General features: G+C 67.7%; 50 protein-coding genes and 1 pseudogene (1 of these 51 cut by a window edge). 24 read left to right on the top strand and 27 right to left on the bottom strand.

All coding sequences use genetic code 11. The features are described 5' to 3' along the window. The 8 genes from ACWPN8_RS24810 to ACWPN8_RS24845 all read left to right on the top strand — a co-directional run. On the top strand, positions 1-152 hold the 3' portion of the coding sequence (locus ACWPN8_RS24810; protein ID WP_492242637.1) for an acyl-CoA synthetase. It extends 1,465 nt beyond the left edge of the window; only the last 152 of its 1,617 coding nucleotides appear in the window; its start codon lies beyond the left edge, outside the window; the stop codon is at positions 150-152. Positions 153-156: 4 nt separating this feature from the next. Next, complete coding sequence (locus ACWPN8_RS24815) at positions 157-894, top strand: sulfite exporter TauE/SafE family protein (protein WP_109450114.1); 738 nt, start codon at positions 157-159, stop codon at positions 892-894. A 47-nt stretch (positions 895-941) separates the two neighbouring features. Beyond that, a complete protein-coding gene (locus tag ACWPN8_RS24820; RefSeq protein ID WP_109450112.1) occupies positions 942-1,646 on the top strand; it encodes an ABC transporter ATP-binding protein in 705 nt (234 codons plus the stop codon). Positions 1,647-1,787: 141 nt separating this feature from the next. Beyond that, on the top strand, positions 1,788-2,765 hold the full coding sequence (locus ACWPN8_RS24825) for an ABC transporter substrate-binding protein (RefSeq protein ID WP_492242638.1): 978 nt from the start codon (positions 1,788-1,790) through the stop codon (positions 2,763-2,765). Between the two features lie 4 nt (positions 2,766-2,769). Next, the gene (locus ACWPN8_RS24830) at positions 2,770-3,537 is read left to right on the top strand and encodes an ABC transporter permease (RefSeq protein ID WP_492242639.1); all 768 of its coding nucleotides are present in this window, start codon (positions 2,770-2,772) and stop codon (positions 3,535-3,537) included. Between the two features lie 34 nt (positions 3,538-3,571). Beyond that, a complete protein-coding gene (locus tag ACWPN8_RS24835; RefSeq protein ID WP_492242640.1) occupies positions 3,572-4,249 on the top strand; it encodes an ABC transporter ATP-binding protein in 678 nt (225 codons plus the stop codon). Positions 4,250-4,478: 229 nt separating this feature from the next. Next, entirely contained in the window at positions 4,479-4,820 is a 342-nt protein-coding gene (locus ACWPN8_RS24840) for a DUF2946 family protein (protein ID WP_492242641.1), read from the top strand. Between the two features lie 209 nt (positions 4,821-5,029). Beyond that, on the top strand, positions 5,030-5,560 hold the full coding sequence (locus ACWPN8_RS24845; RefSeq protein ID WP_109450106.1) for a copper chaperone PCu(A)C: 531 nt from the start codon (positions 5,030-5,032) through the stop codon (positions 5,558-5,560). 54 nt (positions 5,561-5,614) lie between these two features. Here ACWPN8_RS24845 and kdgT read toward each other — a convergent pair whose 3' ends face one another. The 6 genes from kdgT to ACWPN8_RS24875 form a co-directional block, all read right to left on the bottom strand. Continuing rightward, positions 5,615-6,631 (bottom strand): 2-keto-3-deoxygluconate transporter, encoded by a 1,017-nt coding sequence (gene kdgT / locus ACWPN8_RS24850; protein ID WP_492242642.1) that lies wholly within the window; start codon positions 6,629-6,631, stop codon positions 5,615-5,617. 323 nt (positions 6,632-6,954) lie between these two features. Then, the gene (locus ACWPN8_RS24855; protein ID WP_247873188.1) at positions 6,955-7,323 is read right to left on the bottom strand and encodes a response regulator; all 369 of its coding nucleotides are present in this window, start codon (positions 7,321-7,323) and stop codon (positions 6,955-6,957) included. Then, positions 7,320-8,840 carry a sensor histidine kinase gene (locus tag ACWPN8_RS24860; RefSeq protein WP_492242643.1) on the bottom strand — a complete coding sequence of 507 codons (1,521 nt, stop codon included), beginning with the start codon at positions 8,838-8,840 and terminating at the stop codon, positions 7,320-7,322. Before ACWPN8_RS24860 ends, ACWPN8_RS24855 begins: the two co-directional genes overlap by 4 nt. Next, positions 8,840-9,313: a response regulator gene (locus tag ACWPN8_RS24865; RefSeq protein WP_109048332.1), complete on the bottom strand. Its 474-nt coding sequence runs from the start codon at positions 9,311-9,313 to the stop codon at positions 8,840-8,842. The genes ACWPN8_RS24860 and ACWPN8_RS24865 overlap by 1 nt, the downstream gene beginning before the upstream one ends. Before the next feature lie 4 nt (positions 9,314-9,317). After that, positions 9,318-11,540, bottom strand: coding sequence for an ATP-binding protein (locus ACWPN8_RS24870; protein WP_492242644.1), 2,223 nt, complete (start codon positions 11,538-11,540; stop codon positions 9,318-9,320). A 487-nt stretch (positions 11,541-12,027) separates the two neighbouring features. Then, positions 12,028-12,129, bottom strand: a complete 102-nt coding sequence (locus ACWPN8_RS24875; RefSeq protein WP_492242645.1) for a small membrane protein YohP — start codon at positions 12,127-12,129, stop codon at positions 12,028-12,030. 301 nt (positions 12,130-12,430) lie between these two features. Here ACWPN8_RS24875 and ACWPN8_RS24880 point away from each other — a divergent pair, with 301 nt between their 5' ends. The 4 genes from ACWPN8_RS24880 (at position 12,431) to ACWPN8_RS24895 (ending at position 16,631) form a co-directional block, all read left to right on the top strand. Beyond that, positions 12,431-13,006: a sigma-70 family RNA polymerase sigma factor gene (locus ACWPN8_RS24880; protein WP_109450100.1), complete on the top strand. Its 576-nt coding sequence runs from the start codon at positions 12,431-12,433 to the stop codon at positions 13,004-13,006. After that, positions 13,003-13,431 (top strand): hypothetical protein, encoded by a 429-nt coding sequence (locus tag ACWPN8_RS24885; RefSeq protein WP_492242646.1) that lies wholly within the window; start codon positions 13,003-13,005, stop codon positions 13,429-13,431. The genes ACWPN8_RS24880 and ACWPN8_RS24885 overlap by 4 nt, the downstream gene beginning before the upstream one ends. Further along, positions 13,428-13,871 carry a periplasmic heavy metal sensor gene (locus ACWPN8_RS24890; RefSeq protein ID WP_492242647.1) on the top strand — a complete coding sequence of 148 codons (444 nt, stop codon included), beginning with the start codon at positions 13,428-13,430 and terminating at the stop codon, positions 13,869-13,871. The genes ACWPN8_RS24885 and ACWPN8_RS24890 overlap by 4 nt, the downstream gene beginning before the upstream one ends. Positions 13,872-14,276: 405 nt before the next feature. Beyond that, the gene (locus tag ACWPN8_RS24895) at positions 14,277-16,631 is read left to right on the top strand and encodes a Tex family protein (RefSeq protein WP_492242648.1); all 2,355 of its coding nucleotides are present in this window, start codon (positions 14,277-14,279) and stop codon (positions 16,629-16,631) included. 3 nt (positions 16,632-16,634) lie between these two features. On the opposite strand, the gene ACWPN8_RS24900 is transcribed toward ACWPN8_RS24895, so the two are convergent. From ACWPN8_RS24900 to ACWPN8_RS24925, 6 genes are all read right to left on the bottom strand, one after another. Continuing rightward, positions 16,635-17,270, bottom strand: coding sequence for a LysE family translocator (locus ACWPN8_RS24900; protein ID WP_492242649.1), 636 nt, complete (start codon positions 17,268-17,270; stop codon positions 16,635-16,637). 133 nt (positions 17,271-17,403) lie between these two features. Next, the gene (locus ACWPN8_RS24905) at positions 17,404-17,664 is read right to left on the bottom strand and encodes a hypothetical protein (protein WP_109450090.1); all 261 of its coding nucleotides are present in this window, start codon (positions 17,662-17,664) and stop codon (positions 17,404-17,406) included. 33 nt (positions 17,665-17,697) lie between these two features. Then, positions 17,698-18,039, bottom strand: coding sequence for a hypothetical protein (locus tag ACWPN8_RS24910; RefSeq protein WP_492242650.1), 342 nt, complete (start codon positions 18,037-18,039; stop codon positions 17,698-17,700). A 9-nt stretch (positions 18,040-18,048) separates the two neighbouring features. Continuing rightward, a complete protein-coding gene (locus ACWPN8_RS24915) occupies positions 18,049-18,918 on the bottom strand; it encodes a hypothetical protein (protein ID WP_492242651.1) in 870 nt (289 codons plus the stop codon). Further along, positions 18,906-19,868, bottom strand: coding sequence for a YqaJ viral recombinase family protein (locus tag ACWPN8_RS24920; RefSeq protein ID WP_492242652.1), 963 nt, complete (start codon positions 19,866-19,868; stop codon positions 18,906-18,908). The genes ACWPN8_RS24915 and ACWPN8_RS24920 overlap by 13 nt, the downstream gene beginning before the upstream one ends. Before the next feature lie 318 nt (positions 19,869-20,186). Continuing rightward, a complete protein-coding gene (locus ACWPN8_RS24925; protein ID WP_109450086.1) occupies positions 20,187-20,822 on the bottom strand; it encodes a hypothetical protein in 636 nt (211 codons plus the stop codon). A gap of 163 nt (positions 20,823-20,985) precedes the next feature. On the opposite strand from ACWPN8_RS24925, the gene ACWPN8_RS24930 reads away from it, so the two are divergent. After that, positions 20,986-21,306 carry a heavy metal-binding domain-containing protein gene (locus ACWPN8_RS24930; RefSeq protein WP_109450084.1) on the top strand — a complete coding sequence of 107 codons (321 nt, stop codon included), beginning with the start codon at positions 20,986-20,988 and terminating at the stop codon, positions 21,304-21,306. A 99-nt stretch (positions 21,307-21,405) separates the two neighbouring features. Then, a complete protein-coding gene (locus ACWPN8_RS24935; RefSeq protein WP_492242653.1) occupies positions 21,406-22,620 on the top strand; it encodes an E22 family MetX-like putative esterase in 1,215 nt (404 codons plus the stop codon). 30 nt (positions 22,621-22,650) lie between these two features. On the opposite strand, the gene ACWPN8_RS24940 is transcribed toward ACWPN8_RS24935, so the two are convergent. The 3 genes from ACWPN8_RS24940 to ACWPN8_RS24950 all read right to left on the bottom strand — a co-directional run bounded on the left by ACWPN8_RS24940 (position 22,651) and on the right by ACWPN8_RS24950 (position 26,099). Further along, positions 22,651-23,178 (bottom strand): hypothetical protein, encoded by a 528-nt coding sequence (locus tag ACWPN8_RS24940; protein ID WP_109048318.1) that lies wholly within the window; start codon positions 23,176-23,178, stop codon positions 22,651-22,653. 94 nt (positions 23,179-23,272) lie between these two features. Further along, complete coding sequence (locus ACWPN8_RS24945; RefSeq protein WP_109450080.1) at positions 23,273-24,826, bottom strand: DHA2 family efflux MFS transporter permease subunit; 1,554 nt, start codon at positions 24,824-24,826, stop codon at positions 23,273-23,275. Between the two features lie 163 nt (positions 24,827-24,989). After that, on the bottom strand, positions 24,990-26,099 hold the full coding sequence (locus ACWPN8_RS24950) for an HlyD family secretion protein (protein ID WP_492242654.1): 1,110 nt from the start codon (positions 26,097-26,099) through the stop codon (positions 24,990-24,992). A gap of 237 nt (positions 26,100-26,336) precedes the next feature. On the opposite strand from ACWPN8_RS24950, the gene ACWPN8_RS24955 reads away from it, so the two are divergent. From ACWPN8_RS24955 to ACWPN8_RS24970, 4 genes are all read left to right on the top strand, one after another. After that, on the top strand, positions 26,337-26,966 hold the full coding sequence (locus tag ACWPN8_RS24955; RefSeq protein ID WP_492242655.1) for a TetR/AcrR family transcriptional regulator: 630 nt from the start codon (positions 26,337-26,339) through the stop codon (positions 26,964-26,966). A gap of 197 nt (positions 26,967-27,163) precedes the next feature. Further along, positions 27,164-28,354, top strand: a complete 1,191-nt coding sequence (locus tag ACWPN8_RS24960; RefSeq protein ID WP_492242656.1) for a GGDEF domain-containing protein — start codon at positions 27,164-27,166, stop codon at positions 28,352-28,354. 200 nt (positions 28,355-28,554) lie between these two features. Next, the gene (gene rodA / locus ACWPN8_RS24965; RefSeq protein WP_109453100.1) at positions 28,555-29,721 is read left to right on the top strand and encodes a rod shape-determining protein RodA; all 1,167 of its coding nucleotides are present in this window, start codon (positions 28,555-28,557) and stop codon (positions 29,719-29,721) included. A gap of 170 nt (positions 29,722-29,891) precedes the next feature. Beyond that, positions 29,892-30,695: a family 16 glycosylhydrolase gene (locus tag ACWPN8_RS24970; protein WP_492242657.1), complete on the top strand. Its 804-nt coding sequence runs from the start codon at positions 29,892-29,894 to the stop codon at positions 30,693-30,695. An 11-nt stretch (positions 30,696-30,706) separates the two neighbouring features. On the opposite strand, the gene ACWPN8_RS24975 is transcribed toward ACWPN8_RS24970, so the two are convergent. The 4 genes from ACWPN8_RS24975 to ACWPN8_RS24990 form a co-directional block, all read right to left on the bottom strand. Further along, positions 30,707-31,435: an ABC transporter ATP-binding protein gene (locus tag ACWPN8_RS24975; RefSeq protein ID WP_109450069.1), complete on the bottom strand. Its 729-nt coding sequence runs from the start codon at positions 31,433-31,435 to the stop codon at positions 30,707-30,709. A 1-nt stretch (position 31,436) separates the two neighbouring features. Then, on the bottom strand, positions 31,437-32,456 hold the full coding sequence (locus ACWPN8_RS24980) for a branched-chain amino acid ABC transporter permease (RefSeq protein WP_492242658.1): 1,020 nt from the start codon (positions 32,454-32,456) through the stop codon (positions 31,437-31,439). Continuing rightward, positions 32,453-33,322, bottom strand: coding sequence for a branched-chain amino acid ABC transporter permease (locus ACWPN8_RS24985; RefSeq protein ID WP_098737640.1), 870 nt, complete (start codon positions 33,320-33,322; stop codon positions 32,453-32,455). Before ACWPN8_RS24985 ends, ACWPN8_RS24980 begins: the two co-directional genes overlap by 4 nt. A 103-nt stretch (positions 33,323-33,425) precedes the next feature. Beyond that, complete coding sequence (locus ACWPN8_RS24990) at positions 33,426-34,382, bottom strand: L,D-transpeptidase (protein ID WP_492242659.1); 957 nt, start codon at positions 34,380-34,382, stop codon at positions 33,426-33,428. A 217-nt stretch (positions 34,383-34,599) separates the two neighbouring features. Between ACWPN8_RS24990 and ACWPN8_RS24995 the strand changes: the two genes are divergently transcribed. After that, on the top strand, positions 34,600-36,396 hold the full coding sequence (locus ACWPN8_RS24995) for a tetratricopeptide repeat protein (RefSeq protein ID WP_492242660.1): 1,797 nt from the start codon (positions 34,600-34,602) through the stop codon (positions 36,394-36,396). Between the two features lie 120 nt (positions 36,397-36,516). On the opposite strand, the gene ACWPN8_RS25000 is transcribed toward ACWPN8_RS24995, so the two are convergent. The 6 genes from ACWPN8_RS25000 to ACWPN8_RS25025 all read right to left on the bottom strand — a co-directional run bounded on the left by ACWPN8_RS25000 (position 36,517) and on the right by ACWPN8_RS25025 (position 42,405). Further along, positions 36,517-36,975 (bottom strand): cache domain-containing protein, encoded by a 459-nt coding sequence (locus ACWPN8_RS25000; protein ID WP_109450061.1) that lies wholly within the window; start codon positions 36,973-36,975, stop codon positions 36,517-36,519. Positions 36,976-37,031: 56 nt separating this feature from the next. Beyond that, the gene (gene pedF / locus ACWPN8_RS25005) at positions 37,032-37,460 is read right to left on the bottom strand and encodes a cytochrome c-550 PedF (protein WP_395454860.1); all 429 of its coding nucleotides are present in this window, start codon (positions 37,458-37,460) and stop codon (positions 37,032-37,034) included. A gap of 206 nt (positions 37,461-37,666) precedes the next feature. Beyond that, entirely contained in the window at positions 37,667-39,430 is a 1,764-nt protein-coding gene (locus ACWPN8_RS25010) for a methanol/ethanol family PQQ-dependent dehydrogenase (protein WP_492242661.1), read from the bottom strand. A 237-nt stretch (positions 39,431-39,667) separates the two neighbouring features. Next, complete coding sequence (locus ACWPN8_RS25015; protein WP_492242662.1) at positions 39,668-40,633, bottom strand: quinoprotein relay system zinc metallohydrolase 1; 966 nt, start codon at positions 40,631-40,633, stop codon at positions 39,668-39,670. Beyond that, on the bottom strand, positions 40,630-41,484 hold the full coding sequence (locus ACWPN8_RS25020) for a quinoprotein dehydrogenase-associated SoxYZ-like carrier (RefSeq protein WP_492242663.1): 855 nt from the start codon (positions 41,482-41,484) through the stop codon (positions 40,630-40,632). The genes ACWPN8_RS25015 and ACWPN8_RS25020 overlap by 4 nt, the downstream gene beginning before the upstream one ends. A 45-nt stretch (positions 41,485-41,529) precedes the next feature. Continuing rightward, the gene (locus ACWPN8_RS25025) at positions 41,530-42,405 is read right to left on the bottom strand and encodes a substrate-binding periplasmic protein (RefSeq protein WP_492242664.1); all 876 of its coding nucleotides are present in this window, start codon (positions 42,403-42,405) and stop codon (positions 41,530-41,532) included. Positions 42,406-42,664: 259 nt separating this feature from the next. Between ACWPN8_RS25025 and ACWPN8_RS25030 the strand changes: the two genes are divergently transcribed. The 5 genes and pseudogenes from ACWPN8_RS25030 (at position 42,665) to ACWPN8_RS25050 (ending at position 46,460) form a co-directional block, all read left to right on the top strand. Further along, positions 42,665-43,885: an ABC transporter substrate-binding protein gene (locus ACWPN8_RS25030; protein ID WP_492242665.1), complete on the top strand. Its 1,221-nt coding sequence runs from the start codon at positions 42,665-42,667 to the stop codon at positions 43,883-43,885. Then, positions 43,882-44,859, top strand: a complete 978-nt coding sequence (locus tag ACWPN8_RS25035) for a YVTN family beta-propeller repeat protein (RefSeq protein ID WP_395454852.1) — start codon at positions 43,882-43,884, stop codon at positions 44,857-44,859. Before ACWPN8_RS25030 ends, ACWPN8_RS25035 begins: the two co-directional genes overlap by 4 nt. A 109-nt stretch (positions 44,860-44,968) precedes the next feature. After that, positions 44,969-45,315, top strand: a pseudogene (locus ACWPN8_RS25040) (ATP-binding cassette domain-containing protein); the annotation flags it as partial. Then, a complete protein-coding gene (locus tag ACWPN8_RS25045; RefSeq protein WP_492242682.1) occupies positions 45,316-45,645 on the top strand; it encodes a hypothetical protein in 330 nt (109 codons plus the stop codon). Beyond that, the gene (locus ACWPN8_RS25050) at positions 45,642-46,460 is read left to right on the top strand and encodes an ABC transporter permease (protein ID WP_492242666.1); all 819 of its coding nucleotides are present in this window, start codon (positions 45,642-45,644) and stop codon (positions 46,458-46,460) included. Before ACWPN8_RS25045 ends, ACWPN8_RS25050 begins: the two co-directional genes overlap by 4 nt. A 4-nt stretch (positions 46,461-46,464) precedes the next feature. Here ACWPN8_RS25050 and ACWPN8_RS25055 read toward each other — a convergent pair whose 3' ends face one another. Together ACWPN8_RS25055 and ada are read right to left on the bottom strand one after the other, a co-directional pair. Further along, positions 46,465-47,160, bottom strand: a complete 696-nt coding sequence (locus ACWPN8_RS25055) for a 2OG-Fe(II) oxygenase (RefSeq protein WP_492242667.1) — start codon at positions 47,158-47,160, stop codon at positions 46,465-46,467. Further along, positions 47,160-48,248 carry a bifunctional DNA-binding transcriptional regulator/O6-methylguanine-DNA methyltransferase Ada gene (gene ada, locus ACWPN8_RS25060; protein ID WP_492242668.1) on the bottom strand — a complete coding sequence of 363 codons (1,089 nt, stop codon included), beginning with the start codon at positions 48,246-48,248 and terminating at the stop codon, positions 47,160-47,162. Before ada ends, ACWPN8_RS25055 begins: the two co-directional genes overlap by 1 nt. Between the last annotated feature and the right edge of the window lie 188 nt (positions 48,249-48,436).

Consider the following 48,436-nt stretch of genomic DNA (forward strand, 5'->3'; position numbering starts at 1 on the left):
CGCCGGACGATGCGCTGGTCGCCTCGATCCAGGAGCATGTGAAGACCCGGCTGGCCGCCCACGAATATCCGCGCGCCATCGAATTCATGGACAGCCTTCCCATGACCACCACCGGCAAGATCATTCGCCGGGAGTTGAGGACCCGCTCGTAATATCATGATCGAATTGATTTTATTGGCTGCGGCATTTTTCGCCGGGGCGATGAACGCCGTTGCCGGCGGGGGCAGTTTCCTGACCCTGCCGGCCCTGATCTATGCCGGGGTGCCGCCGGTCGCCGCCAACGCCACCGGCACGGTCGCCCTGCTGCCCGGCTATGCCAGCGGGGTCTACGGCTATCGCCAGGATTTGACTCCGGTCGGCACGCTCAGCCTGCCGCTGCTGTCGGCGGTCAGTCTGGTCGGCGGTCTGGCCGGGGCCGGGCTTTTGCTGGTGACGCCGGATTCGGTGTTCCGCGGAATCGTGCCGTGGCTGCTGCTGCTGGCGACCGGCCTGTTCGCCTTCGGCACCATGCTGGCGCAGCGGTTGCGCAGCCTGGGACTGCACGGCAACGGGGCGATGCTGGGCACGCTGTTCATCGTCTCGGTCTATGGCGGCTACTTCAACGGCGGGCTCGGCATCCTCCTGCTGGCGCAGCTAAGCCTGTTCGGCATGACCGACCTGAACGCCATGAACGGGCTGAAGAACCTGTTCTCGGCGGTGCTGACCGCCATTGCCGTGGTGGCGTACGCCGCCGGCGGAGCGGTCGAATGGCCGAAGGCGCTGCTGATGACGGTCGCGGCGGTTGCCGGCGGCTATGTCGGCGCCCGTCTGGGCCGCCGGATTCCAAAGCCCGTGCTGCGTGCCGGCATCATCGCCGTCGGGCTGGTGATGAGCGCGGTGTTCTTCCTGAAATGATCGCGCTATAGAGGGCGCACTTCGCGCCTGTCCGGACTCTCGCCGCCATGCTGACCGTATCCGATCTCGACCTGTACTATGGTGACGCCCAGGCGCTCGACGGCGTCACGCTGCGGGTGGCGGCGGGGCAGACCACCGCCATCGTCGGCGCCAACGGGGCGGGCAAGACCTCGCTGATCCGCGCCATCGCCGGAATCCTGAAGCCGGCGCGCGGCAGCATCCGCTTCAAGGACCGCGAGATCGCCGGACTGCCCAGCCATGTCGTCTGCGACCTCGGCGTCGGGCAGGTGGCGGAGGGACGGCAAATCTTCCCGACGCTGAGCGTGCGCGAGAATCTGGAGATGGGCGCCGTCATCCCACGCGCCCGCGCCGGCGCGCGCCAGACCTACGACCGCGTGCTCGACCTGTTCCCGCGCCTGCGCGAAAGGCTGGACCAGGCGGCCGGCACCCTGTCCGGCGGCGAGCAGCAGATGCTGGCCATCGGCCGCTGCCTGATGGGCAAGCCGGAGCTGATCATGTTCGACGAGCCCTCGCTCGGCCTGTCGCCCGCCCTGGTGCAGGAGTTGTTCCGCATCATCCGCTCGCTGGCCGCCGAGGGCATGACGATCATTCTGGTCGAACAGAATGTCGCCGCCTCCCTGCGCATCGCCCAGACGGCTTACGTGCTGGAGAATGGCCGCGTCGTCTTGTCGGGAACGGGCGAGGCGCTGCTGGCCGACCCGGCGGTGAAGCAGGCCTATCTGGGGCTGTGACGCCACCCGCCATCCAGCCGGCGATACCCCCCTTATCCTCCTATCGTTGAATATACGAACCATCTACAGTCCTCGTAAGCTGGCAGTCCAAAGAATGAGCGGACGGGGACCATGGCGGCAGGCTGTAGCAGACGGACGAGCTTGCTGGCGGCCGGCGCGCTTCTGGCATCGGCACTGGTCCGAACCGCCGCGGCGTCCGATTCCGCCGCCAGCCGTCCGGCCGTCCGCGCCGGGGTGCTGAAATTCGGCACGGTCAGCTGGGAACTCGACACCGTCCGCGCCAACGGCTTCGACAGGCAGGCCGGGATCGACCTGCAGCTGGTCGAGCTGGCCGGCAACCCCGCCACCCAGGTGGCGCTCCAGGCCGGTGCCGTGGAGATCATCGTTTCCGACTGGCTGTGGGTGTCGCGGATGCGCAGCAAGGGAGAAGCGCTGTGCTTCATCCCTTATTCGACCGCCGTCGGCGCGCTGGTGGTTCCAGCCGGGTCGAAGATCGCCGGGGTCGGCGATCTGCGGGGCAAGCGCATCGGCGTCGCCGGCAGTCCGCTCGACAAAAGCTGGCTGCTGTTGAAGGCGGTGGCGGCCGACCGGCACGGGCTGACGCTCGACCGCGATGCGCAGCCCTTCTTCGCCGCCCCGCCCCTGCTGAACGGCAAGATCGCCGATGGCGACCTCGATGCCGTGCTGACCTATTGGCCCTTCGCCGCCCGGCTGGAGGCGAAGGGCATGCGCGTGTCGATGACCGTGGCCGACATGCTGGAGGCGCTGGGCCAACCGGCGACGGTCCCGTCCATCGGCTATGTCTTCCGCGAAGAGTGGGCGCGCGCCAACCCGGCTGCCATCGCCGGCTTCCAGGCCGCCACCGGTCAGGCGAAGACCCTGCTAGCGCAGTCCGACGCCGCCTGGGAGCGGCTCGCCCCGCTGATGCAGGCGGAGGATGACGCCACCTTCCGCACGCTGCGCGACCGCTACCGCGACGGCATCCCGCGCCGCTGGACGGAGGAGGAGCGGGCAGGGGCCGCGAAACTCTACGCCTTGATGGCAAAGCTTGGCGGGCGGGATCTGGTCGGCGACGCGCCGGCCATCTCGCCCGGCACCTTCTGGACCGGCGGGGCGTAAGCCGGTGCGCCGCGCCCTGATGCCGGCCCTGATGGCGGTGGTCTCGATCCTGCTGCTGCTGGCGCTGTGGCAGGCCACGGCCATGATCGTCGGCGGGCGCCTGCTGCCGGGACCGCCGGTGGTGGCCGAGGCCCTGCTGCGCGAGGCGGAGAGCGGCGCACTGCTCCACCATATGGGTGTCACGCTGCTGCGCGTGCTGGCGGCCTTCGCGCTCGCCATGTCCATCGGGGTCGGCATCGGCCTACCGATGGGGCGCACGCCCTTCATCGACCGGCTGTTCGGCCCCTGGCTGGTCTTCTTCCTGAACCTGCCGGCGCTGGTGGTCATCGTGCTGGCCTATGTCTGGTTCGGCCTGACCGAGGCGGCGGCAATCGGCGCCGTCGCCATCAACAAGATCCCCAACACGGTGGTGCTGGTGCGGGCCGGCGCCCGCGCCATCGACGAGGGGCTGGTCGACATGGCCCGCGTCTACCGCCTGTCGCCCGCGGACCGGCTTCGCCATGTGCTGCTGCCGCAACTCACCCCCACCATCGCCGCGGCTGCGCGGTCCGGCCTAGCACTGATCTGGAAGATCGTGCTGGTGGTCGAACTGCTGGGCCGCAGCGACGGTGTCGGATTCCAGATCAACCTCCTTTTCCAGACCTTCGATGTCGCAGGAATCCTGGCTTACACCATCGCGTTCGTGGCCGTGGTCCAGCTTCTGGAATACGGCGTCCTCCAGCCGGCCGAGCGGCATTGCCAGCGTTGGCGCCGGATGCCCGCTGACGCTTGAGATCCGCTCCAAGCGCTTCGGCGCAGTGGAAGCCGTGCGCGGCCTGACCCTGTCCGCTTTGGCGGGAGAAGTCGTGGCCCTGGTCGGTCCCAGCGGCTGCGGCAAGACGACGGCGCTCGGCATCGTCGCCGGGCTGGACCGTGCGTTCGACGGCAGGGTGGAGATCGGACCGCGGCCGGATGGCGAGCCGGCCCGCATCGGCTATGTCTTCCAGGAGCCGCGCCTGCTGCCCTGGCGCACGGTGCGGCAGAATCTGGCGCTGGTCCTGCCGCGGGCGCAGCGGCGCGGACCGGCGGTCGACGCCCTGCTGGAGGCGCTGGAGCTGTCGCCCTTCGCAGACCGCTTCCCGACCCAGCTGTCGCTGGGCATGGCGCGGCGGGTGGCGCTCGCCCGCGCCTTCGTGGTGGAGCCGGACCTGCTGCTGATGGACGAGCCCTTCGTCTCGCTGGACGAGCCGACGGCGCTGCGGCTGCGCGGGCTGCTGTCGGACTGGCTGGACCGGCGGCCGACCACCGTCCTGCTGGTCACCCACAATCTGCGCGAGGCCCTGGCCCTGGCCGACCGGCTTCTCCTGCTGGCCCCCTCGCCCGGCCGGGTGGTGGCGGAGGTGCCGGTGACCGTGCCCCGCGCCGCCCGCGACGATGCCACCATCGAGGCGCTGCGCCGCGACCTGCTGTCCCGGCCGGAACCGGCCTTCCGCCTGCTGGCCTGAGACGCCGGCCCGACCCTGCGCCGCCCGTGGGTCCATTTGCCGCTCGTCCGTTCACGAACGCTGCGCTATCGTGGCGGCATCCTTGCCGGGAACGCCCGGCAATTGCAGAGGGCGTCGAAGCCGGATGGCTTTCGGTCGGATGACAGTGCGGCGGGTGCGGCGGCTCGGCCTTGTGGCCGGGATGGCTGCCCTTTTGCTGCAGGTCATCGCCTGGGGGTGGATGCCCTTGATGAGCAGCGGGATCGCCCAGGCCGGCGGGACCGTGTCCCTCGCGATCTGCTCCTCCGGCGGGCTGACCACCATCCAGGCCGCTGCGGCCGATTTCGGGATCGGTGAGTTCGGGATAGCCCGTGACGGCGATCATGGGAAGGCGCCGGACGGAGCTCCCTCCGGAACCGGCCATTGTCCGCTCTGCCCGCTGGTGACCGGGCTGGCCTTGCCGCCGCCGCCGCTGACGGTCGGCCCCGCCCTTGCCATGGCCCGCGACACCCGCCTGCTGCGGGCCGAACATGTCGCCGCCGGCTGGTTCCTGTCGACCCTCCAGGCACGGGCTCCCCCACCGCTGGCTTGACGTCGCTCGCCAGATTTCCCTTCCGCTTCGACTCATCGCCGCTGCCGGCTGCCACGCCCGATCCCTGTGCGGATTCCGGCGTTCCGGTCGCGCTAGCGATCCCAAACACGGCCTGCCCGGTGCAGGCCCCGTTTGCCGAGCCCTACGGTGTCTTTCGCCGTGGCGGCAATCCCCCTGTTCTTCACATCCGCATTCCAGGAGACAAGTTCATGAAGCGCATTCTCGGCATCGCCGCAGCCATCGCCCTGTTCGGTGCCGGCACCGCCCTGGCCCACGGCTTCAAGGCCGGTGCGATCGAGATCGGCCACCCCTGGGCCCGCGCCACCGCGCCGTCCGCACCGAATGGCGGTGCCTATCTGTCGCTGACCAACACCGGAACGACGGAAGACCGTCTGGTCGGCGCCTCCACCCCCGCGGCGGAGAAGGCCGAACTGCACACCCATCTGAACGAGAACGGCGTGATGAAGATGCGCGAAGTCGCCGGCGGCATCCCGGTCCCGGCGGGCGAGGCGGTGAAGCTGGCGCCGGGCGGGCTGCACATCATGCTGCTCGGCCTCAAGCAACCGCTGGTGAAGGGCGCCCATATCCCGATGACCCTGCGTTTCGAGAAGGCCGGCACCGTCGAGGTCGAGATCGCCGTCGAGGCGGCCGGGCAGGCCGCGGCGCCGGCCGAAGGCCACAGCATGGGGGCTGCCGGCGCCGGCCACACCCACAACGCCGCACCGGCCCAGAAGCAGTAATGGAAAAGGCCGCCTGCAGGGAAACCCGCCGGCGGCCTTTTACAATCCACGCCCTTATTCGGCCGGGGCGATCCCCACCGGCTGGGCCAGTCTCGCCGCTTCGGCCGCCTGATAGCGGGGCGACAGCACGCCGAAGCGGCGCGCCCACCAAGCGGTCAGCGGCGGCGTCAGCAGGGCGGTGACGACAACGCTGGTGGCGATCAGCGCCGTGGCGGACGGAGCGACCGGCGCGAAGGTCGGTTCGATGGAAGCGATGATCGGCGGCACTGTCACCGCGGCCCCCGCGGTGGACGCGGCACCGATGCCGGCCGTGCCGTTGCCCTTTGCCAGCAGGATGTCGGCCAGCACCAGCATGAAGCCGGTGACGGCGATGACGCCCAGCCCCAGCACGATGCCCAGCAGGCCGGTGTTGAGGATGGTCGAGAAGTTCAGGTTGTTGCCCAGCGCGAAGGCGAAGAAGGGAACCATCACCGAGACGCCCTGGGTGAAGAAGGCCCGCAAATCCTTGTCGAGGTTGCCCAACGCGAAGCCGATCAGGAAGGGCAGCAGCGCGCCGACCATCGTCTGCCAGGGGAAGGCGGCCAGACCGGCGATGCCCAGCGTGACCATGGTCATGAATGGGCCGGATTCCAGGCACATCAGGCAGAAGGCGCCGGCCTCCTCCTTGGTGCCGTACTGCTGCATCAGCGCCATGTACATGCCGCCGTTGGTGTCGTTCATCACTGCGATGATCGCCAGCACCGACAGGCCGGAGAAGAAGCCGGAGCTGATGCCCTCCGCCGGGATGAACCAGGAGGCGATGACGCCCGCCATCGCAGCGGTGAGAATCTTGACCGAAACCAGCACGCCGCTCTTGCGCAGGACCAGCGGGGTGGCCTTCAGGCTGATGCTGGCACCGATGCAGAAGAACCACACCGACAGGATCGGCAGCGTGCCGGTGATCAGGCCGTTGGTGAAGGAGCCGAAGAATTTCCCCGTATTGGGAGCCAGCGTGTTCAGGCAGGCGCCAAGAAACAGGGGGACGATCATCATCCCGCCGGGGATGCGGTCGATCCGGGATTTGATGTTCATGGAAGACACTCCTGCGAATTTCATCCCGTCGCCGCCGCGCCCCTTCGCCATTGGGCATGTTTCAGCGGCCGTCAATCTCGTTGAAGCGGCAGCCGAAGCGCCGCTTTGTGCATACTAGTATACAAGTTAGCTTGTCATTGTCAAAGCGGCTGATTGTCAGCCGCGACAGGTTGTCGCGCCGGGCAGGAGGCGGGGGGGTGAGAGCAGGAGCCAGCATGCCGGAAGCGGCACGCAGGACTGCGTGCCGGACCGCGATCGGTCCAATGGCGATGCCTTGTGTGCGGGCCGGTCCCGCCCGGTGGCGGAACCGGCGGGACAGAGGATCAGCGCGGCCGGTGGCGGGCGAGGGCGTCGGTGATGTCGATGTCGCGGAACGGCTTGCCGATCACCGGCCGGGTGCGATGGGCATCGGGCAGGCCCTCGGCACCATGGCCGGTGGTGAAGATGAAGGGGATGCCGGCACCGGCCAGCCGGTCGGCCACCGCGTCCACCCGTTCACCACGCAGATTGACATCGAGAAGAGCGATGTCGAATCCGCCCGCTTCGATCATGTCCAAGGCCGCCGACACCGAACCCGCTGGGCCGAGACAGGCGACGCCCTGGTCGATCAGGGCGTCCTCCAGGCTCATGGCGATCAGCGGTTCGTCTTCGACGATCAGGACGGTCAGGTTCGACAGATCAGTGTCGGTCACTGCGGGCTCACTCGCGACGACAGAGGAATGACAAGCCGGCATCGCACGCCGGCGGTTTCGAAAGCAAGGGCGACATCGCCCTCCAACTCATGCGCCAGACCGCGCTCGATCAGGCGGGACCCGAAGCCGCGGCGCGTCGGCGGCACCACCGGCGGCCCGCCGCTCTCGCGCCAGCGCAGCACCAGCGCGCCGCCACCGTCACGGACGGATCGGCCGCCACCTTGGCCGGAACCGGCCTGACCGGAGGATTGGCTCACGCCATCGCGCACCGGCGTTTGCTCCGGCTTGACGATCTCCCAATCCAGATCGACACGGCCGTTTTCCGCCGTCAGCGCGCCGTATTTCGCGGCGTTGGTGGCAAGCTCGTGAAAGGCGAGGTGCAGCGACACCGCCACCCCGGTGGTCAGGTTGACCGGCGGACCGCCAACCTTGACGCGGCCGGCATGGACATGGGGCTCCAGCGTCAGCGCGGCGATCTCGCTCAGCGAGGCGCCCTGCCAATGGCGGCGGGTCAGCAGATCGTGGGCCTGGGCCAGGGCGCGCAGTCGGGACTGGAAGGCATCAGGGAAGGCTTCCACCGACGGGGCGGCACGCAGGGTCTGCTTGGCGATGGACTGCACCATCGCCAGCGTGTTCTTGACCCGGTGGTTCAGCTCCTCCAGCAGCAACAGCTGCCGCTCCTCAGCCTTCTTGCGGTCGGTGATGTTCAGCGAAACGCCGGCCATCCCGGTCGGCGCACCGTCCTTGTCATAAACGGCCCGGCCGCGCACCTGCACCCAATGGATGCTGCCGTCGGGCCAGACCGTGCGGTATTCCATGTCGAGCGGCGAACCGCTGCTCACCGCCTGCCGGACCATCGTCTTCTGATGCTCGCGGTCGTCGGGATGGACATGCTCCAACAGCCGCTCGTAGGTCGGAATGTCCGCCGGATCGGCCAGACCGAGGTTGGCGGCGCAGATCGACGAGACGCGCAGCCGGTTGGTCGCCAGCGTCAGTTCCCACGAACCAAGTCGCCCGGCCTCCAGCGCGAAGCGCAGCCGCGCCTCGCTCTCGGCCAGCGCGGCGCGCTTGTCGGCCAGCTCGTTGCGGTCGCGCGCCTCGATCAGGGCGCGGCGGACCACCACCTGCAGCCGCTCCATCCGCAGTTTGACGACATAATCGGTGGCGCCCTTCTTCAGCGCCTCGATGGCGTTCTCCTCGCCCAGCATGCCGGACACGAAGATGAAGGGCACACGCGGCAGGCGGTCGCGCGCGATGGCCAGCGCCGACATGCCGTCGAAATCGGGCAGGTCGAAGTCGGACAGGATCAGGTCAAAGGGCCCGCCGTCGGTGACGGCATCGATGAAGGCCTGCCGCGTCTCGACGCGATGGACGTCGAACGCATGGTCGTCGATCATCCGAAGATGTTCGCGCACCAGATCGGCGTCCATGCCGCTGTCCTCCAGCAGGAGGACGCGGCAGGGAGCCGGCGGGTCCTGACCCGCGGTATTGCCGGCGGCGTCGATCACCTGACCCATCAGGTACCGCGCGGCCGGCGGGGAAGACAGCCGGGAGGCGGCTCGTTCAGGATCGCCCAGAAGCTGCCGATGTCGCGGATCGCGTCGAAGAACTCCTTAAAGCCGACCGGCTTGACCACGAAGGCATTCACCCCCAGGCGGTAGCTGCGGACGAGATCCTGCTCTTCCTTGGAAGAGGTCAGCATGACCACGGGGATGGCGCGGGTGTTTTCGTTCGCCTTGATCCGCTGCAACACTTCGATCCCGTCCACCTTCGGCAGCTTGATGTCGAGGATGATGACGGCCGGATATTTCGGGTCGGTCGGTTTCGACACCGCCTGCCCGTCGTCATGGAAAAGATAGGACAGCGCCTCCGCCCCATCGCGGGCGACGACGATGTCGTTGGCGAGCTGCGCCTCGGCGAACGCCTCCAGCGTCAGCTCCAGGTCCTTGGGGTTGTCCTCGACCAGCAGGATCGGTTTCAGCGTGGCCATCGGGCTACCTCGATTCGGTGGCGGCGGCGGACCGCGGCAGGGAGAAATGGAAGGTGGCGCCGTGATCCAGCCTGCCTTCCGCCCAGACCCGCCCGCCATGGCGCTCCACGATGCGGCGGACATTGGCAAGCCCGATGCCGATGCCTTCAAACTCTTCCTCGCGGTGCAGGCGCTGGAATACGCCGAAGAGCTTACCGGCATAGGCCATGTCGAATCCACGGCCATTGTCGCGGACGTAGAACTCGTGCGCGTCGGCGTTGGAGCGGCAGCCGACCTCGATCTCCGGCTCGGTCCGGTCGCGGGTGTATTTGATGGCGTTGGACAGCAGATTCTGCACCACCAGCCGCAGCATGGTCGGGTCGCCGGTCACGCCGGGCAGGGGATGCACAGTCCAGCGCAGGTTGCGGCCTTGCAAATCCGGCTCCAGCAAATGCCGCACCTCGTCCACCAGCTGGCCGACATCGACCTCCACCCGCGCCAGCGTGGCCCGGCCCAATTGTGAGAAATGCAGCAGCCCGTCGACCAGCCGCCCGGCCGAACTCGCCGCCTCGATGATGCTGTCCAGATAATGGCGCTCCCGCTCGCTCAGCTTGTCGCCCGCGCGCGAGCGCAGCAGTTCGGCATAGCTGGTGACGTGCCGGAACGGAGCCCGCAGGTCATGCGAGACCGAATAGGAGAAGGCGGCAAGCTCTCCGTTGCTGCGGCGCAGCTCCTCGTTCAGCGCGGCCATTTCCTCGGCCTTGCGCAAGACGATGCTGACGATGGCGTTGCGGAAATCGCCGGCCGCCTCGATCTCGCCATGGCGCCAGGGCAGGGACTGGCCGCGCACCGTCTCCTTCCACGCTTCAAAGGAACTGCGCGGCGACAACACGCCGCTGGAGTCCCGCGCCTTCTTGGGATCGCCGGCCCAGTCGATCGACTGCACGATCTCCGGCCGGAACCATAGTAGATAGCTCGGGTGGAGCTGTGAGATGGAGATCGCCAACAGGCCGCTTGCGGTCCGCTCCATCCCGGCGGCGGCCGGCATCTCGGCCGGAAGCTGGTGGCTGACGAACAGATCCTTGATGCCCTGTCCGGCCAGCTCGGCGGCGACGGCCTCGACCACTTCCCGCGGCGGGGTGCGGCCGATCAGCCGGCAATCTCCGTCAAACAGGATCGCGGCGCCGTCGGCGTTGACCAGCCCCAGCAGATCCTCGCGGTCCTCGCTCAGCCCGTCGATGAAGCTCTCCGCCGCCGCCATGTGCGCGAGCAGGCGGGCCTGCGTGCTTTTGGAGCGGATGCGGTGGTCGGCGTCCAGCGCCCGCTCCAGCGCGATCATCTGGCTGGACAGCACCTGCCCGAGCAGGTCGCAGGCGGTGCGCACCGCGAAGGAGACCTGCCGCGGTTCCGCATGGTGGCAGGAGATCAGGCCCCACAACCTGTCGCCGTCCATCACGGAGATCGACATGGAGGCCGGCGTGCCCATGTTGCGCATATATTCGAGATGCACCGGCGAGACGCTGCGCAGCACCGAAAAACTGAGGTCCAGCGGCTCCGCATCCCGCCTGGCCGACAGGATCGGAACCGGCTGGTAGCGGGCATCGGCGATCAGCCGCAGGCGGTTCAGCGCATAGAGCCGCCGGGCCTGCTGCGGAATGTCGGAGGCCGGGAAGCGCAGGCCGCGGTAGGAGGGCAGGCGGTCGTTGCCGTCCTCCGCAATGACGGTGCCGTTCCACTGCTCGTCGAAGCGGTAGACCAGCACGCGGTCGAATCCGGTCAGCGTCCGCACCTCCTCGGCCGTGCTGGCCAGCAGGGCGTCGAAATCATGGGCGGCCTGCATGCGCCGGATGCCTTCGCGCATCTGCGGGTACAGCGCCTCAAGCGTGCCGGCGCCGGTGGCGGGCAGTTCCTCCAGTTCCAGGATCACCACGGCACCCGAGCGGTGGGCGATGGCCTGATGGTCGGCGCCGCCGCGCAGCTTGAGGATTTCGAGCTGCACCGGCTCCGCCGGGGCGTTGCGCAGTCCACGGACCAGCGACGCCGTCGACGTGCAGTCGATCAGCCGGTCGACCGGCAGACCGAAGGCGTCGGCGGGCGCACGGTTCAGCACAGCTCCGGCCTCGGCGCTCGCGCAGACGAGACGCAGGCTGTCCGCCTCCACCGCCAGCAGATGGCCATGCGGCTGGATGCTGCCGGGGAGGTGAATCGGTTCGCGCGCACAGGCGTCGAGGTCGAGCGTGCCCGCCATGGTCTGGGGCCACGGTTCCGGTCCGGTTGCAGGCGTCACAATCGTCCTTTGCTCGTCTCGGTCACAAGTTCGACGGTCCCTTCCTGGGCCGGCCCCGTCTTCAACTCAGGCCCGCTGATGTAGCCCGCCGGCCTTCGCCGGTATTCAGCATAATCAGCGGCTTTATAACCCTGCTTTCGCCGCCCGCACCGCGTCGGAGGTGAACGAAGCGACAGGATAATCTGTCAGACCCTAAGCTTCATTATCATAGGATACGTTGTATGATCGTTCTTGGATTTTTCAGATTTTCGCTCTTTCATCATACGCCGAAGAGCATATTCCAAACGTACGCTTGTGATCGCTTGCAAGCAAGCATGCCGCAGCGGTTCCATGATTGCCTGCGACAAAGGATCGGATGCGGGGACGGGGACGCCAACCTGACCTGTGCAGCATGCGCAACACAGCCCGCATCGGCCCGCAGCGGGTTGTCCGTGCGGGCCGTGCAGGATCAGAAGATCAACTTCAGGATGCCGGTGACGACCAGCAGGCCGATGATGAAGATGATCAGGATGGTCCAGCCGAGAATCTTGAGCATGATGTCGTCCTTCAATGGCGTCTTTGGTGGCGCCGCCGATGTCCGGTGACGCCACGCTCATGCTTGGAACAACCGGCAGGCCGCATCGGAGTTCCCGTCGGGCGGGCAGCGATGCCAGCCGCGCACCGCGCCGGGAGAGGGCGGTCCCGCGAACACATACAAAAGACACATAAGGATTCTTATGGAAATAATATGCCGGAGCAGTGCCGGTTCTCAGGGAAATCCCCTATGGGAAAATTGCCTGCCGCCGCGCAGGACTTCCGGCCCCGGCGGCGTATAAAAGCCTGACAGCAACCGGGAGCGGGCGGACGACGGCGTGAAGCCTACCGAGGAAACGGTGACGGACGAGGCGTTGATGGCGGACGCCGCGGCCGGTGACCGCAAAGCGTTTGGAACGCTCACGCGCCGGCATCTGCGCCGCAGCATCGCCTTGGCCCAACGGGTTGTCGGGAACGCCGCCGACGCCGAGGAGGTCGCGCAGGACGCCTTCCTGCAGATCTGGGCCAACGCCGACCGCTGGCGCGGCGACGGAACCCGCTTCACGACCTGGCTGTACAGGATCGTGGTGAACCGTGCCATCGACTACAAGCGGCGGCGCAGCTTCGCCCCCCTCGATGCCGCCGACGAGATCATCGACCCGGCCTGGAGCGCCGAGACGGTGATCGACGGCATCCGCATCGGTGCTGCGGTGGATGCCGCGATCGCCGCCCTTCCCGAGCGGCAGCGGGCGGCGCTCAGCCTCTGCTACCATGAGGAGATGACGTGCGCTGAAGCATCGGAAATACTGCAGGTGTCTGTTTCGGCTATGGAAAGTCTGCTGGTCCGGGCGCGCCGCGTCGTGCGGGCCCGGCTTCAACCCCTGATCCGTCAGAAGGACGGTGCACGGTCATGACGCTCAAAGAGTTCAAACGCCACACCGAGGCTTACGGCGCCGATCTGGACCGCTGGCCGCGTTCCGCCCGGGTCGATGCCCTGGCCCTTCTGGACGACAGCGCCGAAGCCCGCGACCTGCTGGCCGATGCCGCCGTCACCGACGCGCTGCTCGATGCCGCTTCGGCCCCGCTGGTCTCGTCCCGGCGCGAGGCCGAGGTCTTCGACCGCATCGCCGACTGTCTGGCGCAGCGGGTCGTTCCCGAATTCGTGCCGTGGTTCCTGTCACGGCCGCCCTTCCGCCCTGCCCCGCTGGCCGGATTCCTGGCCGGCATGGCGCTGGTCGGCTTCCTCAGCTACAGCCAGGGCCTGATTTCCTTTGAAAAGGCGAGCACGCCCGGCCTGTCCGGCGTGATGATCGTCAGCTATCTGGGAGACACGCGATGACGCCGTCGATCCGGCGCCGCTGGCCCTGGTTCCTCCTGGTCGGGTCCCTTGCGCTCAACATGCTGGCCGGCGGCTTCGTCGTCGCCCACAGCTTCCGCCCGCCCCCGCCGCCCGGCGGGCCGGACCGGATGCTGGAACGCTTCGTCGACGAGGTGTCGCAAGGCTTGTCGCCGGCCGATGCCGCGATCCTGCGCAAGGCGCTGGACGACGCCCGCCCGCTGTTCGTCCGCATGCATGTCAGCCGGGAGGAGTTCACCCCCCGTCTGCGCACCGCCCTGATGGCACAGCCCTTCGATGCGGCCGGCGTCAAGGCGATGTTCGACAGCGTCCACGCCAAAGACGCCGCCGTGCGAAGCGAGGTCGAGGCGCGCGTCGTCGATACCCTTTCCCGTCTCTCCCCCGAAGGCCGCCTGCGTTTGGCTGAAAGCCGCCTTCCCTGATCCTTTCGGTTTCGACCGGCGGCAGACACATCCGGGGTCGGGCCGGGGCGGCATGTTCGTCCCGGCCCTTTTTTCCTTTGTCCGGAAACGAACCGGACGGCCAAAAAAGAAAAGGCGGCCAGACGGTATCGCCGTCGGGCCGCCCGGAGTTGGTTCGGGAGGAAACGCAACCAAGTTGCACGCAAAGATATAGGCCAATATGGTTAACGGCCGATGAATGGCTGGAGGAAATCAGCCCCTACCACTTATTTGCGAAATCCCCCGGCGAATGGTTTCGCTGAAGTTTGATGCGCCCTGCCCCTCTGTCACATCCCTCTGCCGAAAGGCCGGGGTGGCGTCACCCGGTGCCGACGCGCTATGACAGACGCCCATTGTTTCGTCACCAGTCCGCAGGATCCCTGCCTCATGCTGTCCATCAGCCAGCGCATCGCCGACGAACTGTCGGTCCGCGAGTCCCAGGTCGCTTCCGCCATTGCCATGCTCGACGAGGGATCGACCGTCCCCTTCATCGCGCGCTACCGCAAGGAGGCGACCGGCGGCCTGGACGACACCCAGCTCCGCACCCTGGAGGAGCGGCTGGGCTACCTGCGCGAGCTGGAGGACCGCCGCGCCAGCATCCTGTCCACCATCCAGGAACAGGGCAAGCTGACGCCGGAGCTGGAGCGCCAGATCCGCCAAGCCGACACCAAGACCCGGCTTGAGGACCTCTACCTCCCATACAAGCAGAAGCGCCGCACCAAGGCCCAGATCGCCCGCGAGGCCGGGCTGGAGCCGCTGGCCGACTCCCTGCTGGCCGATCCGAAGAAGCAGCCGGACACGGAGGCCGCCGCCTTCGTCAGCGCCGACAAGGGTGTCGCCGACGTCAAGGCGGCGCTGGACGGCGCCCGCCATATCCTGGTCGAACGCTTCGGCGAGGATGCCGAACTGGTCGGCCGCCTGCGCACCGCCATGGCCGACAAGGGTGTCGTCACCTCCAAGGTGATCGAGGAGAAGAAGGCGGAGGGCGCCAAGTTCTCCGATTATTTCGACTTCTCGGAGAACTGGTCGAAGCTGCCGTCGCACCGCGCGCTGGCGCTGTTCCGCGGCCGGGCGCAGGGGGTGCTCGACATCCGCCTGGATCTGCCGGTCGAAGAGGGCCAGCCACACCCGGCGGAGGGCACCATCGCCGTCCACACCGGCATCCGCGACCAGGGCCGCCCGGCCGACAAGTGGCTGTCCGATGTGGTGCGCTGGACCTGGAAGCTGAAAATCGGTCCGCACATCGAGACCGACCTGATGGGATCCTTGCGCGAACGTGCCGAGGACGAGGCGATCCGCGTCTTCGCCCGAAACCTGCACGACCTGCTGCTGGCAGCCCCGGCCGGGCAGCGCGTCACCATTGGGCTCGACCCCGGCATCCGCACCGGCGTGAAGGTGGCGGTGGTCGATGCCACCGGCAAGCTGGTGGAAACGACCACCATCTATCCGCACCCGCCGCGCAACGACTGGGACGGCTCCCTGGCCGTGCTGGCGGCGCTGGCGGCCCGGCACAAGGCGGAACTGATCTCCATCGGCAACGGCACCGCGTCGCGCGAGACCGACAAGCTGGCCGCCGACCTGATGAAGCGTCACCCCGAGCTGTCCCTGACCAAGCTGGTGGTCAGCGAGGCCGGCGCGTCGGTGTACTCCGCCTCCGAAACCGCGGCGCACGAGTTCCCCACCCTCGACGTCAGCCTGCGCGGCGCGGTGTCCATCGCCCGCCGCCTGCAGGACCCGCTGGCGGAACTGGTGAAGATCGAGCCGAAATCCATCGGCGTCGGCCAGTACCAGCATGACGTCGCCGGCGGCAAGCTGGCGCGGTCGCTGGACGCGGTGGTCGAGGATTGCGTGAACGCCGTCGGCGTCGATCTGAACACCGCCTCGATCCCGCTGCTGACCCGCGTGTCGGGCCTGAACGAGACCATCGCCCGCAACATCGTCGAGCATCGCGACCGCAACGGCGCCTTCCGCTCGCGCAAGCAGCTGCTCGACGTGGCGCGGCTCGGGCCGAAGACCTTCGAGCAGGCCGCCGGCTTCCTGCGCATCCGCGACGGCGAAAACCCGCTCGACGGCTCCTCCGTCCATCCGGAAGCCTATCCGGTGGTCCAGCGCATCGTGAAGACGACCGGCCGCGATCTCGGCAGCGTCATCGGCGATGCCCGTTTCCTGCGCGGGCTGAATGCCGAGGAGTTCACCGACGAGCGCTTCGGCTTGCCGACCATCGAGGACATCATCAAGGAGCTGGAGAAGCCCGGCCGCGACCCCCGTCCGGAGTTCAAGACCGCCACATTCAAGGAAGGCGTGGAGGAACTGAAACACCTCCAGCCCGGCATGATGCTGGAGGGCGTCGTCACCAACGTCACCGCCTTCGGCGCCTTCGTCGACATCGGCGTCCACCAGGACGGGCTGGTGCACATCTCCCAGCTTGCCAACAGCTTCGTGAAGGACCCTCACACGGTGGTGAAGGCCGGCGACGTGGTGAAGGTGAAGGTTCTGGAGGTCGACATTCCCCGCAAGCGCATCGCGCTGACCATGCGCATGGGCGAGGAAGCGCCGCGTCCGGCCCGCCGGGAGGAGCAGCGCCGTGACGAGCGGGGACCGGGCCGTCCGCCGCAGCAGCAGGATCGCCGCCCGGCGGCCCCGGCAGCCAAAGCTGCGCCGAAGCCGGCCAAGGCGCCGGAGCCGGTCAACAGCGCTTTCGCCGAGGCGTTCGCCCGGGCGCAGTCGGGCAAGAAGAAGTAAGGGTCAGGGAGAGGGCAGAGCGTCCGCCATCAGGCGGACGCCCAGTCCACCGATGGCGGCGGCGGCGAGCCGGTCGACCCAGCGCTTGGAACGCAGGTAGGCGGCGCGCGGCCGGCCGGCGGAGAATACCGTGGCGACGATGGCGTACCAGCCGGCTTCGATCAGGAAGATCGCCGGCGGCAGCAGGACGGACAGCCAGACCGGCGGTTCGGCCGGCATCAGTGCTGCGAAGATGCTGCCATAGACCAGCGCCGTCTTCGGGTTGCTCAATTGCGTCAGCAGACCGAACAGCATCGGCCGCATCAGCCCCGCGGGGGCTGTCTGTCCCTCCTGCGCCACCACGAGCGGCGCCGCGGCACCGCGCCAGATGCGGACTGCGAGGTACAGCAGATAGGCACCGCCCACGAGCTTCAGCACCGCATAGAGCCAGCCGACCTGCGACAGCAATGCATGCAGCCCAAGCAGCGCCAGAGACGCGAACAACACGCCGCCGATCCCCATGCCGAGTGCTGTGGCCAGACCGGCCCGGCGGGACACGGCGATGGAGGTGCGGGCGACCAGCACGAAGCTCGGCCCCGGACTGGCGGCGCCGACCGCTATGGCACCGGCGATGCTGACGAAGGCAAGTGCGGGATCCATATCGCTCCCCTTCCGCTCGAAGGTGGCGACGATAGCACAACCGCGGCAGCCCGCGAATGGCGGACAAAAAAGTCCCCTCGTCCGCGGGGGGAACGAGGGGACGAAGGCCGATGGCTTGGCCGTTACGGGGATGTCATTCGGCCGCCATCAGCATCGGCGCCTCGTCGCGCAGCCGGTTCACCGCCACATAGCGGTCGAGCGCGTCCAGGCATTCGCTGAGGGTTCCGGAGCCGACCGCACGGCAGTCCTCGAAAGCATGCGGTTCGGGGCGGAACCAATGGGTGATGTAGCATTCCTCGCGCCCGTCCAGGCTGAGGGTGAGGGCGAAGCGGCCCTCACGCCCAAGATGGGCTTGAGCGGCGCGCAGACGCGCCTGGACCTCTTCTATCGTCATGGGATGATATCCTTCCCTTGATGCCGCCTGCGGTCAGGCGGCGTGAGCGAACTTGCCGTCTTCCGATTCAGAATCTTCCAACCGTCGAGCCCAGTCGATGTCACGCGACAGCGAGTTGACAAGGATGCGGGCCGCACCTGAGGTTTCCGCCGGCGTGTCGGACCGCAGCAGTCCCGACAGCCGCATCGCCAGCGTTTCGGCCTCCGCCTCCACCCAGCGGGCGTAGTGGCGGCGGCGCTGGTCACGATTCCAGTACCAGCGCGGCAGCTGCGCGTTAGCACGTTCGAACTCGCCTTCCCAGGCGCTCATGCGGAATAGACCGCTGGGCGACCGGTCGCCGGTGCTCTGAGTCGTCCTGGGAGTGGTCTGGGTCATGGCCTTCCGTCAGGCGGCTTCCCGCCCGTCCTCTTCCTCGCGCTTCAGAATCTCGGCCTTCTTCTGGGCGAACAGGCCGGTGATGCGGTGCTGGGCGGCGCGGTCCACGGCGCCGATCTCGCGCAGGCGGGTGCCGACGCCCGACCGCCAGACCTCTTCCAAGTCATCGAGGTCCAGGCAGGCCCCCAGACGGCGCTTCACCTCCGCCTCGAAGGCTTCGACGGCGGCGGGTTGCAGATCCGGGTTGGACTTGGCGGCATAGAAGGCCTCCGACTCCTCCCGGTACTTGCTGTCGTCGAACTGGCCCATATAGACGTCGGCGGCCAGACCGATCTGCAGCAGGCATTTGCCGACCGCGTCGGTCATCGACATCTTGAAGCACTCGTCGTCCGGCATCTCCATGCCGTTGCGGCGGCGGACCATCTCGGTCCCACCCCACTGCGGGCCGGTGAAGCACTTCTCCTTCGTCTCCGGGTCGACGTACCAGACGCGAGCACAGATGAAGATCATCCGTTCCGCAATGGTCCAGTCGACCTGCTCATACCCCCAGCCCTTGCCGATCGGGCCGAACACCTCGGTCATCATCTGGAAGCGCCATGTCGGGTCGATCTGCGTTCCGCGGAAGCCGCCGGCACGGGTGAAGGGCTTGGTCGCCTTCGGATCGGTGCGCTTCAGCCGGTTCCACAGGAACATGGTGTCGATGCGCGGCGGCTCCTCCACCCGGCTGCCGCCGGCGGAGCCCCTGGACCCCTGCGAGCCGCGGCTGCCGCCGGACTTCGGCTCTGCTGGAACGGTCTCCGTCACGTTGGACTCGGCTACGCTGGATTCGGCGTTTTCTGTATCGGCAACGACGTGGTCGGTCTTGCTCATGCGTCCCATGACTTGGGTCCTTCTTGTCCAAACGTTTCGGCTCTCCCCTCACCCCAGCCGGCGGTCAGCGCTGCTTCCAGGCTGAATTCCACCCCGTTCGGGTCAGCGGAGGGCACCCAGGATTGCGCGTCCGCCAGAGCCCGGCGCGGCGGTGCGCCATAGCGCAGGCTGAGCCGGCCCTCACGGTCGCGCGCGAGATAGAGCCCACCGGCCTGACCGGTGGCGACGAACGCGATGCGGGCATCGTCGGGCATCAGCGACTTGAGGGCGGCCTCGGCCTCCTTCACTTCAAGCGCCGCCGACCGGTTGGCGACCAGCCGGTCGGCCAGCGCGCGGAAGCGGTTGTGCCGCCCCATGTCGAAGACGCGGCCAGCTTCATAGGACGGGCCGTCCATCGGCATCGGGTCCGACGGCTCGACATCGTTGACGACGTGCCACCAGAAGGCTTCCAGCGTCTCGACCAGCCGCTCGACATCGTCCGGCCGCCGCTCCACCGTCACCAGGCTGTGGCCGGTGGGGCGCAGGATCGACAGCAGCGCACGGTCCAGACCGACCACCTCCAGCTGGTGCTGGACCTGCCAGTGATAGCGGCGGGCGAGATCGGCATCGCTTTGGAAGCCGCTGTTGAACTTCGCCTCCACGATGGTGTCGAGCGGACCGTCCGCCACGCTGCCGGTCAGGAAGTCGGGATGGGCGACCATCCAGTCATGCTCGGCGTGTCGGTAGGTATCGGGTGCCGCAACGCAGGCGCGGCCGGTGGCATGGGCGACGAAGCGCGGGTGCAGATGCTCGGTCGCGATTCCGATCTGCACGGCGGCGACGAGGTCGAGAGTCTCAGGCTCGACCCGGCCGGTCTTCTCGCGCCACAGCGACAGCCAGTCACCGGCCATCACGCGCGTCGCATCCGACGACCCGATCCGCCCCGCCCGCAAGTCCCGCTGTGCCTGAGTGATCGCCATGCTGTCCCGCTTTTCCCGGTTTCGGGCCCTTCCAGGCCGCCTTTCCGGCTTTGAAGCTCGGCCTCTGCTGCGACTTCGCAGCATGTGTTTTGGCTCGCCTCACCGGACTCCGAATATGGGATGCGAACACGCAGCTTTCAAGAACAAAACATGAACCTATGGCTTAGCCATAGACCAGATCAAAGACCTGAAAACACGCTATATTTGGTGTGTCCTGACGAGAGTCGTCACAAGTCAAAACGGACGGAGTAGAGCTGGCCGTTTTTGCGAGTCGCGGCGGATGGGAACACGCACCGCGACTCTGTCCGCCACTGGCTTTTACATGCGAAGCGCTCGCACCACGTGAACGGCGACTCCGGCGACATGGGCGCGGTCGAAGGCGGTGGGGTGGCAATCGGGATCGGTCGACACCGGCATCAGGTGGGGCGGAAAGAAGCGGTATCCGCAGATGGTGCCCTCGCCCACCGTCACCACCACGTCGCCCGCCTGCGGCGTCAGCACGTCCAGCGGTTCCAGCACCACGCAGTCGCGCGGCAGCACGCCGGCGGCGTCCAGGCTCTTGGACAGGATGCGCAGCGCGAAGGCCCGGCGGGAGGTGTGTCCGTCCATGGCGACCGATGCCGCCCCCTCCTTCAGCGCTCCCGCCAGGAACGCCTCCCCCGCCCTGCGGCCGAGGTCGAGGAAGAGGTGCGCCTGTTCCAGCGTCAGCACCGGCACGCGGGTGACCGGCGCATAGGCATGGTCGTCGAGGAAGCGCGGCTCCGACCCGGCGACGCGGGCCAGACGGGCCAGCGTGTCGGCGCTGGGCACGCTGCCCATCGCCGGATCGCGCAGGAAGCGGGTCAGGTTGGTGGCGGTGACGCCGGCCAGCCGTGCCCAGCCGCCGGCGCTCCAGTCCTTCGCCTCCATGACGCCGGTCATCCAGCGCAGGATGGCTCGCCGCGTGTCGTCCATCGCTCTCCCCCTCGGCAGTCCCCCGCCCTGTCCTACACGGTCGCGACCGGATGGGGGAAGGCGCGATGGACTCAAACCCGCTGCGATTTCGCAGTGCCGCCTTGGACTCCGCCGTGGCGGCCCCATCTGTGCGGCATCGAAGCCAACAGAAGGAGTTGCGACCGTGATCGTTACCAGCACCGATTCCATCGAAGGCCGCCAGATCACCGAGTATCTCGGCATCGTCGCCGGCGAGGCGATCATGGGCGTCAACGTGTTCCGCGACCTGTTCTCCTCCGTGCGCGACATCGTCGGCGGCCGGGCCGGCGGTTATCAGGCGGCCCTGCGCGAGGCGCGCGAGGCGGCCTTCGCCGACTTGCAGGACTCGGCCCGCGCCCTGGGCGCCGATGCCGTGGTCGGCGTGGACGTCGATTACGAGGTGCTGGGCAAGGAGAACGGCATGCTGATGGTGTCGGTCAACGGCACCGCCGTGCGCCTCCGCTAAAGGCAGCCCCTGACCGTAAGCGTCAGCGAAGGCGTTCTGGACAGGCCCGACCTTATGCGTAGACTCCCCCTCCAGCTAACACTTCGAGGGGGGATGCACATGCGTGGGGTTGTCCGCGGTTCCATCCGGTCAGGCTGCATCGGCGGCCTCGCCATGGCGGCGTGCCTGTTCGGCGCCCTGCCCGCTCTGGCACTCGACGCCATCGTCGAGAAGAAGGTCTTCGAGATGCCGTCCTACACCACCACCGGTGGCGGGACGATCAAGAATGTCCGCATCGGCTGGGAAAGCTACGGCAAGCTGAACGACGCCAAGGACAACGTCATCCTCATCACCCATTTCTTTAGCGGCAACAGCCATGCCGCCGGGAAATACAAGGCCGATGATGCCGCTCCCGGCTATTGGGACAGCATCATCGGTCCCGGCAAGCCGCTGGATACCGACAAATACTTCATCATCGCCTCCGACACGCTGGTGAACCTGTCGCCCAAGGATCCCAACGTCGTCACCACCGGCCCGGCCAGCATCAACCCGGACACCGGCAAGCCCTATGGCATGAGCTTCCCCATCGTCACCATCCAGGACTTCGTCAATGTCCAGAAGGCGCTGGTCGACAGCCTGGGCATCAAGACCCTGCAAGCGGTGATGGGCGGCTCGATGGGGTCGCTCCAGGCCTTTGAATGGGGGGCCGACCATCCGGAGATGGTCAAGCGCGTCATCGCCGCCATCGGCGGGCCGGAGGCCGACCCCTTCCTGATCGGCTGGCTGAACCTGTGGGCGGCGCCGATCAAGCTCGACCCCAACTGGAACAACGGCGACTATTACGGCAAGGCGGAGCCGAAGGCCGGCCTGACCGAGGCGCTGAAGCTGGTCACCCTGCACGCCCGCCACTGGAAATGGGCAGACGCCGCCTTCGGCCGCAAATGGGCGGAGGACGGCAAGGATCCGAAGGCCGCGATGGGCAACCAGTATGCCATCGAAGCCTGGCTGGAGAAGGCGGCGTCCGGCCGCGCCGCGGTCAGCGACGCCAACCATTTCCTCTATCTGGTGAAGGCCAACCAGACCTTCGTCACCGGCAACGGCGCCTCGCTGGAGGATGGCCTGGCGAAGATCAAGGCCCCGGTCCTGCTGATCCCGTCGGCCGACGACCTCGTCTTCCCGCCCGACCGCAACATGCGCCCGCTGAAGGACCGGCTGGAGAAGCAGGGGAACGCGGTGGAGTACACCGAGTTGATCACCTCGACGCTCGGCCATCTCGACGGCGTGGTGAACATCGGCAAGGCGGGCGACACCATCGCGCAGTTCCTGGCGAAGTGAGGTGCCGGGGGCTTCGGACGCCGGAGCCCCCTACTCCCCGCTGACCGGCGCTCCCCGGAAGTTCAGCAGGCTCGGCGCCTTGTCGATGATCTCTTCCAGGATCAGCGACGCGGTCTCCAGGTCGCGGTCCAGTTCCGGGCCGAGCTTGCCGACATAATTGGGCCGCTTCAGCTTTTCCGCGGCATCGTGCAGGCTGCGCAGCTCGGCGACGAAGATCTCGCGGGCACCCATCGGCAGGATCGGGTTGGCCGACAGCACGAAGAAGAAGCGCATGCTGGCCCGCACAAGAAGGGCCAGCATCACCATGTCCAGCTTCTCGAACTGGTCGCGCAGATCGTCGGAACGCGCATCGACCAGATTGCGCAGGCGCTGTTCGATCAGGATGACCAGCGCCTGGAACTCGCCCACCTTGTCGCGGAAATCGCGGTAGGCGCCGAAGCTGTGCTTGCTGGCCTCATGCTCGGCCAACTGGGCCAGCTTCGAGGCCTCGCGGCACTGGCGCTCCAGCGCGCCCAGCAGTTCCTTGACCTCGGTTCGGGTGTATTGGCGCTTGCTCATGGGACTCGGCGGGGTTCTGTGCAGATGTTCCGGCGGGCGTTCGGACGCTCGGTCAAGCTATAGCACAACCCACGGGCGGCAACCTATCCCATGCTCAATGGTCCGCCTTGACCGGACCGCCCGGACGGCGCACCAGCGGCATGAACAGCAGCGCGCCGAAGAACACCGCCGACATCAACAGCATGGCATCGTTGAAGGTCAGGATCAGCGCCTCGCGCTGGACCAGCCCGACCAGACGGGACATCGCGGCGGCGGTGGGATCGGCCACCAGCCCGTCGAAGCGCTGGCTGAGGCTGTCGACCATCTGCTGCACCTCCGGACGGGCGAGGTTCATATTGTCGCCGAGCCGGTTCAGGTGCAGCGCGTTGCGGTCGGTGAGCACGGTGTTGATCGCCGCCAATCCGATGGCGCCGCCCAGGTTGCGCATCAGATTGTAGAGGCCCGACGCGTTCTTCAGCTTGTCCGGCGGCAGGGTGCCCAGCGCCACGCTGTTGATCGGGATGAAGCACAGCATCAGCGACATGCCGCGCACCGCCTGCGGAAGGAACAGCTCCCAGAAGCCGGTGTCGGCGGTGAAGTGGCTGTTCAGCCAGACGCCGGTGCCGAACAGGATAAGCCCCAGCGCCAGCATGGCGCGCAGGTCCATCCGCTTCGACAGGGCGCCGGCGATGGGCGCCGACATGAACTGGAAGATGCCGGTCACGAACATGATCTCGCCGATCTGCAAACTGTTGAAGCCGCGCACGCGGGCGAGGAACAGCGGCTGCAGATAGACCGACCCGTAGAGACCGATGCCGAGGATGAAGCTGTAGAGCGAGCCGATGGCGAAGTTGCGGTCGGCGAAGGCGCGCAGTTCCACGATGGGATTGCGGTAGGACAGCACCCGCCAGAAGAAGCCGGCGGCGGCGACGGCGGCCACCACCGCCAGCGCGAGGATCGTCTCGTCGTCGAACCAGTCGTTGCGCGGCCCCTCCTCCACCACATATTCCAGGCAGCCCAGGAAGGCGGCCATCAGCCCCAGCCCCAGGAAGTCGAAACCCTTGCGCAGTTCCGGATTCGGCCGGTCGACATCGACCAGGAACCAGACCAGCGAGGTCACCAGGATGCCGGGGATGACGTTGGCCAGGAACAGCCAGTGCCAGGACAGGTGCTGGGTCAGATAACCGCCCAGCGTCGGGCCGATGGTCGGCGCCATGGTGGCGACCAGCCCCATCATGACCGTGACGCCGGCGCGCTTTTCCGGCGGGAAGATCATGAAGCTGGTGGCGAACACCGTCGGGATCATCGCGCCGCCGATGAAGCCCTGCAACGCCCGCCAGACGATCATCGATTCGATGCCGCCGGCAAACGCGCAGGCGACGCTGGTCACGGTGAAGCCGGCGGCTGCCAGGGTGAACAGAATGCGGGTCGACATGATGCGCGACAGGATGCCCGACAGCGGGATCATCACGACCTCCGCGATCAGGTAGGAGGTCTGCACCCACGAAATCTCGTCGGCGCTGGCGGCAAGGCCAGCCTGGATTTCCGACAGCGAGCTGGAGACGATCTGGATGTCCAGGATCGCCATGAACATGCCGACGACCATCGCGAAGAAGCCGGCGATGTCGCGGGAAGTGAGGGGGCGCATGCCCTGGGCCGGTGTCGCCATGGAACCGCTGCCTTCCGTCGCGGCCGAACGACTGCCGCCCCGGGGGTGGCCCCAGGGCCGACTTCGGCCGATATGCTGGCTGGATCTATCGACTTGAATTGCGGACAGGGACGCCGCCCCGAAGGGGGAGGAGGAGCGGCGTCCCCGCCGGAGCCGTGGCCGCTTACTTGGCGGCCACCGCCTGCTTGTCGGTCAGCGCGCCGAAGACGCCGCCGCTGGCCAGGTGCGGCTGGCTGTCGGCACCGCGGGTGTCGACCTCCGCCACCACGGACAGGCCGGGGCGCAGCAGGCCGGCCAGCGCGTTGTCGCGCGGCAGGGCGATGCGGACCGGAACGCGCTGCACGATCTTGGTGAAGTTGCCGGTCGCATTCTCCGGCGGCAGCAGCGAGAACTTGGACCCCGAGGCCGGGGCGAAGCTCTCCACCGTGCCGATCAGATGGCGGTCCGGGAAGGCGTCGACGGAGATGCTGACATGCTGGCCGGGGCGCATGCGCGACAGCTGGGTCTCCTTGAAGTTGGCGACCACATAGACGTCGGGCAGCGGCACCAGCGACAGCATCTGCACGCCCGGCCGGGCATACTGGCCGACCTGGACGCCGCGGTTGCCGATCACGCCGTCGACCGGCGCGCGGATCACGGTGTTGTCCAGATCGTTGCGCGCCGTCTGCAGGGTGGCCTGCGACTGGGCCAGATGGGCTTCCGTCTCGGTCCGGGTGGCATGCAGGACGTTGACCTGCTCGTTCTCCGAGGCCAGCGCCGCCCGCGCCTTCGCCACCTGGGCCACCGCCTTGCGCAGGTCGGCGTCGGCGGTTTCCAGCTTCTGGCGGCTGGTCCAGCTGTCGCTGGCCAGCGAGCGGTTGCGCTCATAGTCCTGCTGGGCGCGGCGCTGTTCGGCCTCGGCGCTCGCCAGCGTGGCGGCGGCCTGGTCGATCACCGTGCGCTGAAGCTCCAGCTTGCTGTCCAGGGTGCCGAGCGCCGCCTTCTGGGCGGTCACCGCGGCCTCGGACTCCGCCACCTTGGCGCGGAAATCCTGGTCGTCGAGGATCGCCAGCACGTCGCCCGTCCGCACGAGCTGGTTCTCGGCGACCTTCACATCGCGGACATAGGCGGAGATCTTCGGGCTGACGACGGTGATGTCGCTCTGCACATAGGCATTGTCGGTCGATTCCATGAACCGGCCTTCCGTCCACCACCGTTCGCCGGCGACGGCGCCACCTGCCAGCACGGCCAGCGCAACGCCCGACAGCACGATCTTCCGCACGCCATTCGCCATTGTCTCTATCCCCAATCCACCGCGGTCCGGTCAGGATTCCGCCGATGCGCTCTTGCCGGCGCCGTCACGGAAAAGAAACTGAACCGTTCAGTTTAGTCTTGCCGGAAGATGGCGGACGGCCTATCTGTTGTCAAGACCGAACTGAACGGTTTAGTTTTTGGCAATTGGTGTCAGGGGGCTTGTCGGGCGATGCGGAACGCGGTAGGGGCCAAGCACATGGACTCAGGCGAGGCGCGCATGACCACCTTGGTTGCCCCCACTCCCGAAGCAGGATCGAAGCCGGCCCAGATCATGGACGCGGCCGGCACCCTGTTCCTGGAACATGGCTACAGCGCCGTCAGCATGGACGCGGTCGCCAAGAAGGCGAACGTTTCCAAGGCGACCCTGTACGCCCATTTCGGCAGCAAGGAGGAACTGTTCCGGGCGATGGTCGCCTGCGAATGCGCGAACTCCGTCATGGCCGGCATCTGGGACGATGCGATGCGCCTGCCGGCGGCCGACGGGCTGCGCCTGATCGGCAAGACCTTCGTCCGCTTCATCGCTTCGCCCAAGGCGCTGGGCCTGTACCGGATGGTGCTGGGCGAGGTTCTGCGCCAGCCCCAGCTTGCCCAGGCCTTCTACGACAGCGGCCCTGCCGAAACCTTCCAGCGCGCGCACCAGTTCATGGCCCATATGGTGAAAAGGGGCGAGCTGGCGATCACCGACTGCGACCTCGCCACCCACCAGTTCTTCGGTCTGCTGAAGGCCAACATGCACATGAAGCTGCTGCTTTGCCTGAGCGAACGGCCGAGCGACGCGGATCTGGAGCGATTCGTCGATGCCGCCGTCGATCTGTTCGTCAAGGGCTATGCGCCCGAGGCACGCTGAGGGCCGCTGCGCCTGAAATACGCCCAATGAGAGTTGAGCGGCAGTGCTCACAAACCCTCAGTTGGTGCCAGCGGCAATCCAGATCCAATAGTCATAAATCCAGCGGCAAACCTCGCCCCCTTCGGCTTGTCACCGGCCAAGGCTTCGTATAGCGTGCCCATGACATACCGGCGTAACGGTGCGTGGCGGGTTTGCGGATGGATTTCGAGACGACCTTCATCGCGCAGGTCATCACTGTTATCGGCTTTGCGGTCGGCCTGTCCATTGCCGTCGCCTCCGGCCGCTATCCGTATCACATCCGCAACTCCCTGCGCGCCTATGCCTATGGAAAATTGCTGCTTGGCTCCGCCTTCCTGATCGCGGGCCTGCGCGGCGGGGCGGCGCCGGAGCTGCTGGTGCCGCTTGCCAACGGGTTGGGGGTCGCCGGGTTGGCGATGAACTACACCAGCGTCCGCCATCTCCAGAACCGGCCGGTCAGGCGTCTCATGCCGGCGGCAGTCGGACTGGCAGTGGCCCTGGCCTGTTCTCTGCTGCTGCTCGTCGGCGGCATCTCCCATGTCCGCATCCTGACCAGCTTCGCGACCTCTGCCATATTGCTCGTCATCGCCTTCGAGGTTCTGGTTCGTTACGAGGATCGCGGCATTCCCCATTATGTAACCGGACTGCTATCGGCCACATTGGCCGTGGTGTATCTGGTCCGCATGGGGGCGGGCATGGTTCAGGGGGAAATGCCGGTCGATCAGATGGTGGACGACCGTGTGGAGCGGGTCACCTTCCAGCTGTCGATGCTGGGCACCGTCATGGGTGCCATCAATTACGTCCTGATGGCCAGCGACGAGTTCAACCGCGAACTGACGAAGCTCGCCCACACCGACGGGCTGACCGGCAGCCTGAACCGCCGCCGCCTGTTCGAACTGGGCGAGGTCGAGTTCCGCCGCGCCCGCCGCCATGGCCGCGACCTGACGGTGCTGGTGCTCGACATCGACCGCTTCAAGGCGGTCAACGACCGGGCCGGCCATCCGTTCGGCGACCGGGTCATCCAGGCGGTGGCCGACTGCTGTGCCGCGCAGATCCGGCGCGAGGATTCGGTGGGCAGGATCGGCGGGGAGGAATTCGCCATCCTGCTGCCTGAAACGGGCGTCGAGGCCGGCCGGCTGCTGGCCGAACGGCTGCGCAGCGCCATCGAGCGGCAGTTGGCCCAGTTGGGCGCCGAAGGCGGCGTGACGGTGACCTGCAGCATCGGCGGCGTCAGCCTGACGCGGGAACACAGCGAGTTTTCCGACCTGATGGCCCAGTCGGACAGCGCGCTCTACGACGCCAAGCATGCCGGGCGCAATCAGGTGCGTTTCTACCCGGCGGTGGCGTTGACCCCTGCGTTGCACGCCTGACGGACAGGAAAGATCCGCGCGGGACCGGTTAGAAAAAACGGCCCCGCAGGCAATGGCGCACGGCCGCCTTTACCCGCGGGGCCGCATGCCGCATTATCCGCGCCGGTCCCCGCCGGCCGGTCTACTCCGGTCGATAGTCCGGGGCCGGCTTGCCGGGTCCGATCCGGCTCCGTCCCTTCCGGCAACATCGGCGCAAGGTCGTGGTTCTTTCCCATCTCGGCTCCGGCGGCCTGGAGCCGCAGCGGTCGCAGCTGACGCTCGGCTCAAAATTCAGGCTCATCAACTGGGGGCTGGTCCTGCTGATCTGCACGATCACCGGGGTCGGCGTCGGACTGCTCTATTCCGCGGCCGGCGGCCATTGGAAGCCGTGGGCGCAGCCGCAGCTGGTCCGCGCCATTCCCGGCCTCGTCCTGATGCTGGGCATCGCGCTGGTCGACATCCGCCACCTGATGAAGTCGGCCTACGTCATCTTCTTCATGGTGCTCTGCCTGCTGATTGCGGTGGAGCTGATGGGCCGCATCGGCATGGGCGCCCAGCGCTGGATCGACCTCGGCTTCTTCCAGCTCCAGCCGTCGGAGCTGATGAAGCCGGCGCTGACGCTGGCGCTCGCCCGCTATTTCCACGGGGTGACGCTGGACCAGATCGGCCGGCCGCTTCTGCTGATCCCGCCGCTGCTGCTGGTCTTCACGCCCGTCGCCTTCGTCCTGATGCAGCCCAACCTCGGCACCTCGCTGCTGCTGATCATGGGCAGCGGCGCCATCTTCTTCGCTGCCGGCGTCCGGGTGTGGAAATTCCTGCTGGTGATCGGCGGCGGCCTCAGCGCCATCCCCATCGCCTGGGAATTCCTGCACGACTACCAGAAGCAGCGCGTCTACACCTTCCTCGATCCGGAGACCGATCCGCTCGGCGCCGGCTACAACATCCTGCAGTCGAAGATCGCGCTCGGCTCCGGCGGCCTGTTCGGCAAGGGCTTCATGTCCGGCTCGCAGAGCCAGCTGATGTTCCTGCCGGAAAAGCACACCGATTTCATCTTCGTCGTGCTGGCGGAGGAGTTCGGCATGGTCGGCGCCGCCACGCTGCTGGCGCTCTACATCCTGCTGTTCATCTATGGCTGGGTGATCGCGCTGAACAGCCGCAGCCAGTTCGGCCGGCTGGTCGCGGTCGGCATGACGGCGCAGTTCTTCCTCTACGTCTTCGTCAATGTGGCGATGGTGATGGGGCTGATCCCCGTCGTCGGCATCCCGCTGCCGCTGGTGTCCTATGGCGGATCGGCGATGATGACGCTGATGATCGGCGTCGGCCTGCTGCTCAGCATGTCGGTCCACCGCGACGTGCGCATCCCCAAGAGCGGCGTCACCGACGTCTGACGTCCCGCTTCCGACATCCCCCATTCGGTTCGGTTATCGGCTGAGGTACGCCGGGCAAGTGCCTGCCGCACTCCGGCCGCGCCGTTGCCGCTTGGCCCTGCTCTCGCGATATCGGGGTGCAGGCCGACCGATCTTGCGGGTAGGCCCGGTATCAGCGGGAGGAAATGGCGATGCGGAGAGATGCCTTAGGACAAAGCGGACGGACGACGGCGATCGGGGCGGGCCTCGCCGCCCTTCTGCTCGGCAGTGCGCCGGCGTTGGCGGACTCGCTGTTCAGCCATATCGGCGGCAGCTTCAGCGAGACGGCCGGGTCCTTCGAGACCTCACGCTGGCAGCGGTCCGACGGCTGGAAGTCCGGCGGACACATGAACTGCACCTGGAGCCGGGCCAACGTCACCGCCGGGAAAGGCCACCTCGCCCTGTCGGTCAGCGACCGGATTGCCGGCAGCGAACGCGTTTCCGGAAGCGACCGCTATTCCTGCGGCGAATATTCGACGCACCGCTTCTACGGCTACGGCGCCTACACGGTGTCGCTGAAGGCGGTGAAGGCCGATGGAGTGATGACCTCGGTTTCGCACTACACCGGCCCGCCCTTCGGCGATCCGTGGGACGAGATCACCATGGGGATCGCCGGCAAGGACACCACCAAGCTGGAGATCAGCTATGTGGTCAACGGCGCCGGGCACCGCAACACGGTGGTCGATCTCGGCTTCGACGCCGCCAAGGGCGTCCACAGCTACGGCTTCGACTGGAAGCCCACCGGCATCGTCTGGACCGTCGACGGCAAGCCGGTCCATCAGGTGTCGGGCAAGCCGGAGGAGCTGCCGCGCATGCCCGGCCGGCTGATGCTGCGCTTCTGGAGCGCGTCCGGCGATACCGAATGGATGCGCCGCTTCACCTATCCCGGCCATCCTCTGGCCGCGGAGGTCGCCTCCGTCAGCTACCGCGAGGATCCGGCGAACCTCAGCAACTGAGGACCGCCCGGTCAGTCCAGCGCTTCGGCGCCCAGGTAGGATTCGACGACGCGGGGGTCGGCGACGACCTCCGCCGGGGCGCCGTCGGCGATCTTCTCGCCATGGTCCAGCACCACCACGCGGTCGGACAGCGCCATCACCGCGCGCATGACATGCTCGATCATCAGGATGGTCAGGCCTTCGCGCCGGTTCAGGTCGCGCAGGACCTCGACCATCCGGTCGACCTCGGTCGGGCGAAGCCCCGCCAGCACCTCGTCCAGCAGCAGCAGGGTCGGACGGGTGGCCAGCGCGCGGGCGACCTCCAGCCGCTTGCGGTCGGGCAGGGTCAGGCTTCGCGCCGGACGGCTGGCCTGATCGGCCAGTTCCAGCCGCTCCAGCACGGCGCGGGCCTGCCGCCTCGCGGTCTCCACCGACCGTTCGCGGGCCAGCGCGCCGACCACGACATTCTCCTCGACCGTCAGCTGGCCGAAGGGCTTGACGATCTGGAAAGTGCGGCCGATCCCGGCGGCGCAGACTTGGTTGGGCTTCAGGCCGGTCAGGTTGCGGCCCTTCAGCGTCACCCGCCCCTCGTCGGGCGGAAAGACGCCGGCAATCAGGTTGAAGGTGGTGGTCTTGCCGGCGCCGTTCGGACCGATCAGCGCCAGGATGCGCCCCTCCGGCACGGCGAAGCTGACCTCCGACACCGCCTTCAGCCCGCGGAACCGCTTGGACAGGCGCTCGACCTCAAGCAGAGCGGTCATCTCAGGCCCCCTCCCCCGGCTGGCGGACAAGACGCAGGCGGCGGGCCAGCCAGGGCCACACGCCCTCCGGCCGGAACACCACGATCACCACCAGCGCCGCGCCATAGAACAGTTGCTTCAGGCCGGGCAGGTCCAGCCCGCCGGCCTCGATCAGGAAGGTCAGCGCCTCGCCCAGCGGCGTCAGGATGAAGGCGCCGAGGATCGGGCCGACCAGCGTGCCGATGCCGCCGACGATGGCCGGCAGGATGATCTCGATGGAGCGGCCCATCGAGAAGACCTGCTCGGGGAACAGGTTGTTGAAATAGAAGGCCTGGAACACGCCGCCCAGCGCCGTCAGGGCGGAGGACACCGCCACCGCCGTCATGCGGGCGCGGAACAGGTCGACGCCAGAGGCCTCCGCCGCGTCCGGCTCCTCGCGCACCGCCAGCCATTGGTAGCCGAGCCGGCTGTGCAGCAGGGCGCGCGACAGGAACAGCGCGCCGACGACCAGCGCCAGCGCCACGTAATAGAACAGCACCGGCGAGCCGCGCAGGTTGAGCGGATCGCTCGCCCCCGCCTCCACCGGCAGGAAGAAGCCGCCGGAGCCGCCGACCCAGGTGATGTGGTCGAAGCCGATGCGCGCCACCTCGGCGAAGGCGATGGTCAGCAGGGCGAAATGCACGCCCTTCACCCCGAAGCGGAAGCCCAGGAAGCCGATGACGCAGCCGGCCACCACCGAGACCAGCATCGCCAGGACCATGCCGGCCCAGGGGCCGATGCCGAAATGGACGAACAGCGCCGCGCTGACATAGGCGCCGAGGCCGACATACAGCGCGTGGCCCAGCGACAGCAGGCCGGAAAAGCCCATCATCACGTTCCAGGCCTGCCCGACATAGGCGAACCACAGCACGGTGGTCAGCACCGACACCAGATAACGGTCGGCGACGAAGGGTGCCACCGCCAGCCCCAGCGCCGCCAGAACCAGCAGCACCATCCCGCGTCCGGTAATCCCGGAAGGCACCATTCCCGAAAGCCCGCTCATGACCGTTTCCCCAACAGCCCTTGCGGGCGCAGCAGCAGAACCACGATCAGCACCCCGTAGCTGAACAGGGATTTCATGGACGGCGTCAGCAGGAAGCCGGCCAGCGCCTCCGACATGCCGATCAGCACGCCGCCCAGCAGCGCGCCGGGCAGGCTGCCCAGCCCGCCGACGATGACGATGATGAAGCTGAGCAGCGTGTATTCCGGCGCCAGCTGCGGCCGGGCATCGACCAGCAGGGTCATCAGCGCGCCGGCCACCCCGACCACCGCGGCACCGATGCCGAAGGTCAGGGCATAGAGCCCGTCGATGTTCAGCCCGACCACGCGGGCGCCCAGCGGGTTGTCGGCACAGGCGCGGATCGCCTTGCCGGTGCGGCTGAAGCGGAAGAAGGCGAACAGCGCCGCCGCCACCACGATGGCCGCCGCCCCGGCACGCAGCCGCACGGCGTCCAGCAGCATCGAGCCGATCTCCACCGTGTCGAAGCTGTAGGGCACCTGGACGTTGCGGGCATCCGGGCCGAACAGCATCAGCATGGCATTGACCAGGATGGTGGCGATGCCCAGCAGCAGGATAAACTGCATGTGCTCCGGCCGCTCGACGAACTTGTTGACCAGCCCGCGCTGCAACAGCCAGCCGCAGGCGAACAGCAGAGCCGCCATGAGCGGGGCCGACAGCAGCGGGTCGAGGCCCAGCCAGCCGCCCAGCAGCACCGCGCCGTACATGCCCGCCACCATCATCTCGCCATGGGCGAAGTTGACGACGCGCACCACGCCGAAGATGACCGAAAGCCCCAGCGCCGCCAGCCCGTAGACCAGGCCGGTCAGCAGGCCGGAGGCCGCGATGTTCAAATAATAGTCGATCGGCATGGGCGGCGGATTGTCCGAACGGTTGGGTTCTGCGGGTTAGCAGTCCAAGGGGGATGCAGGCAAGCCAGAACGACCGCCGGCACTGCGATTCGTCCCGATCCCGCTATGGCTGGCCGGCGATCCGGGTGCCGCTGCGCAGGCTGGCGATACGCTCCGCCACGTCGTTCAACCGGCGGTCGAGTGCCGTCGCCAGACAGGACTGCGCCGCCACGGCCACCGCCGGGTCTCCTTCGGTGCCGCTGCGAATCCAGCAGAGCGCCGCGATCCGCTCGTGGAAGCGACGCTCGTCCTGGATCAGTTCATAGGCGGCAGCGGCTCGGGCCGCCGGATCGGCGATGCCGGCCAGAAAGCGCTCCTGCATTCCGCGGGCACGTCCGTCGGAAAGGGCGAGCGCCGGGACGTCGCAGATCATCCGCCGCAGCGGCGCCGTCACCGTGGCACAGCGCGGATCGGCGACCGGCGCTGGCGGCGGCTGGGGTGGCGGCGGCTGGGTCATGGCGGCCGCGGGCAGCGGAGCGGCAACGGTCGGCGGCGGCGGCGGCGGCGCAGCCTTCGCCGCGACCGGAACCGTCCCGGCCGGTCGGGACGGCGGCGGCTTGGCCGCGCCCAGCGATTCCCGCACCACCCGCACCGGCATGCCGACCTCCGCCGCCGCGAAGACGGTTTCGATGTCGGCGGGCAGCATGCGGAAGCAGCCGCCGCTGGCCCGTGTGCCAATCGAGTCCGGGTCGTTGGTGCCGTGGATGGCGATGGCCGGCCAGCCGAGATCGAGCGCGAACCGGCCCAGCGGGTTGTTCGGTCCGGGCGGAACCGCCCGCGGCAGGGCGGGGTTGTCGCGCCGCTGGTTGGCGGTCGGCCGCCAAGTCGGGTCACGGCGCTTGCGCAGGATGCTGCTGTCGCCGACGGGAATCGGCACGCCGGGACGGCCGATGGCGACCGGGAAGCTGCGCATCCCCCCGTCGGGACCCGTCAGGTAGAGGCGGCGGTCGGCAAGGCTGATGGCGATGGAAGGGCCGCCGGTCACCGTCTCCAGCGCCTGGGCTGGACCTGCACCGTTCATCCCGGCAAGGGCAAGGAGAGCCCACAAAAGACACCGTGCCAGGATGGCGGTGACGGCTGTTGTCGGTCGGAGGAGGGCGCCACGGCTGCGGTCTCCCCGAAAGGTCGTAAATCCATGCATGCGGAAAGTTGATCGCGTGTCCCCTAAAACAGGGTAAACAGCATGGGACGACGGTCGCCGGGGAACGGGGCCGCCCCGGACAGCAAGGACGTGCATCATGGACCAGATCGAGCAGACGTTGGCCGTCGCAACGGAACACCACCGCGCCGGCCGCACCGCGGAGGCCGAACGGCTGTACCGCGACGTGCTGGACGCGTCGCCCGGCCATCCGGACGCCCTGCATCTGCTGGGGGTGATCGCGCTGCAATCGGGCCGTGCGGACGAGGCGGTCGACCGCATCGCCCAGGCCGTGGCCGGCGATGACGGTTCCCCGCTGTTCCATGCCAATCTGGGTCACGCCCTGCACGCGTCCGGCCGCCACCGCGAAGCGGCGATGAGCTTTGCCCGCGCCCTGACCCTGCTGACCAACGAGGGAGAGGGCTGGGGCAATGTCGGGGCGCTCGCCAACCTGATCCGCCGCTATGACGACGACATCCGCGCCGCCGCCGCCGCCGAGGTCGATGCCCGCTACACCATGGGCGACGTGATGCGGCGCCAGTCGCTGCTTTTCCTGCTGACCGGCGACGTGGCCTATTACCGCGCCCTGGTGAACACGGCGCTGGACGACCCGCTGCGCTTCTCCATCCCCTCGATGCACTACGCCTACTGGGGCATCGCCATGCGGCTGTTCCAGGGCGACACGCGCAAGGGCGACGTCAGCGCCTTCACCACCGGCGAATTCCGCCGGTTCTACCGCCTGCTGGTGGATGAGACGGCGCGCCGCTACGGTCTTGACACCCGCCTGCGCCGGGTGGCGCCGCGCACTGCGGTGAAGCGGGTGGCGCTGATCACCAACCAGATGCTGGGCGAAGGGCACCAGCCGACCGCCGACGCCTTCGATTATGCCCGCCGTCTGCAGGACGACCATGGTTGCGAGGTGCTGATCGTCAACCCCAACGCCATGGCGGTGGAAGGCGAGAACGGCTTCGTTCCCGAATACAGCTACAACGTCACCGAGGAATATGACGGCGAGCAGACCCTGACCGCCTTCGGCGCCAAGGTCCGCATGCTGTCCTTCCCGCAGCCGCGTTTCGACGAGGAGAAGCTGACCGCCATCGTCGATGCGGTGCAGCGCTTCGATCCCGACGTGATCGTTGCCTTCGGCGGCTCCAACACGGTGGCCGATCTGTTCGCCCGCAGCCGGCCTGTGGTGTTCCTGCCGACCTCCAGCGGCCTGCCGCCCTCGCTCGCCACGCTTCTGCTGGGCTACGCCCCGGAGGACAGCGCCGCCGGCTGGCCGGAGGAGGCGCGGGCGCGCTTCCGTCCCTTCTTCTTCGGCTGGACCCTGCCGGATGCCGGTCCGGCGCGCAGCCGCGCCGATTTCGGCCTGCCGGCCGACGGGCCGCTCTATGTCGTCGTCGGCAACCGCCTGGATCAGGAGGTCGGACCGGAGTTCCTTGAGACGCTCGACCGCCTGCTCGACCGCGTGCCCGACGCCCACATCGCCTTCGCCGGCGCGGTGACCGACCTGCCGGGCCGGATCGCCACCGCCCGCAACGCGGCGCGGATGCAGGCGCTGGGAGATGTCGACGCCATTCGCGGGCTGTACGGCGTGGCGACCGCCTATCTGAACCCGCCGCGCCAGGGCGGCGGCGGCAGCGCGGCCTTCGCTCTGGCGGACGGGCTGCCGGTGGTGACCTATTCCCGGGGCGATGTCGCCGGGATCGTCGGCTCCGCCCTGACCGTTGCCGACGAGACGGCCTTCCTGGACCGCGCCGCGGCGCTTGGACAGGATGCCGCCGCGCGGGCGCAGGCGGCGGAAGCGGCACGCACCCGCTTCGCCGAAACGGCCGACCGCGCGCGGTCGGTGGAAAAGCTGCTGGACTATGCCCGCGAGGCGCAGGAGCTGTACTGAAATCCGGCCCTTCCCCTGCCCCGGACAGACGTCCGCCCGGCCCCCGTACGAAGCAGACCTTCGTACGGGGGCCGGGCGGAATTGTTTCAGACGCTATCCGGCGGCGGAGGTCTCAGGCCGTCACTGATCGTACGTCCCGGCACCGACGATGTAACGGCCATCGCGGGTGACGTAGGAATGCTTGTGCTCGACCTTGTTGGTCTGACGGTTCAGCCAGACATAGTCGATGACGGCGTTCGGCTTGTCCTTGGTCTCGGTGATCATCGCCTGGACGATGGGCTTGCCTTCCGCATCCTTCAGATCGGCGGCGTTTGATCCGGCCAGCTTCGGGTTGGCGCCGGAGGCGACATAGCGGCCGTCGGTGTCGAAGACGAACACATACAGCTCACCGCGGCGGAAGCTGCCCTTGGGGTCCTGAAAGGCCTTGGTCGCCTCGTCCGGCCCCTTGTCCTTCAGATAGGCGACGGCCTCGGCGACCAGCGACTTGGCCTGTTCCGGCGTGGCGTGATCGGCGGCGAAGGCCGGTGCGGTCAGCAGGGCCGCCGCGACGGCGACCAGGGATGCGGTTCTGCGAATCATGGATGACCACCTTGGAAGAGAGGAAGGGAGGGAAGGAGCCGACGATCCAGCAGGGGTCACTCCTCGTGCACGGTTTCCAGCCAGGAGCGGATCGACCACAGCGCCTCCTGCCCCAGCGCTTCACCGAACTGCGGCATGTAGGTCACGCCGTTGCGGATCGAGCCGTTGGTGACGCGCTCCTTGAACCACTCGTCGCCGGCATCCCCCTTCTCCAGGTAGCGCAGGTCGGGGGCGATGCCGCCGGACACCGCACCCAGCCCATGGCAGCGCGCGCAGTTCTGGTTGAAGGCGGACGAACCGATCTCGATGGCGCGCGGGTTGCCGCGGTAGGGATTGCTGTCCCGCCACTTCTCACCCAGCTTCTCCAGCCCGGTGGTGTCCACCGGCTGCGGGACGACATCGCCGTGGGCGTAAACCAGACCGGGAAGAGCGACGGCGCCGATCAGACCAATCGCTGCCGCAAGCCGAACAATCCGTGCATTCATGAGAAAGACGTTCCCTCTGTTTCTGGCCGCCCTGCGGCCTTTGCTTCGCATGAGCGGACGTTATCAGCAGAGGGACCTGCGAATAATTGGACTATGGTAGGACATAACCAAATCAATGCCTGAGATGACTATGGCAGGTGCAGACACGGAAATGGGCGGACCGGATCGCTCCGGCCCGCCTTCCTCCCGCCTGTCCGCGCCTGATATCAGGCCTTCGGCAGCTTGAAGACCCAGAGAGAGCCGCCCTGGTTGATGTCCTTCACCAGCTTGGCGACGTCGCCGCCCCACAGCGGCACCGCGCCGCCCCAGCCGGAGACGACGGCGACATACTGCTCGCCATCCATCTTCCAGGTGACCGGGCTGCCGACCACGCCGGAGCCGGTCTGGAACTTCCAGACCTCCTGGCCCGACTTGGCGTCGAAGGCCTTCAGATAGCCTTCCGGCGTGCCGGTGAAGACGAGGTTGCCGGCGGTGGTCAGGACGCCGCCCCACAGCGGGGCCGGGTTCTTGTATTCCCAGACGATCTTGCCGGTCTTCGGATCGACGGCGCGCAGCGCACCGATGTAGTCGTCATACAGCGGCTTGATGGTGAAGCCGGCGCCGAGATAGGCCGCACCCTTCTTGTAGGTGATCGGCTCGTTCCAGATGTCCATGCCCCACTCGTTGGCCGGGACATAGAACAGCTCGGTCTGCGGGTTGTAGGCCATCGGCATCCAGTTCTTGGCACCCAGGAAGGCGGGGGCCGCGAAGACCGACTTGCCCTTGGCGTCATGCGCATCGCTGGTCGCCGGGGCGCCCGGACGGTTGTCGTCGTTGTAGATCGGACGGCCGGTCTCGATGTCGATGCCCTTGGCCCAGGTGATCTTGGTGACGAAGGGCGAGGCGTTGATCAGCTTACCGGTGTTGCGGTCGATGACGTAGAAGAAGCCGTTGCGGTCGGCCTTGCCGCCGGCCTTGATGACCTTGCCGTCCTTCTTCAGGTCGAAGGACACGAACTCGTTGACGCCGTCGAAGTCCCAGCCGTCATGCGGCGTGGTCTGGTAGTGCCACTTGATCTCGCCGTTGTCCGGATTGATGGCCAGCGTGGAGGAGGTGTAGAGGTTGTCGCCCGGACGCAGGTGCGAGTTCCAGGGCGCCGGGTTGCCGGTACCGAAGAACAGCGTCTTGGTTTCCGGATCGTAGGTGCCGCCCAGCCAGGTGGCGCCGCCGCCGGTCTTGTACATGTCGCCGGGCCAGCTGGCGTTGGTCTTGCCGGTGACGGTCGACTCCTTGCCGTTCAGCGTGCCCATGTTGCCTTCGATGGTCGGGCGCTGCCAGACCAGTTCGCCGGTTTCGGCATCGCGGGCTTCGACCATGCCGATGACGCCGAACTCGCCGCCGGAATTGCCGGTGATGATCTTGCCGTCGATGATCAGCGGGGCGGCGGTGTTGGAATAGCCTTCCTTGTATTCCTGCAGCTTCTTGTTCCACACCACCTTGCCGGTCTCGCGGTTCAGCGCGACGAGGCGGGCGTCCAGCGTGGCGAAGTAGATCTTGTCCTTGTAGATCGCCGCACCGCGGTTCACCACGTCGCAGCAGGGCATGATGCCGTCGGGCAGGCGGTGGTTGTATTCCCACTTCTTGTGGCCGGTGCGGGCATCGACCGCGTAGAGGCGGGAGTAGGAACCGGTGACGTAGATGGTGCCGTCATAAATGATGGGCTGGGCTTCCTGCCCGCGCTGCTTCTCGCCGCCGAAGGAGAAGGACCAGACCGGAACCAGCTTCTTGACGGTGTCGGCGTTCAGGTCGGTCAGCGGGCTGAAGCGCTGGGCCTGCGGTCCCATGCCATAGGTCAGAACCGCTTCGGTGTTGGTGGCGCTCTTCAGCAGATCGTCGCTGGACGGGCCACCGGCGTCGGCGGCGAGGACGCCGGTGGCGCTGAACGCGGTCAGCGAGGCTGCCAGGGCGAGACTTGTAACCAGGCGCTTCATGTGCGGTTGCCTCCCAAAACTGATGATGACGGCACCGCCCGGGCAAGACCCGCCCGTTGCCGCCGGACGGGCGGGTCCGGCGGTGGCGAACGGAATCGGGGCGGCTTTTCAAGCTTTTGGCGGCCGGAGGGGCCGCGTCGCTCTACGATATTCGGCAGTGTAGACGGATGATCGGTCGGGTAAATTGTCGGATAGTAGCAGGCGTAAGCGTCAGTTCTCCTCCGGGTCACCGGGCCGTCAATTGACCCGCAGCAGACTTGCCTGCTCGATCCTTGGCCAGAGATGGGCGACGGAGCGGCGATACTCTTCGCGCAGCACGTCAAGCACTTGGAACCGCTCCGGAATCGGCAGCTCCAGCGCTTCGGCCATATCGAGGCCGGACTCCACGGCATGGCGCAGCGTGCCGTCGAGCCAGGTCAGCCAGTCGCGGGTCTGGGCGACGCAGGCCTTGTCGGGACGGATGTGGCCGTGGTTGGGCACCAGCAACCGGATGTCCAGCGCATCGACCGCATCCAACTCCTTCAGCCAGTCGGCGACGGTGGCGTGCGGCGTGGTCGGGGTGCGGTCGCAGAACACCACGCCGCCGGTGAACAGCACGCCCGTCGATTCGTCCAGGATCATCAGGTCGGCGGCGGTGTGGCCGCTCAGCGGGATCAGCCGCAGTTGGTGGTCGCCGAACTTCACGGTCGATCCATAGACCGGCTCGGTCGGCAGCGTCACCTCGGTTCCGCGCATCCAATCGCCGACCAGCCGGTACATGTTCTCGGCGATGCCGTTGCCCTCCTCCTGGATGCCGGCGATGGTGCCGGGCAGCGCCGCGACGGGCACGTCGGCGAAAGCCTGGTTTCCCAGCCAGTAATCCGGATGCAGGTTGCTGACGAAGACTTTACGGATCGGCTTCTCTGTGACCTTGCGGATGGCCGCGCGCATCTCCTCGCCATAGCGGCGGGACGGGCCGGTCTGAATGACGATCACCCCGTCGGCCGTGACGATGAAGCCGGAATTCAGGATGTTGCCGCCGTTGGCGCGGGTGAAATGCTTGGTGGAGCCTTCAAAGACGTAGGTGTCGGGGGCGATCCGCGTCGGCTTCAGATCGTAGGTCAGCGTCCCCGCGGCACATGCGCCACCCGACATCAGCCCGGCGGCCAGGACGGCGGCAAAGGCGGCGGACAGCACCAGCCGGCGCAACAGCGGCACGCTCATTGCCCGACACTCCACGGCTGCCCGACAGGTTTCAGCGACATCGCCGGCTTGGCGCCGGTCGGCGGCATCGGGATGGTCGCCCGGATTTCGCCGCCCTGGTTGTCCCGGCCACGCAGGATCAGCGCGGTGGCGTCCGGCGGCGGGCGGACATCCAGCGAAAAGACCGGATTCTCCGACACCGGCTCCAGGCTGTCGATCCGCGCCAGCGTCGGAGAACCGCCGGGGGTCTGCGCATCCACCTGCAGGGTCTCGACGAAATAGGCCGGGATGCCGTCGACCAGCCCGGTGTCGTTGGGATGGCGGATGCGCAGCCGCAGCCGCGCCACCCCGTCGTCAGCCGCCGGCCACAGCCGGGCCTGCACCTCGCCGACATGGTCGGCCCAGTCCTTCTGGGCATAGGATGCCGGCGGCGCGCTGCACCCGCCGCCCGCCGCGTCGACCAGCACGCCGGAGACATGCCAGACCCCGTCGGCGGTGCGCGCGGCGCCGCGCACCGCGGTGGCCTGCTGGATCTTGATGCGCGTGGCGATGTAGGGCGCAGCAGTGCCGGGGTGGTAGCGCAACACCAGCGGGAAGGGGTTCAGGTCGGCAATCGCCACCATCTCAACCACCTGTCCCAGCGCCGTGGCGTCGACGGAGAGCGGCACCGCGCGCGTGTCTTCCGCCGCCGCCGGAGCGGTCACCTTGACGGCAGCGTCGAACACGACCGGGGCGCCGGCGAAATACTGGTCGCGCAATATGTCCCACATCACGGACTTCAGTGGATCGGACGGGGAGCTTGCGGCGAGGGCGGGTGCCGCGACGGCGAGCATCGCACCGGTAAGTCCCACATGGCGCAGCGCGTCTCTCATCCACCCCTCCCGACCCATACGGCAAACCGTTCGCTCGTCCCCGCCTCACTCCACCAGCGGCGGCGGCGTGTGGGTAACGCCGTAGGCGGCGAAGATCTTCGCCATCGTTCCGTCCTCGGTCAGCGCCGTCACCGCGTCGCCGATGCTGTAGGCGAGGTCGCGGGAATTCTCCTTGGTCGCCATGCCGATGTTCCAGTTGGAGGTCATCATGCCCGGCAGGGTCACGGTGGTGACCGGAAACTGCTCCATCCTGGCCCCGAGCGCCGCCTGCATCTGGCTCAGCGGCGCCAGCACCGCCGCCGCCTCGCCGGCGGTCAACTTTTCGATGGCGGCTTCGGGCGTCGGGCAATGGATGATGCGGCTGCGCAGCCGGCCACCCTGCAAACCCAGCAGGAAGAAGTCGGGAACGCTGTCGATCTCCACCGCGATCGGTTCGTCCGGCAGGGTCGCCAGCACGGCGGAACGCACCCGCTGCGGATCGCGGGCGAGCGCGAAGACCTCCTGATGATAGGGGCCGAACAGCACCGCTTCCGGATTCATCAAGCCGAAGCGCTTGTCATAGGGGATGTGCATCATGATGTCGGCCAGCTCGCCGCCGAACAGGCTGCCGCGCCACACCGCCACGCGCAGATCGTCCGACACCGTCTCTCCGGGGATCTGCTCGTAGATGTCGGCCTTGACGCCCAGCTTCCCGGCAATCGCCCGCGCCAGATCGACGTCGATGCCGACCAGGGCACCGTCGCGCTGGAAGGAGAAGGGCGGAAACTCGCGATAGACCGCCACGCGCAGCCGCCCGCGCTCCATCACCTCGTCCAGCGGCCGGGCGGCAGCCTGTCCGACACCGAGCGTGGACGCAGCCCCGGCGGACGCGCAGCTTGCGGCCAGTCCGGACAGGAAACGGCGGCGGGTCACAATCGCCATGGCAGGTCCCGGCAGTGGTGGGTTCGTCAGGGAACGGGCTGGCAGGATAGCCATCGCTCCGCATAGCCAATAATTGGACTTTCGTACAAGATGCCCCCTGCTTGCCCGGCCGCCCCCGGTTCGGGAAGCCCCGGCTGGCCGGCCCTGCCCACCCCGTCTCCTGTCCATGCTTCCATAGTCGCATTCCGGAGTTGTGGTTCGCCCGATAGGCTGTACTCCAAACTGTTGGCATTCCGACGGATACGATGCGACGGATACGATGACGAAGCTCCGCCTGCCCCGCCTTCTCAACAGCGTGTCGCTGGCGGCACTCGGCGCCCTGCTGCTGGCCGGGGCGCCCGGTGTCGGCACAGCCGCCGACGTCGTCGGCGAGATCCGCATCGGTTTCCTGTCGCAGACGCCCGAGCCGCCGCCCTCCGTCGCCAACCCGGACGAGCCGGCGGCCGACGACGGCTTGGCCGGAGCATCGCTCGCCATCGCCGACAACAACACGACCGGCAAGTTCCTGAAGCAGTCCTTCGTTCTCGACAGCGTGGAGGTTCCGCCGGACGGCGATGCCGCCGCCGCCCTGCGCGAACTGGCCGGCCGCGGCGACCGCTTCGTCGTCGTCGACGCGCCGGGTGCGACGGTGGAGGCGCTGTCGAGGCTGCCGGAGGCACGCACCCTGCTTCTGCTGAATGCCACCGCGCCCGACGACGCCCTGCGCGGCAGCGCCTGCGCCGCCAACCTCATCCATGTGGCGCCCAGCCGGGCGATGCTGGCCGACGCGCTCGGGCAATATCTGGTGAAGAAGCGCTGGCCGCGCTGGTTCCTGGTCACCGGCCGCCGGCCGGAGGACAAGCTGTACGCCGACGCCGTCCGCCGCGCCGCCAAGCGCTTCGGCGCCCAGATCGTCGCGGAGAAGGATTGGACCGCCGAAAGCGACGTCAACCGCACCGCCGAATCCGAGATTCCGGTCTTCACCCAGGCCAAGGCCTATGACGTGCTGGTCGTCGCCGACGAGGTCGGGGAGTTCGGCGACTATCTGTCCTACCGCACCGCCGATCCGCGCGCGGTCGCCGGCACCCAGGGGCTGGTCCCCACCGTCTGGCACCGCACGCATGAGCAATGGGGGGCTGCACAGCTGCAATCCCGCTTCAAGGCGGCGGCAAAGCGCCCGATGACGGCGCGCGACCACAATGACTGGACCGCCGTCCGCGTCATTGGCGAGGCTGCCGCCCGTGCCCGCACCGCCGATCCCGACCGCCTGATCGCCTTCATCCAGTCGCCCGACTTCACCATGTCCGCCTTCCGCGGCACACCGCTCAGCCTGCGACCCTGGGACGGGCAGCTGCGCCAGCCGGTGCTGCTGGCCGCCGACCGCTCGCTGGTGTCAGTGTCGCCACAGGAGGGATTCCTCCACCCGCGCACCGAGCTGGACAGCCTGGGCTACGACCAACCGGAAACGCTCTGCAAGACGCGAGGAAAAACCACGCCATGACCGCCGCCCGCTTCACCGGCATATCCCTGGCCGCATTGATCGCCGCCACCCTGGCCTCCGCCGCCTCGGCCCAGACCATCTATGTGTCGAACGAGAAGGACAACACGCTGTCGGTGATCGACGGCAAGACCATGGCGGTCACCGACACCATCAAGGTCGGCAAGCGCCCGCGCGGCATCACCCTGTCCAGGGACGGAACCCAGCTGTTCATCTGCGCCAGCGACGACCACACGGTGCAGGTCTTCGACCTTGCCAGCAAGACGGTGGTCCACAACTTGCCGTCGGGCGAGGATCCCGAACAGTTCGCCCTCAGCCCCGACGGCAAGAGCCTGATCATCGCCAACGAGGACAGCAACATCGTCACCGTGGTCGACGTGCCGACGCGCAAGGTCGCCTTCCAGGTCGATGTCGGGGTGGAGCCGGAGGGAATGGATGTCAGTCCCGACGGCCGCTGGGGCGTCAACACCTCCGAGACGACCAGCATGGTCCACTGGATCGACATGGAAAAGCGCGCGGTGGTCGACAACACGCTGGTCGGCCCGCGCCCGCGCTACGCCCAGTTCACCAAGGACGGCTCGCAGCTGTGGGTTTCGTCGGAGATCGGCGGGACGGTCAGCGTCATCGACACCGCCACCCGGCAGGTCAAGAAGGTCGTCGATTTCCACATCAAGGGCGTCGCCAAGGACCGCATCCAGCCGGTGGGCGTCAAGCTGACCGACGACGGCCGCTATGCCTTCGTGGCGCTCGGCCCGGCCAACCATGTCGCGGTGGTGGATGCCAAGACCTTCGAGGTGAAGGATTACCTGCTGGTCGGCCGCCGCGTCTGGCATCTGGCGCTGACGCCGGACCAGAAGATGCTCTACACCACCAACGGCGTCAGCGGCGACGTGTCGGTGATCGACGTCGACAGCCTGAAGGTGACCAAGACGGTCAAGGTCGGCCGTTACCCCTGGGGCGTGGCGGTCAAGGGCTGAGGCACAGGAAGGGGAAGGCGGAATGACGGTGCCGGCATTGGAGGTCGAGGGGCTGCGCCACGGCTACGGCGGTAACCGCCTTGCGCTGGAGGATGTCGGCTTCCGCGTGATGCCCGGCGCTTTCACCTGCCTGCTCGGTCCGAACGGGGCGGGGAAGAGCACGCTGTTCGCGCTGGCCACCGGGTTGCTGCGGCCCAATGTCGGGCGGGTGCGCATCCACGGCCACGACATCGTGCAGGCGCCGGGCAAGGCGCTGGCGGAACTGGGCGTGGTGTTCCAGCAGCCCACCCTCGACCTCGACCTGACGGTCTTGCAGAATCTGCGCTATTTCGCCGCCCTGCACGGCATCGGCCGGCGCGAGGCCGACCGGCGGATCGAGACGGAACTGACCCGCCTGTCGCTGTTTGAACGGCGGGGGAAAAGGTGCGGGCGCTCAACGGCGGCCATCGCCGGCGGGTGGAGATCGCCCGTGCCCTGCTGCACCGCCCGACCCTGCTGCTGCTGGACGAACCCACGGTCGGGCTGGACATCCCCGCCCGCCGCACCCTGATCCGCCATGTCCATGCCCTGTGCGCGGAGGACGGCATCTCGGTGCTGTGGGCGACCCACCTGATCGACGAGATCGATCCCGCCACCGACCATGTGGTGGTCCTGCACCGTGGCCGCGTCCGCGCCTGCGGACCGGTCGCCGCGGTGAATGCCGAAACCGGCTGCGCCAGCGTGGCGGAGAGCTTCGACCGGCTGACCGCTGCCCGACCGGCCGCAGATGTGGAGGCCACGGCATGACCGGACGGCAGCTGAAAGTCTGGGGAACCGCCTTCCAGGGAATCGTCGCGCGCGAGGTGCTGCGCTTCATCCACCAGCGTGAGCGCTTCCTCGGCGCGCTGGTGCGCCCGCTGGTCTGGCTGTTCGTCTTCGCCGCCGGGTTCCGGGCGGCGCTCGGCATCGCCATCATCCCGCCCTACGAGACCTACATTCCCTACGAGGTCTACATCGTGCCCGGGCTGATCGGCATGATCCAGCTGTTCAACGGCATGCAGGGGTCGCTGTCGATGGTCTACGACCGCGAGATGGGCAGCATGCGCATCCTGCTGACCAGCCCACTGCCCCGCGCCTTCCTTCTGGTGGCGCGGCTCCTGGGCGGGGTGGTGGTGTCGATCCTCCAGGTGGCGGCCTTCCTGCTAATCGTCTGGCTCTATGGCATCGACCTTCCGGTCTGGGCGCCGCTGACCGTGCTGCCGGCATTGCTGCTGAACGGGCTGATGCTGGGGGCGCTCGGCATGGTGCTGGCCTCCACCATCCGCCAGCTGGAGAATTTCGCCGGGGTGATGAACTTCGTGGTTTTCCCCCTCTTCTTCCTGTCCTCCGCCCTTTACCCGCTCTACCGCATGGAGGAGGCCGGCCCTCTGTTGTGGTGGCTGTGCAGCCTCAACCCCTTCACCCATGGGGTGGAGTTGATCCGTTTCGCCCTCTATGGCCGGGTCGACGGGCTGGCGCTGGCGGTCGTCGCCGGATCCACCCTGCTGTTCGCAGCACTTGCGGTGCGCGGCTACTCGCCCGCGCGCGGCATGGGATCGCGGGCCCCGTCGGCGGCAGGGTGAGGTCTCAAGCTGCGTCGTGGAAGATGATGCCGGTTGTGTAGCGCTCGCCGGAGCGCACCGGGCTGACGCCATGCCGCTGCCGGACGCGGTAGATGCCGCGGGTGCCCTGCACCGGGCGCTGATCGACCGCGAAGATCACCGCATCTCCCAGCCCCAGCGGCACGACGGTGGCACGCGACTGCATGCGTGGCCGCTGCTCGGTCAGGACAAACTCGCCGCCGGTGAAGTCCGGTCCCGGTTCCGACAACAGGATGGCGACCTGCAACGGGAACACCGTCTCACCATACAGATCCTGGTGCAGGCAATTATAGTCGCCGGGACCGTATTTCAGGAGCAGCGGCGTGGGACGACGCTGTCCGGCCGTGTGGCAGCGCTCCAGAAATTCCCCATGCTCCGTCGGATAGCGGATGTCGAGCCCCATCGCTGCGGCCCAGCGGTTGGCCACAGGCGCCAGCCGCCGATAAAGCGGTGCGCGCAGCGCCGCGATCGGTTCCGGCAACGGGTAACTGAAATATTTATATTCGCCTTTTCCAAAGCCGTGCCGCTCCATCACCACCCGGCTGCGGAAAGGACTATCCTGCCCATAGAGCCCCGCCAGTGCCTTGCAGGCTTCCCCGTCCAGCAGAGGCCCCACGACGGCATGGCCAACGGAGTCCAGCTCCATGCCGATGCGCGTCCAATCCAGAGTCTGCATCACCATCACCGCGTCGCCTCCTTGCGCTCGCGATCCAGCAGGTCCCGCTTGCGCTCCACGCCCCAGCGATAGCCGGACAGACCTCCATCCGACCGCACCACCCGATGGCAGGGGATCGCCACCGCCAATGGATTGGCCCCACAGGCCCGCGCCACCGCCCGCACCGCCGCGGGCTCGCCGATGGCGGTGGCGATCTCGGCATAGCTGGCGGTCCTGCCGGCGGGAATGGCGCACAGTGCCTGCCATACCCGCTGCTGGAAAGCGGTGCCGCCGATATCCAGCGGCAGGGTAAGGCCGGTCCCCGGTGCCTCGACGAACCCCACCACCTGCGCCACCATGGCCTCGAAAGCCGGGTCGCCCCCGATCAGGTCCGCTTTCGGAAAGCGGTCCTGCAAATCGCGGAGCAGCAGATCGGGATCGTCGCCGAGCAGGATCGCGCAGACCCCGCGCTCCGTCGCCGCCACCAGGATCGAGCCCAGCGAGCAAACGCCGACCGCGAATCGGATCGTCTCCCCCGCTCCGCCCCTGCGGTAGCTGGTGGGCGTCATCCCCAGGCGCACTCCCGCGGTTTCGTAGAACCGTCCGGAGGATCCGTAGCCGGCCTCATAGATCGCCTCGGTCACGCTGCCGGCCTGCTGCAGGGCATTGGCGACGCGGGCGGCACGCTGGGCCTGGACATAGGCCCGCGGGGTAACCCCGGTCACCTGCTTGAAAATGCGGTGGAAATGGTGCGGGCTCATCCCCGCCACGGTCGCAAGTTCGTCCAGCTGCGGCGCTTCCTCCGCCTCCTCGATCAGGCGGCAGGCGGCGGCGACCGCCCCGGCACGGCGGTCGCCCTGGCTCGGCCCATCGGGCCGGCAGCGTTTGCAGGGCCGGAATCCTGCCCGTTCGGCCTCGGCGTTGGTGGCATAGAAGGCGACATTCTCCGGCCGTGCCGGCCGTGCGGCACAGCTTGGCCGGCAATAGACGCCGGTGCTGCGGACCGCATAAACGAACCGCCCGTCGGCGACAGGATCGCGACGGCGCAACGCCTCCCAGCGCTCCGCCTCGACATCGATGATTTCAGATGTGGCCGTATCGAGTGCGACGGTCATGTGTCCCTCTCTCTGCACGAACCTTACAGGTTCCGTGGGGTGATGAGGGAGCAGTCTGAGCCACCGGACAAACCGGTACACTCCGCCGCTTGCTTTTGAATTGCAAATGTACGGCCCGAACAGCGAAACGCCCCGTCTCTTTCGAGGCGGGGCGTTCGTGATCTGGATGAAGATGCAAGCATGCGTGC

Source organism: Azospirillum sp. UENF 112521 (assembly GCF_058780665.1).

What these genes read in the sequence shown, in the direction of transcription:
- ACWPN8_RS25025 (WP_492242664.1), bottom strand. Translation starts at nt 42,405, where the DNA reads ATGGCGATTGTGACCCGCCGCCGTTTCCTGTCCGGACTGGCCGCAAGC.
- ACWPN8_RS24885 (WP_492242646.1), top strand. Translation starts at nt 13,003, where the DNA reads ATGACGCTCAAAGAGTTCAAACGCCACACCGAGGCTTACGGCGCCGAT.
- ACWPN8_RS24995 (WP_492242660.1), top strand. Translation starts at nt 34,600, where the DNA reads ATGGACCAGATCGAGCAGACGTTGGCCGTCGCAACGGAACACCACCGC.
- ACWPN8_RS24860 (WP_492242643.1), bottom strand. Translation starts at nt 8,840, where the DNA reads ATGGGTCAGGTGATCGACGCCGCCGGCAATACCGCGGGTCAGGACCCG.
- ACWPN8_RS24955 (WP_492242655.1), top strand. Translation starts at nt 26,337, where the DNA reads ATGACCACCTTGGTTGCCCCCACTCCCGAAGCAGGATCGAAGCCGGCC.
- ACWPN8_RS25030 (WP_492242665.1), top strand. Translation starts at nt 42,665, where the DNA reads ATGACGAAGCTCCGCCTGCCCCGCCTTCTCAACAGCGTGTCGCTGGCG.
- ACWPN8_RS24815 (WP_109450114.1), top strand. Translation starts at nt 157, where the DNA reads ATGATCGAATTGATTTTATTGGCTGCGGCATTTTTCGCCGGGGCGATG.
- ACWPN8_RS24980 (WP_492242658.1), bottom strand. Translation starts at nt 32,456, where the DNA reads ATGAGCGGGCTTTCGGGAATGGTGCCTTCCGGGATTACCGGACGCGGG.
- ada (WP_492242668.1), bottom strand. Translation starts at nt 48,248, where the DNA reads ATGACCGTCGCACTCGATACGGCCACATCTGAAATCATCGATGTCGAG.
- ACWPN8_RS25000 (WP_109450061.1), bottom strand. Translation starts at nt 36,975, where the DNA reads ATGATTCGCAGAACCGCATCCCTGGTCGCCGTCGCGGCGGCCCTGCTG.
- kdgT (WP_492242642.1), bottom strand. Translation starts at nt 6,631, where the DNA reads ATGAACATCAAATCCCGGATCGACCGCATCCCCGGCGGGATGATGATC.
- ACWPN8_RS25035 (WP_395454852.1), top strand. Translation starts at nt 43,882, where the DNA reads ATGACCGCCGCCCGCTTCACCGGCATATCCCTGGCCGCATTGATCGCC.
- ACWPN8_RS25055 (WP_492242667.1), bottom strand. Translation starts at nt 47,160, where the DNA reads ATGGTGATGCAGACTCTGGATTGGACGCGCATCGGCATGGAGCTGGAC.
- ACWPN8_RS25010 (WP_492242661.1), bottom strand. Translation starts at nt 39,430, where the DNA reads ATGAAGCGCCTGGTTACAAGTCTCGCCCTGGCAGCCTCGCTGACCGCG.
- ACWPN8_RS24945 (WP_109450080.1), bottom strand. Translation starts at nt 24,826, where the DNA reads ATGGCGACACCGGCCCAGGGCATGCGCCCCCTCACTTCCCGCGACATC.
- ACWPN8_RS24845 (WP_109450106.1), top strand. Translation starts at nt 5,030, where the DNA reads ATGAAGCGCATTCTCGGCATCGCCGCAGCCATCGCCCTGTTCGGTGCC.
- ACWPN8_RS24940 (WP_109048318.1), bottom strand. Translation starts at nt 23,178, where the DNA reads ATGAGCAAGCGCCAATACACCCGAACCGAGGTCAAGGAACTGCTGGGC.
- ACWPN8_RS24935 (WP_492242653.1), top strand. Translation starts at nt 21,406, where the DNA reads ATGCGTGGGGTTGTCCGCGGTTCCATCCGGTCAGGCTGCATCGGCGGC.
- ACWPN8_RS24870 (WP_492242644.1), bottom strand. Translation starts at nt 11,540, where the DNA reads ATGGCGGGCACGCTCGACCTCGACGCCTGTGCGCGCGAACCGATTCAC.
- ACWPN8_RS24865 (WP_109048332.1), bottom strand. Translation starts at nt 9,313, where the DNA reads ATGGCCACGCTGAAACCGATCCTGCTGGTCGAGGACAACCCCAAGGAC.
- ACWPN8_RS24820 (WP_109450112.1), top strand. Translation starts at nt 942, where the DNA reads ATGCTGACCGTATCCGATCTCGACCTGTACTATGGTGACGCCCAGGCG.
- ACWPN8_RS25015 (WP_492242662.1), bottom strand. Translation starts at nt 40,633, where the DNA reads ATGAGCGTGCCGCTGTTGCGCCGGCTGGTGCTGTCCGCCGCCTTTGCC.
- ACWPN8_RS24905 (WP_109450090.1), bottom strand. Translation starts at nt 17,664, where the DNA reads ATGACGATAGAAGAGGTCCAGGCGCGTCTGCGCGCCGCTCAAGCCCAT.
- ACWPN8_RS24890 (WP_492242647.1), top strand. Translation starts at nt 13,428, where the DNA reads ATGACGCCGTCGATCCGGCGCCGCTGGCCCTGGTTCCTCCTGGTCGGG.
- ACWPN8_RS25050 (WP_492242666.1), top strand. Translation starts at nt 45,642, where the DNA reads ATGACCGGACGGCAGCTGAAAGTCTGGGGAACCGCCTTCCAGGGAATC.
- ACWPN8_RS24970 (WP_492242657.1), top strand. Translation starts at nt 29,892, where the DNA reads ATGCGGAGAGATGCCTTAGGACAAAGCGGACGGACGACGGCGATCGGG.
- ACWPN8_RS24900 (WP_492242649.1), bottom strand. Translation starts at nt 17,270, where the DNA reads ATGGATCCCGCACTTGCCTTCGTCAGCATCGCCGGTGCCATAGCGGTC.
- ACWPN8_RS24920 (WP_492242652.1), bottom strand. Translation starts at nt 19,868, where the DNA reads ATGGCGATCACTCAGGCACAGCGGGACTTGCGGGCGGGGCGGATCGGG.
- ACWPN8_RS24840 (WP_492242641.1), top strand. Translation starts at nt 4,479, where the DNA reads ATGAGCAGCGGGATCGCCCAGGCCGGCGGGACCGTGTCCCTCGCGATC.
- ACWPN8_RS24915 (WP_492242651.1), bottom strand. Translation starts at nt 18,918, where the DNA reads ATGGGACGCATGAGCAAGACCGACCACGTCGTTGCCGATACAGAAAAC.
- ACWPN8_RS24985 (WP_098737640.1), bottom strand. Translation starts at nt 33,322, where the DNA reads ATGCCGATCGACTATTATTTGAACATCGCGGCCTCCGGCCTGCTGACC.
- ACWPN8_RS24960 (WP_492242656.1), top strand. Translation starts at nt 27,164, where the DNA reads ATGGATTTCGAGACGACCTTCATCGCGCAGGTCATCACTGTTATCGGC.
- ACWPN8_RS24975 (WP_109450069.1), bottom strand. Translation starts at nt 31,435, where the DNA reads ATGACCGCTCTGCTTGAGGTCGAGCGCCTGTCCAAGCGGTTCCGCGGG.
- ACWPN8_RS24895 (WP_492242648.1), top strand. Translation starts at nt 14,277, where the DNA reads ATGCTGTCCATCAGCCAGCGCATCGCCGACGAACTGTCGGTCCGCGAG.
- ACWPN8_RS24950 (WP_492242654.1), bottom strand. Translation starts at nt 26,099, where the DNA reads ATGGCGAATGGCGTGCGGAAGATCGTGCTGTCGGGCGTTGCGCTGGCC.
- ACWPN8_RS25020 (WP_492242663.1), bottom strand. Translation starts at nt 41,484, where the DNA reads ATGAGAGACGCGCTGCGCCATGTGGGACTTACCGGTGCGATGCTCGCC.
- ACWPN8_RS24990 (WP_492242659.1), bottom strand. Translation starts at nt 34,382, where the DNA reads ATGAACGGTGCAGGTCCAGCCCAGGCGCTGGAGACGGTGACCGGCGGC.
- ACWPN8_RS24925 (WP_109450086.1), bottom strand. Translation starts at nt 20,822, where the DNA reads ATGGACGACACGCGGCGAGCCATCCTGCGCTGGATGACCGGCGTCATG.
- ACWPN8_RS24910 (WP_492242650.1), bottom strand. Translation starts at nt 18,039, where the DNA reads ATGACCCAGACCACTCCCAGGACGACTCAGAGCACCGGCGACCGGTCG.
- pedF (WP_395454860.1), bottom strand. Translation starts at nt 37,460, where the DNA reads ATGAATGCACGGATTGTTCGGCTTGCGGCAGCGATTGGTCTGATCGGC.